Source organism: Paenibacillus sp. FSL K6-1217 (assembly GCF_045040735.1).
Lineage (GTDB): Bacteria > Bacillota > Bacilli > Paenibacillales > Paenibacillaceae > Paenibacillus_AQ.
In genome coordinates, this window is the sequence record NZ_CP150271.1 from 3,339,673 (window position 1) to 3,397,343 (window position 57,671).

The 57,671-nt window shown below is 53.2% G+C and carries 45 protein-coding genes and 1 pseudogene (2 of these 46 only partly in view); 14 read left to right on the forward strand and 32 right to left on the reverse strand.

Going from position 1 to position 57,671, the window contains the following annotated elements:
* A protein-coding gene (locus MHH28_RS14735) for an AI-2E family transporter (RefSeq protein ID WP_405116107.1) crosses the window boundary here: on the reverse strand, nucleotides 1-204 show its beginning. 864 nt of this gene lie to the left of the window's left edge; 204 of the gene's 1,068 nt are visible here — the first part of the coding sequence; its start codon is at nucleotides 202-204; the stop codon falls past the left edge of the window.
* Nucleotides 205-432: 228 nt separating this feature from the next.
* Between MHH28_RS14735 and MHH28_RS14740 the strand changes: the two genes are divergently transcribed.
* Entirely contained in the window at nucleotides 433-1,122 is a 690-nt protein-coding gene (locus tag MHH28_RS14740) for a glycoside hydrolase family 16 protein (protein ID WP_405117101.1), read from the forward strand.
* Between the two features lie 308 nt (nucleotides 1,123-1,430).
* Here MHH28_RS14740 and MHH28_RS14745 read toward each other — a convergent pair whose 3' ends face one another.
* Nucleotides 1,431-3,011, reverse strand: coding sequence for an extracellular solute-binding protein (locus tag MHH28_RS14745; RefSeq protein ID WP_405116109.1), 1,581 nt, complete (start codon nucleotides 3,009-3,011; stop codon nucleotides 1,431-1,433).
* Nucleotides 3,012-3,095: 84 nt separating this feature from the next.
* On the opposite strand from MHH28_RS14745, the gene MHH28_RS14750 reads away from it, so the two are divergent.
* Nucleotides 3,096-4,847 carry a sensor histidine kinase gene (locus MHH28_RS14750; RefSeq protein ID WP_405116111.1) on the forward strand — a complete coding sequence of 584 codons (1,752 nt, stop codon included), beginning with the start codon at nucleotides 3,096-3,098 and terminating at the stop codon, nucleotides 4,845-4,847.
* Complete coding sequence (locus MHH28_RS14755; protein ID WP_405116113.1) at nucleotides 4,825-6,432, forward strand: response regulator; 1,608 nt, start codon at nucleotides 4,825-4,827, stop codon at nucleotides 6,430-6,432. Before MHH28_RS14750 ends, MHH28_RS14755 begins: the two co-directional genes overlap by 23 nt.
* 5 nt (nucleotides 6,433-6,437) lie before the next feature.
* Here the strand turns inward: MHH28_RS14755 and MHH28_RS14760 are convergent, their stop codons facing one another.
* From MHH28_RS14760 to MHH28_RS14785, 6 genes are all read right to left on the reverse strand, one after another.
* On the reverse strand, nucleotides 6,438-9,410 hold the full coding sequence (locus MHH28_RS14760) for a GH36-type glycosyl hydrolase domain-containing protein (protein WP_405116115.1): 2,973 nt from the start codon (nucleotides 9,408-9,410) through the stop codon (nucleotides 6,438-6,440).
* A 221-nt stretch (nucleotides 9,411-9,631) separates the two neighbouring features.
* Nucleotides 9,632-14,155 (reverse strand): carbohydrate binding domain-containing protein, encoded by a 4,524-nt coding sequence (locus MHH28_RS14765; RefSeq protein ID WP_405116117.1) that lies wholly within the window; start codon nucleotides 14,153-14,155, stop codon nucleotides 9,632-9,634.
* Between the two features lie 237 nt (nucleotides 14,156-14,392).
* Nucleotides 14,393-14,602 carry a hypothetical protein gene (locus MHH28_RS14770; protein WP_036690502.1) on the reverse strand — a complete coding sequence of 70 codons (210 nt, stop codon included), beginning with the start codon at nucleotides 14,600-14,602 and terminating at the stop codon, nucleotides 14,393-14,395.
* Nucleotides 14,603-14,616: 14 nt separating this feature from the next.
* The gene (locus tag MHH28_RS14775; RefSeq protein WP_405116119.1) at nucleotides 14,617-15,138 is read right to left on the reverse strand and encodes a PRC-barrel domain-containing protein; all 522 of its coding nucleotides are present in this window, start codon (nucleotides 15,136-15,138) and stop codon (nucleotides 14,617-14,619) included.
* Nucleotides 15,139-15,226: 88 nt separating this feature from the next.
* Nucleotides 15,227-16,378, reverse strand: a complete 1,152-nt coding sequence (locus MHH28_RS14780) for a cysteine desulfurase family protein (RefSeq protein WP_405116121.1) — start codon at nucleotides 16,376-16,378, stop codon at nucleotides 15,227-15,229.
* A gap of 151 nt (nucleotides 16,379-16,529) precedes the next feature.
* Nucleotides 16,530-17,000: a DUF523 domain-containing protein gene (locus MHH28_RS14785; RefSeq protein ID WP_405116123.1), complete on the reverse strand. Its 471-nt coding sequence runs from the start codon at nucleotides 16,998-17,000 to the stop codon at nucleotides 16,530-16,532.
* A 101-nt stretch (nucleotides 17,001-17,101) separates the two neighbouring features.
* Here MHH28_RS14785 and MHH28_RS14790 point away from each other — a divergent pair, with 101 nt between their 5' ends.
* Both MHH28_RS14790 and MHH28_RS14795 read left to right on the forward strand, forming a co-directional pair.
* The gene (locus MHH28_RS14790; RefSeq protein WP_405116125.1) at nucleotides 17,102-17,800 is read left to right on the forward strand and encodes an SOS response-associated peptidase; all 699 of its coding nucleotides are present in this window, start codon (nucleotides 17,102-17,104) and stop codon (nucleotides 17,798-17,800) included.
* Nucleotides 17,801-17,960: 160 nt separating this feature from the next.
* Nucleotides 17,961-19,730 (forward strand): alpha-glycosidase, encoded by a 1,770-nt coding sequence (locus tag MHH28_RS14795; protein ID WP_405117104.1) that lies wholly within the window; start codon nucleotides 17,961-17,963, stop codon nucleotides 19,728-19,730.
* A gap of 140 nt (nucleotides 19,731-19,870) precedes the next feature.
* Here MHH28_RS14795 and MHH28_RS14800 read toward each other — a convergent pair whose 3' ends face one another.
* The 6 genes from MHH28_RS14800 to MHH28_RS14825 all read right to left on the reverse strand — a co-directional run bounded on the left by MHH28_RS14800 (nucleotide 19,871) and on the right by MHH28_RS14825 (nucleotide 27,920).
* Nucleotides 19,871-21,454, reverse strand: coding sequence for a response regulator (locus MHH28_RS14800; protein ID WP_405116127.1), 1,584 nt, complete (start codon nucleotides 21,452-21,454; stop codon nucleotides 19,871-19,873).
* A 28-nt stretch (nucleotides 21,455-21,482) separates the two neighbouring features.
* Nucleotides 21,483-23,222, reverse strand: a complete 1,740-nt coding sequence (locus MHH28_RS14805; protein ID WP_405116129.1) for a sensor histidine kinase — start codon at nucleotides 23,220-23,222, stop codon at nucleotides 21,483-21,485.
* A gap of 72 nt (nucleotides 23,223-23,294) precedes the next feature.
* Nucleotides 23,295-24,131, reverse strand: coding sequence for a carbohydrate ABC transporter permease (locus MHH28_RS14810; RefSeq protein ID WP_405116131.1), 837 nt, complete (start codon nucleotides 24,129-24,131; stop codon nucleotides 23,295-23,297).
* Nucleotides 24,131-25,024 (reverse strand): carbohydrate ABC transporter permease, encoded by an 894-nt coding sequence (locus tag MHH28_RS14815; RefSeq protein WP_405116133.1) that lies wholly within the window; start codon nucleotides 25,022-25,024, stop codon nucleotides 24,131-24,133. The genes MHH28_RS14810 and MHH28_RS14815 overlap by 1 nt, the downstream gene beginning before the upstream one ends.
* A 70-nt stretch (nucleotides 25,025-25,094) precedes the next feature.
* Nucleotides 25,095-26,444: an ABC transporter substrate-binding protein gene (locus MHH28_RS14820; RefSeq protein ID WP_405116135.1), complete on the reverse strand. Its 1,350-nt coding sequence runs from the start codon at nucleotides 26,442-26,444 to the stop codon at nucleotides 25,095-25,097.
* Between the two features lie 15 nt (nucleotides 26,445-26,459).
* On the reverse strand, nucleotides 26,460-27,920 hold the full coding sequence (locus MHH28_RS14825; protein WP_405116137.1) for a glycoside hydrolase domain-containing protein: 1,461 nt from the start codon (nucleotides 27,918-27,920) through the stop codon (nucleotides 26,460-26,462).
* Nucleotides 27,921-28,170: 250 nt separating this feature from the next.
* On the opposite strand from MHH28_RS14825, the gene MHH28_RS14830 reads away from it, so the two are divergent.
* A complete protein-coding gene (locus MHH28_RS14830; protein ID WP_405116139.1) occupies nucleotides 28,171-28,575 on the forward strand; it encodes a GNAT family N-acetyltransferase in 405 nt (134 codons plus the stop codon).
* 6 nt (nucleotides 28,576-28,581) lie between these two features.
* Here the strand turns inward: MHH28_RS14830 and MHH28_RS14835 are convergent, their stop codons facing one another.
* Genes MHH28_RS14835 through MHH28_RS14845 form a run of 3 tightly spaced genes read right to left on the reverse strand, consistent with a single transcriptional unit; the run spans nucleotide 28,582 to nucleotide 30,507 of the window.
* Nucleotides 28,582-29,061, reverse strand: coding sequence for a hypothetical protein (locus MHH28_RS14835; RefSeq protein WP_405116141.1), 480 nt, complete (start codon nucleotides 29,059-29,061; stop codon nucleotides 28,582-28,584).
* Nucleotides 29,058-30,317, reverse strand: a complete 1,260-nt coding sequence (locus MHH28_RS14840; RefSeq protein ID WP_405116143.1) for a DNA polymerase IV — start codon at nucleotides 30,315-30,317, stop codon at nucleotides 29,058-29,060. Before MHH28_RS14840 ends, MHH28_RS14835 begins: the two co-directional genes overlap by 4 nt.
* Nucleotides 30,310-30,507: a hypothetical protein gene (locus MHH28_RS14845; protein WP_405116145.1), complete on the reverse strand. Its 198-nt coding sequence runs from the start codon at nucleotides 30,505-30,507 to the stop codon at nucleotides 30,310-30,312. The genes MHH28_RS14840 and MHH28_RS14845 overlap by 8 nt, the downstream gene beginning before the upstream one ends.
* Nucleotides 30,508-30,802: 295 nt before the next feature.
* On the opposite strand from MHH28_RS14845, the gene MHH28_RS14850 reads away from it, so the two are divergent.
* The 3 genes from MHH28_RS14850 to MHH28_RS14860 all read left to right on the forward strand — a co-directional run bounded on the left by MHH28_RS14850 (nucleotide 30,803) and on the right by MHH28_RS14860 (nucleotide 32,786).
* Nucleotides 30,803-31,159, forward strand: coding sequence for a hypothetical protein (locus tag MHH28_RS14850; protein ID WP_405116147.1), 357 nt, complete (start codon nucleotides 30,803-30,805; stop codon nucleotides 31,157-31,159).
* Nucleotides 31,160-31,208: 49 nt separating this feature from the next.
* Entirely contained in the window at nucleotides 31,209-31,559 is a 351-nt protein-coding gene (locus tag MHH28_RS14855; RefSeq protein WP_405116149.1) for a DUF3221 domain-containing protein, read from the forward strand.
* Between the two features lie 225 nt (nucleotides 31,560-31,784).
* On the forward strand, nucleotides 31,785-32,786 hold the full coding sequence (locus MHH28_RS14860) for a VanZ family protein (RefSeq protein WP_405116151.1): 1,002 nt from the start codon (nucleotides 31,785-31,787) through the stop codon (nucleotides 32,784-32,786).
* Between the two features lie 84 nt (nucleotides 32,787-32,870).
* On the opposite strand, the gene MHH28_RS14865 is transcribed toward MHH28_RS14860, so the two are convergent.
* From MHH28_RS14865 to MHH28_RS14895, 7 genes and pseudogenes are all read right to left on the reverse strand, one after another.
* Nucleotides 32,871-33,341, reverse strand: coding sequence for a DUF4358 domain-containing protein (locus tag MHH28_RS14865; RefSeq protein ID WP_405116152.1), 471 nt, complete (start codon nucleotides 33,339-33,341; stop codon nucleotides 32,871-32,873).
* A 40-nt stretch (nucleotides 33,342-33,381) separates the two neighbouring features.
* Nucleotides 33,382-34,530 carry a DHHW family protein gene (locus tag MHH28_RS14870; protein WP_405116154.1) on the reverse strand — a complete coding sequence of 383 codons (1,149 nt, stop codon included), beginning with the start codon at nucleotides 34,528-34,530 and terminating at the stop codon, nucleotides 33,382-33,384.
* Between the two features lie 24 nt (nucleotides 34,531-34,554).
* Complete coding sequence (locus tag MHH28_RS14875) at nucleotides 34,555-35,961, reverse strand: MBOAT family O-acyltransferase (protein ID WP_405116156.1); 1,407 nt, start codon at nucleotides 35,959-35,961, stop codon at nucleotides 34,555-34,557.
* 34 nt (nucleotides 35,962-35,995) lie between these two features.
* Nucleotides 35,996-36,682 carry a GDSL-type esterase/lipase family protein gene (locus MHH28_RS14880; protein ID WP_405116158.1) on the reverse strand — a complete coding sequence of 229 codons (687 nt, stop codon included), beginning with the start codon at nucleotides 36,680-36,682 and terminating at the stop codon, nucleotides 35,996-35,998.
* Nucleotides 36,683-36,740: 58 nt separating this feature from the next.
* A pseudogene (locus MHH28_RS14885) lies at nucleotides 36,741-37,475 on the reverse strand (polysaccharide deacetylase family protein).
* Nucleotides 37,476-37,686: 211 nt separating this feature from the next.
* Nucleotides 37,687-39,504 (reverse strand): sensor histidine kinase, encoded by a 1,818-nt coding sequence (locus tag MHH28_RS14890; protein WP_405116160.1) that lies wholly within the window; start codon nucleotides 39,502-39,504, stop codon nucleotides 37,687-37,689.
* Nucleotides 39,501-40,178 carry a response regulator transcription factor gene (locus MHH28_RS14895; protein ID WP_405116162.1) on the reverse strand — a complete coding sequence of 226 codons (678 nt, stop codon included), beginning with the start codon at nucleotides 40,176-40,178 and terminating at the stop codon, nucleotides 39,501-39,503. The genes MHH28_RS14890 and MHH28_RS14895 overlap by 4 nt, the downstream gene beginning before the upstream one ends.
* A 95-nt stretch (nucleotides 40,179-40,273) precedes the next feature.
* Here MHH28_RS14895 and MHH28_RS14900 point away from each other — a divergent pair, with 95 nt between their 5' ends.
* Nucleotides 40,274-40,519, forward strand: coding sequence for a hypothetical protein (locus MHH28_RS14900; RefSeq protein WP_405116164.1), 246 nt, complete (start codon nucleotides 40,274-40,276; stop codon nucleotides 40,517-40,519).
* A 102-nt stretch (nucleotides 40,520-40,621) separates the two neighbouring features.
* Nucleotides 40,622-40,915, forward strand: a complete 294-nt coding sequence (locus tag MHH28_RS14905) for a hypothetical protein (RefSeq protein WP_405116166.1) — start codon at nucleotides 40,622-40,624, stop codon at nucleotides 40,913-40,915.
* Between the two features lie 245 nt (nucleotides 40,916-41,160).
* On the opposite strand, the gene MHH28_RS14910 is transcribed toward MHH28_RS14905, so the two are convergent.
* Nucleotides 41,161-41,337, reverse strand: a complete 177-nt coding sequence (locus tag MHH28_RS14910) for a hypothetical protein (RefSeq protein WP_405116168.1) — start codon at nucleotides 41,335-41,337, stop codon at nucleotides 41,161-41,163.
* Between the two features lie 509 nt (nucleotides 41,338-41,846).
* On the opposite strand from MHH28_RS14910, the gene MHH28_RS14915 reads away from it, so the two are divergent.
* Complete coding sequence (locus tag MHH28_RS14915; RefSeq protein ID WP_405116170.1) at nucleotides 41,847-42,089, forward strand: helix-turn-helix domain-containing protein; 243 nt, start codon at nucleotides 41,847-41,849, stop codon at nucleotides 42,087-42,089.
* A gap of 66 nt (nucleotides 42,090-42,155) precedes the next feature.
* Here MHH28_RS14915 and cymR read toward each other — a convergent pair whose 3' ends face one another.
* Nucleotides 42,156-42,575, reverse strand: coding sequence for a cysteine metabolism transcriptional regulator CymR (gene cymR, locus MHH28_RS14920; protein WP_036732323.1), 420 nt, complete (start codon nucleotides 42,573-42,575; stop codon nucleotides 42,156-42,158).
* Between the two features lie 320 nt (nucleotides 42,576-42,895).
* Here cymR and mnmA point away from each other — a divergent pair, with 320 nt between their 5' ends.
* Entirely contained in the window at nucleotides 42,896-44,017 is a 1,122-nt protein-coding gene (gene mnmA / locus MHH28_RS14925) for a tRNA 2-thiouridine(34) synthase MnmA (protein WP_405116172.1), read from the forward strand.
* Nucleotides 44,018-44,152: 135 nt separating this feature from the next.
* Here mnmA and MHH28_RS14930 read toward each other — a convergent pair whose 3' ends face one another.
* The 4 genes from MHH28_RS14930 to MHH28_RS14945 form a co-directional block, all read right to left on the reverse strand.
* The gene (locus MHH28_RS14930) at nucleotides 44,153-47,005 is read right to left on the reverse strand and encodes a glycoside hydrolase family 48 protein (protein ID WP_405117107.1); all 2,853 of its coding nucleotides are present in this window, start codon (nucleotides 47,003-47,005) and stop codon (nucleotides 44,153-44,155) included.
* Between the two features lie 30 nt (nucleotides 47,006-47,035).
* Complete coding sequence (locus tag MHH28_RS14935) at nucleotides 47,036-49,774, reverse strand: glycoside hydrolase family 9 protein (RefSeq protein ID WP_405116175.1); 2,739 nt, start codon at nucleotides 49,772-49,774, stop codon at nucleotides 47,036-47,038.
* 545 nt (nucleotides 49,775-50,319) lie between these two features.
* Entirely contained in the window at nucleotides 50,320-51,624 is a 1,305-nt protein-coding gene (locus tag MHH28_RS14940; protein WP_405116178.1) for a replication-associated recombination protein A, read from the reverse strand.
* 261 nt (nucleotides 51,625-51,885) lie between these two features.
* Complete coding sequence (locus tag MHH28_RS14945) at nucleotides 51,886-52,176, reverse strand: CD3324 family protein (protein ID WP_405116181.1); 291 nt, start codon at nucleotides 52,174-52,176, stop codon at nucleotides 51,886-51,888.
* 600 nt (nucleotides 52,177-52,776) lie between these two features.
* Here MHH28_RS14945 and MHH28_RS14950 point away from each other — a divergent pair.
* Nucleotides 52,777-54,792 (forward strand): methyl-accepting chemotaxis protein, encoded by a 2,016-nt coding sequence (locus MHH28_RS14950; RefSeq protein WP_405116184.1) that lies wholly within the window; start codon nucleotides 52,777-52,779, stop codon nucleotides 54,790-54,792.
* Nucleotides 54,793-55,237: 445 nt separating this feature from the next.
* On the opposite strand, the gene MHH28_RS14955 is transcribed toward MHH28_RS14950, so the two are convergent.
* Both MHH28_RS14955 and MHH28_RS14960 read right to left on the reverse strand, forming a co-directional pair.
* Complete coding sequence (locus tag MHH28_RS14955; RefSeq protein WP_405116188.1) at nucleotides 55,238-57,448, reverse strand: HelD family protein; 2,211 nt, start codon at nucleotides 57,446-57,448, stop codon at nucleotides 55,238-55,240.
* A 196-nt stretch (nucleotides 57,449-57,644) separates the two neighbouring features.
* Nucleotides 57,645-57,671: the 3' portion of an NCS2 family permease gene (locus MHH28_RS14960; RefSeq protein WP_405116190.1), read on the reverse strand. 1,275 nt of this gene lie beyond the right edge of the window; the window shows 27 of its 1,302 coding nt (coding positions 1,276-1,302); its start codon lies off the right edge, out of view; the stop codon is at nucleotides 57,645-57,647.

Sequence of the window (57,671 nt, forward strand, 5' to 3'; positions counted from 1 at the left end):
TTTTCTTCTGGAGAGCATAGTGACCACCGGATTCAGCACGTAAGAGATAATCATGGCGGCCAGGAACGGGGCCAGGATCGCTTTTAGAAACAGAAATACCCCATTCAGCATCGGACGGAGCAGCCAGACGAAATATAGAATAATCAGTGAGAGCAGCACGCCGATCATCCAGCGGAGCCATTTACTGCGGAACCACTCCTCCATAATCCCCCTCCTGAACGTGTACAGCCCTTAACCATCATGCCCTATTAGTATGTGAGGGAGAGGAGTGAAATACTCTGCTCTGCAAAAAATTGGTTTTTTGTTATTTCGATTCGCAAGTTGGTATAGTGGCCGGCTTCAAGGTTCGCTACAATCATATTGTAAAGCGCTTTCATTATAAGGAGGGTATCGTATATGAGGAGAAAGCTACACAAGTTATTCGGTGCAGGGATGACCCTGCTGCTCGCCGGTCTGCTGACAGGAGCTCCGTCCGTTTCGGCGGCCACCGTTTTTGATGAGCCTCTGACTTACTTCAACCCCGCAACCTGGCAAAAAGCAGACGGCTACTCGAACGGCTCTATGTTCAACTGCACCTGGCGTGCGAATAATATCTCATTCACCAGCGGCGGACAGCTTCGTCTGGCCCTGACCAGTCCCAGCAACAATAAATTTGACGGTGCGGAATACCGCTCCGTGTACAAGTACGGCTACGGCAAATACGAGGTCAGCATGAAGCCGGCCAAGAACAGCGGCATCGTCTCCTCCTTCTTCACCTACACCGGGCCTTCGGACGGCACGCCCTGGGATGAGATCGATATTGAGTTCCTCGGCAAGGATACCACCAAAGTCCAGTTCAATTACTACACGAACGGTGTCGGCGGACATGAGAAGATTGTGAATCTCGGCTTCGATGCTTCCCAGGGCTACCATACGTATGCCTTCGACTGGCAGCCCGGTTATATTAAATGGTATGTGGACGGGGTCCTGAAGCATACGGCAACCAGCAACATCCCCTCACGGCCCGGTAAAATCATGATGAACCTCTGGAACGGAACGGGGGTAGATTCCTGGCTCGGCTCCTATAACGGGGCGAACCCGCTCTACGCCTATTACGATTGGCTGAAATTCACAGGCAACTAACTTGCAGGCAGGTGATTGGCCCCGGCGATGCGCAAGCGGCATCCGCCGGGGTTCTTTGGCTTTATGCAGATAATGACGGCCCATCTTCAATATTTGTTATCCCAATCGCGACATTGGTATGGCGGCTGCAGCCGCCATTCTGTACCATAAATAGCAAGAATACAGCACAGGAGGAACAGATTTGTTACGCAGCAGGTCGCAGCAGGGAACCCTAGCAGACCGGACCGGACAAGCGGGGAGAAGCCCCCAAGCGTATCTGCGACAAGAAACCGCCTTATGATCAAGGCGGTTTCTTGTCCCTGCGGTATTCAGCGGCTGCCGCGGTCCCAGGCGTTGACTTCCATGGTTTCGCTAAGTCCGCCGTAAGTGTTCCACTTGTGCACGAATTCGTCGAATTCATCGAGCGGGCTGTCCGCGAAGATGATCTGGATGAAGCTTTTCTGCTCCAGCTTCTTCAGCAGTTCGCCGCTTCGCTTCATCGTCTCTGTCGGAGGTCCTGTGAACTGCTCCTTGCGGGAAGCCTCCTTCTGGCCCAGCAGCACAGGGGCAATATCCTTCGGGATCTCCCGGATCACCCCGGAGGGAATGCGGGCCCCGTCGAAGGTTAACGTGTAGGAAGCCACCCGGATGCCGCCCAGCGGCAGCGCCGGAGACTGGAGAGTGGGCTTGCCGTCCGCCATGGCATAGTCATAGCCCTCTGCAAGGCCATGGGCGAACTCGCCGGTCGAGGTGGCGTAAGTATCGAACAAATAATTCTGATACGTAAAAAAGATTTCAGGATGCTTCATCTTCTTATTCATCAGAATGGCACCGTTGACAGGCAGGGTGCCTCTTCTCATGGTGAGGCCGCCCGGACCCGAAGGGATGGCAATTGCCCTGACACGCGCCTCAGCATCACGCTTGGTCAAGGAGGACAGCGGCCAGCCGCGCATCCAGTAAGGTCCGGCAATGATCCCGGCCTTGCCGGAGATGAACTGGTTCGCCGCTCCCTCTTCATCCAGCCAAGCGCTGTCAGCGCTCAGATAACCGCGCTGTACCCATTGCTTCATGAGCTGGACAGCCTTCCTTGCTCCAGGCTGGATGGAGCCGTATTCCAGGGTGCCGTCACTCCGGCGGTTCCACTGCTCGGGAACTGTACCGAAGGCGCCGAACACCCAGCTGCTGTCGCCCATCCAGGTGCTGGGACCGTTGCGGAATCCGACCGAGAGACCATAGGTATCCTTAATTCCGTTGCCGTCCGGGTCGCGGTTGACGAAGGCATCCATGACCTGCTCCAGCTCATCCAGGGTCTGCGGCACTTTCAGGTGAAGCTTGTCCAGCCAATCCTGGCGCACCCAGAGCAGCGGATCGGAGTTATATTCATAATCCATGATAGGAATGGCATACCTGTGCGCGCCGCGCACGAAGGGGTTCCATGCCGAAGCATCCTCGGCCACAGCCTTCTTCCACACCTCGGAAGCATGCTGCTCGAACAGTTCGCCGACTTCCATGAACTGTCCCGAATCAATCAGTTCCTGGATAATACTGGCATCTCTGGTCGTTACGATATCCGGCATGTTGCCTTTGGCCAGCTCCAGCCTCAGCTTGTTGGCGTAAGTCTCGGAGGTACCGGAGATCGTCCAGAGATAGCGGATACGAATGCCCAGCCGGTTCTCCGCCCAGATCGTATGTACGTTATGCTCCAGGCTCTCCCCTTTGATAAAATTCAGATTGGGGTTCACGGAGCCCACTGTATACAGGTCTACCGGAGGATTATATTTGCCTTGCTTAACATCGAAGCGTGGGGCTGTATTCTGCGGTGAAGCGGGCGGCTGACTATCGCCGGCGCTGTGCCAGGAGCAGCCTGACAGCAGCAGGAGCAGCAGGAACAGCGGTGAACGGACTTTCATGAAACCACCTGCTTTTCGTAGAGTTCATAGTCTTATGATACACTTCTCCATATTACAGCAAATGTCTTGAAAAGGATGATCTTTATGGTGGCATGGCGTCCCAACCTGTTCATTAAAATGGTGGCAATCCTGCTCTCCCTGATTGCAGCCACACTCTTGTTCTACGGAATGTCCTACCGTAAGGATGTCGGAGTCATTACCAGTCAGATCAAGACCACCGACCTCAATCATCTGGAATTCCTGACCCAGCAGATGGATAACAACATCAACCAGCTGGCGGGCAGCATGTATGCGCTGCAGAGAGATCCCACCATCCGCGATTATGAGCAGATTACACAGCTCGGCCATCTCATTGATCCCGCCCAGACGATTATGACGGTGCTGGAGAAGCTGTCCCTCCAGACCAGCTCCAGTACGTGGGAGAACCGGATTGTTGTGTACAAGCCCTTCAGCGGGGAGACCTTGGGCTCGGATTCCTCGCTGTCCTTCGATGTCTCTGTCCTGCACAAGCCGCTTCCGGCAGGCTGGGAGTATATCTCGTCGGACAGGGCCGGCGGCGCGGAGGCAGGCTTCCGGCTGCTCTTGTCGGACCCTGCCCAGGCAACAAGCCGGCCGCGCGAGGCGCAGCTGCTGATGTCCATGTATTTCCCGGTCTCCACGATCGAACGGATGTTTGATGCCTACCAGTCACAGAACACGGGAGATACCTTCTTGTACCATCCGTCATTCGGGGTCATCCTCTCGCGGAATTCGGACCGCCAAATGGCGGAGCAGATCACAGAAGCACTGAACTTCACGGCCGGGAAGAGGACTTCGGACATCTTCAACCTTAAGCAGGGCAGCTTCCTGGTCAGCTCGGTACCCTCTTCGGCCATTGACTGGCAGGTCGTGCATTATTCACCGCTGAAGGCGATTCTGCAGCCGATCCGCAGCAGCCGGACTTCCTTCCTGACGGGATCGGCCATCCTGCTGGCGATGAGCCTGCTCTTCTCCTTACAGCTCTACCGCCAGGTGCAGCGTCCGGTGAGCCTTCTGCTTCGTTCGCTTAACCGGATGAAGGAAGGCCGATGGTCTACCCGTATCCATACGCGGACCAATCCGGAGTTCACGCTGCTCAATGAGGAATTCAATGATATGGCCGAGAAAATCCAGTCGCTGATCGAGCAGGTCTACCTGGAGCAGCTCCGGGCCAAGGATGCCCATCTGAAGCAGCTTCAATCACAGATCAATCCGCATTTTCTGTACAACTGCCTGTTCTTCATCAAGAGCAAGGCCGCCATCGGAGATACGGAGTCCGTCGAGGCGATGGCACTCAGCCTGGGCCAATATTACCGCTATATTACCAGGGTCGACCATTCCCTCAACACCCTTCAGGATGAGCTGAAGCTGCTGGAGAATTACCTGAAGATCCAGAATCTGCGGAAGCAGCGTATCCGCTACGAAGTGGATATGGAGAGTGAGCTGCTGGACCTGCATCTTCCGCGGCTGCTGATTCAGCCTCTGGTCGAGAACAGTATCATTCATGGCATTGAGCGAAAAATCGGCCCGGGCTTCATCCGGATCACCGGCCGCCATACCCGGGAAGCCATTCTCATTACTGTAGAGGACAACGGTGCCGGTATGACAGAGGATGCTATTGCCGCGCTTCAGGCGCGTATAAACGAAACCACACGTGAGGATGGAGGCTGCGGACTATGGAATGTCCAGCAGCGTCTCAAATCCCATTACGGCGAGGCTTCCGGCCTGATGATTGCCCCTTCACCGGAAGGCGGCCTAATAACAACTCTCCGTATGGAGAAGAAAGAGGACTCTTATGCACCAAATTCTGCTGGTTGATGATGAACCCTATGTGGTCGATGATCTGTCCATTTCGATTCCCTGGGCGGAGATGGGCTTCGGACAGGTCCACAAAGCTTATTCCGGGTATGAGGCGCTGGAGCTGCTTCAGCGCTATCCCATCGATATTGTAGTCACAGATATCAATATGCCGGAGCTGTCAGGCACCGAGCTGATTGCCGCGATCCGCAGCCGCTGGAAGCATATCCGGGTGGTTATGCTGACCGGCTATGCGGAGTTTGAATATGCCCGCAAGGCCATTGAGGAGCAAGCCAGCGCCTATCTGCTCAAGCCGATTGCGGGCGACCAGCTGATCGCCGTGATCGGCAAGCTCCAGGAGAAGCTGCGCAGTGATTGGGAGGCCTGGTCCTCCCACCAGCGGACGATGCAGACCTTCCGCGAGCATCTGCCGATCCTGCGGGACCGCCTGCTCGGGGAGCTGCTGCAGGGACGGAAGCTGCCCAGGCCGCTGCTGCAGGAGCGGCTGTCCCAGTTCGATCTGCCGCTGTCGACGGACCAGCCGGTATGTCTTGCCGTGGTCCGTCCCGAGGAGTTCTTCCGGCGCCAGGATATGCACAGCATGCTGCTGTTTGAATATGCGATTATTAATATCGCCCAGGAGCTGTTCCAGGACCGGTTCCTGATCTGGTCCTGCAAGGATGTACATGATTATCTCGTATTCCTGCTGCAGCCCAGGGATGATCTTGAACACGGCGGCAATCCGGGAAATGAGGTGGCCCAGGCCGCCTACCAGCTGCAGAATCATGTCAGTACCCTGATGGGAGGCGGCTTGTCCGTGGTGACCACAGGCTGGGGAGACTTCCCGGATCAGGTCTATACCCTCTATCAATCGGCCATCTCAACCATCCGCCAGCATATCGGCAGCGAGACCGGCATCTATCTCGATACCACGGACAATAGCAGCTCCCAGCCCGTGGAGATTCTCCAGCCGCTGTACGAGCCTCCGCTGTTCTTCCACATGTTCGAAGCGAACAACTGGCAGGGCATCGAAGACAAGCTGAACGCCATCGTGACGGATCTGGCCCATAGTCCGGAGCGGTCACTGGAGCATATCCACGAAGCCCGGCTGCATCTGGAGAGCGCCTTCTATTACTTCGCTCACAAGAATAACAAAATGCTCAGTGAGATTGTCGGCAATCCGCTGCTGGAGCAGGCTCCCTTTCAGACGCCGGACATGCTGCGGGAGTGGGCGATGGAGGTTATTGTCCTGCTGAGAGAGCATTTTGAATCCGAGCGGCGCAACAGCCGGACCGTGCTGATCCGCAAGGTGCATGAGTATATCAACCGCAATCTGCACTATGTCTCCCTCCAGGCCATCGCCGACCATATCCAGATGCATCCGGTCTATCTCTCCAAAATGTACAAGCTGGAGACCGGCAAGCGGATCAGCGATTATATCAGTCAGGTAAAGATGGAAAAAGCGGCGTATCTGCTCATTCATACGCCGCTGAAAATTTATGAAGTTTCCTCGGAGCTCGGGTACTCCAACGCCCATTATTTCATTAAGCTCTTCAAGGAATATGCGGGGATGACCCCGCATGAATACCGTGACCGGGCGCTGTAATCCCCTCAGCCTGCGAAGGTCAGCTCCACCTCATGGGCGAAGCCGTCATCTACGGCCGGTACCAGGCCGTCCTCCAGCACCCGGCCGTCCAGCGTCAGGCGGGCCGAGCCCTCCTGCATGCGGTGGAAGCCCTCCGGCTTGCGGACCTGAATCCGGTAGGAGGAGCTGCCCAGCTTCAAGGTATAGGTGAGCTGCGTCTGCTCTTCCCGCAGCACCGGACTCAGTGCGATGCCCTGCTCCGTATATTCAATGCCCAATGCTTCCATCAGCGAGAGGGTGAGCCAGGTCGAGGTGCCGCTTAGCATCGGACCGATGTTCTCACCGGTCTCGCTGTTGTTATATTGGGTGCAGAACCGCGGATTCCCGCAGACGGCAAACGGATCGTCCATCGTCTTGAACGGCATAATCCGGTCCAGCAGCCAGTAGCCCAGCCGGCAGAGCTCGGCGGCAAGGTCCAGGCTGGACACTTCCTTGGCTCCCTTGAACATGGCCGCAGCAGCCATCATACAGGCATGCTTGAATACGCCGCCGTTCTCGCGGTCGCCCGGGAAGTATTCATCCGAGGCTGTATGGGTCGATACCCGGCCCAGCGCCACCGGCGACACCAGCTTCATGCCGTAAGGCGTCATCAGATGGGCCTTCAGGGTGTCCAGCATCACGGCAATCTGATCTTCATCCGCACAGCCCGCCAGAATGCTCCAGCTGAACGAATTCAGGAAGTACGAGCCGTCCTTCTCCGGATCGGAAGACATGCCGTCCCCGGCAGCGCCAAGATACGTATATTCACTGTTCGGGTAGCGGTTGAACAGCACGCGGGCGAAGAAATCGCCCTTCCAGGCATGTTCCTGGATGCGTTCGCGCAGCTTGGCTCCGAAGCCTGTCAGCTCATCTGCATACGTCTGCTCGCCTTTGCGGACAGCCAGGGCAGACAGCTCATCGACCGCCACCTTCAGCAGGAAGGCGTTCATGACACTCTCGGAATAATCGCTCTCCAGCGAATCCCCGAAGACGCCCCCGGCCTCCAGCTGCTTCCGGTAGAGGGCTTCCTTGGCCGGGCCGTTCAGGTAGGTGTCATCCAGCTTCAGACAGTCGTTCCAGTCTGCGAAGTCAAGCAGCGGCAGGCCGTGGCGTCCGATCGAGATCTGTCCGGAATAGACAATAATCGCCTTCAGCGTCTCGAATACCGGCCGACTGGTATCCGTGCCTGCTACCGGACAAGACTCATCCAGGAATTCCACATCCCCGGTCAGCATGACATAACGGTAGACGGCCTGGATCAGCCATAGCGCATCGTCAGACCATTTGCCCGACTCTTTGCCTTCCCAGAAAAAATTGTGATACGCATACCCCAGCTCGAATACCATACAGGTCCATTCTTTCAGCAGGCTCTTGACGAGGCCGCTCTTGCCCATCCCGGTGAAATAATACATCGAGGCATACATATCCTGAATTTCACGGAAGCCGATCTCCCGGTAGCCCTTCTGGGTCTGACAGAAGGAACGGGAGACAAAGCTCTGATAGAGCACCTGAAAAGGCAGGTTGCGGTTCACGAACTGATCGAAATCCGCGTCCCCGGAGGATACTTGCAGGAACTTGGAGTACTCCCGCACGAACTTCAGGGACTCGGCCAGGGCTTCTTCGGCCGACCGGCGGCTGGTGAAGCGGGCGATCAGCGCACCTACCTCTTCCTCCAGTACCGTATTACTCCAGGATGCACCGCTCTTGTCGGAGACCAGACCCGTCAGCTGGTCAACCGCTGCCGAGGCTCCGGCAGGAACCTGAATGTCCCCCGCTACCGCGAAGAATCCCGGCCCCTTGCGGTGCAGAATGCTGCTCAGCTTCAGCGCGCCGGAGGGGCGGTGCAGCGAGCCGGTGCCGACGAACTCATTGTAGCTGACGCAATATTCGCGCGGCAGCACCGGTCCGTCTTCCCCGTGGATAATCATCGTATGGAAGCGCAGATCATGGCGTCCGCCTTCCGGGTAATAGTCGGGGCTGATGGCAGCCACGGCTCCAGTAGAGTCCTGCAATACGCCGCCTTGCATAATCACATTGCTGTACAGCACATCCTCGAAGAGAGCGCCCGGTGCGGCCGAACCGAACATGCCCGTGTACACCAGACGAACCTGGCGGCTGCTCTCTCCATGGTTCGTAATCTCTACCCGCTGTATCTCGGTCGCCAGCGGCAGACCTTCGGCATGCGGCAGAATGAAGATCGTGCGTGTAATCTCAAGTCCGCCGGACATGCGGTAAGTGATGATGGTTACATTCTGCGAATGGCGGCAGACCGCCGATTCAATGCCTTCTCCGTTCGGATCCGCGGAATAGAAGATCTGCTTCCCGCCCTCGAACAGATAGAATTGGCGGTTAGCCGGGAAGCCGTTCTCCTCCTGGCGCATGTCCCACCGGGTTGCCAGCACCTGGGTAGCCGCATGGGAACGGAAGCTGCCGCCGCCATGGCGGTCCACCACGCTTTTCGGAGTAGTCTGGAGCGGATGAGGGAACTCCAGACGGTTGCCGAGCAGCAGATTGACTGCGAAATGCGGACCCGGAACCGGGGAGCGCAGGTCAATTACATGCTCGCCTTCCGCGTTAAGGCTACCGGCCCAGCCCGGTGCAGCCTGAAGCTGCGCCAGCGCCGCGCTTGCTGCTGCCTCCGGTATGGCTACTGACTGTTCCTGCTTCCCAGCATGGCGGATATACAGGGACAGTGCCGTGCCTGCAGCGTTTACGGCGAACAGTGCAGATGCACCGGCCTCTGCCGGCAGCAGCGCTGCCACAGCCGGGAGCTTCAGCAGCTCCTGAATGGCAGGCAGCCGGAGCGGCAGGCCGGCTATGCCGACAGCTCCGATGCACTGGGAATCCGTGAAGACGGCGCTTAGCTGCCCGCCTGCGTCAATCCGGTCTGCGAATGCTTGTCTCAGGATATCCTCGGGCGAAGCAGCCGCTGCTCTTGCGGTATTGAATTTCAGCATCATGAATGGTTCTCCTCTTTTCTTTTCTTTGTGGGACACGGAGCGCCTTATGGACGGGAATCATTCCCCATATGTATGATGTATGGACTTATCTGGCACTCCTCTCAGTAAAAGCACGGAGAACGGTTGCCCGTCCTCCATGTACTGATTATAAAAGTGTCTGCGGCCAGTCTAAATACCAAATCGCAAGCCTGAATAACAAAATCCAAAGCATGCCAGCATGCTCAAGGTACAGATACTGTTCCGTTATTGGTGAGCACAATATCATCCACATCTACTGTCAGATGCCCAGTGCCGCCATCCTCGATTTTACCCAGCTCGAATGAAATGCGGCCGATGGAGGTGCTGCCTCCGGCAACATCGAATTCCACAGTATACTCGGCGTATCCGCTGTCCAGATCAACGATTTTGCTTGTATACCCGTGCCAGGTATAATTGTTCGCTACATCCAGCCAGCCGATGCTGATATTCATTTTGCGCTTCACATCCGCTTTGGCCTTGAAGGTAAGGGTGTAATGATTGCCTTCGTTATAAGCGACTCCCTCATAAAAGACCTGCCGGTCCCAGGTGTTCGTTCCGGTGGAACCCACCTTGATCTGCAGTGCTCCATCCACATTGGCAATCGCTAACTCACCGTTGTCAGAGGAGTAGCTGCTCCAGCCCTTAAGAGGAGCCGAGAAGTCTCCGTTCGGAATCAGATTCTCCCCGTAGGACTCACCGTCCAGCACCGGGCTTACCTGAAGCAAGGAGATATTGCTCAAATTGACCGTGTGCGCTCCCAGCTCTTCGGAGATCTTGCCCAGACTGAACTGGAGCACGGCTCCAGGATCGGTGGCCGGGGCAGTGAACAGATATTCATAGTGTCCTCCGGCTTCGCTGAGTCTCAGCTCCTGTTCCAGATAAGGAGTCCAGATATTATCGGCTGAACCGTCACGCTGAACCAGCGCTTTAATCTCCCGGGCAACCGAAGCATCCGCATCGATGCGAAGCAGATATTTCTTACCCTGCTCTACCGGGATGCCCGATTGCTTCACCTGTGCATGCCAAGCCTCTGTTCCAGTTCCGCCGAGGTTAACCTGCAGCTCTCCATACACCGCCTGCATTACAGTGCTCTTCCCGGGATCATCCGGTTCCCAGTCCTTCTTGAACAGCGTCCAGTTGTCTGTGGAAGCCTCCTTGAAGCTGCCGTTCATCACCAGCTCGCGGGACAGATCCAGCCAGGCCAGATTGTAGCCGCTGCCGCCAAGACGGATGTAATAGCTTCCCGCAGGCAACTCCAGCGGGGCGCCAACGATCGCACGGTAGGCCTGAAGGCCTCCGGTATCGCCAACTGCCGTACTGTAGACCGATTCCGTCACCACATTCTGCTTACCGGCATCAAGCACCGACAGCGTAAGCTCCGAATCCGCGCGCACACTGGATACGCGGGTTACCGGAACAATGCTTCCTGCCTGAGGCAGCACTACCTTGTATTCCACATAGTCGCCCTTGTCCATATCCGTAATATCCTTGCCGCCTTCGCCGCTCGGAATCAGGCCGGTTCCTGAGGCTCTCCAGAACTGGTCCCCCCGCAGATGCAGGTAGTTAGTGAGCACTGGCGGATCGGTCATCCGTACCAGGCGCACATTGTCAATCTCGGTCTGCCCCGCAGCCGCGCCCAGAAGGAACGATAACGCAGCTTCCGTGCCGGACCCGCCGGACAGCTCAATTTCTGCGGTATAGCTCTTCCACTCCGGTGTCAGAGTGAAGGTGGTTCCGTCAGGATACACCGTCTGTCCACCGCTGGCCGCCAGCTTAATGCCTAGCGGCTGCGACTGAGCCGATCTCGCATCGAAGGCAAGCTGATAGACAGCTGCCGAGGATACAGGGATTCTCGTCTGGGTCAGCGTCACATCCTCCGGCGACTCTCCGGCCTTCTGTACATCCGCCCGGAACTCCCGCTTCATCACCGGCAGTGCAAGCGTATTGGTTACACTGGCCTTCGCCGCTGCTCCCGAGTCCTGGTTCACGGCAAAGTTCCAATACCCCAGCCGCGCTTCTCCCAAGTCGAAGCCTCCGTTATAAATCAGGTTGCCGTCGGCAAGCGGGGTGCGCACTACCGGCAGCGCCTCTGTCTCTGCCACCCGGACATTGGCGAAATAGGCAGCAATATTGTTCAGTCCCAGATTGAACTCAAAGCGGGCATTATTGTCCGAAGCCTTCGCCATCGTAAAGCTGTATTCATACGGCTGCCAGTCCGGCGTAAGCTGGAAAGTGCGCTCCCCGGAATACGCCGTCCATCCGCCGCCGAATTCGGTCAGCTTGCTCATGAGCGGCCGGGCTGCGTCCGCCTTGGCATCGAAGGTTACCTTATAGGCTTTGCCCCGCTCCAGCAGCAGCGGCTTCTGCGCAAGCTGAATGGAGTAATTCTGGGTTCCGGGCTTTTCGACGGCAACCTTCACTGCTTTGCCCTTATCCTGATCATCAATGACCGAAGCGGTTCCGCTCCCGCCCTCATTCTCAATTAGTTCCCAATATTCCGGCTGACCCTGGGCTGCTACAGTACCCTTGAAGTCTCCGTTGTAAATCTGATTCCCGTCTGCCAGTGCAGGACGCTGCGGGGTCGACAGCCCCGGATCTATAGGCCGCTGTCCTGTTACATCCGGCCATTGATCGAGGTTCTTGTATTTGTAGACCCTTACGTAGTCCACATACATCTTATCCGACTTGAAGTCGGCCTTCGGATCGCCCGGCCAGTCGCCGCCCACAGCCAGATTCAGAATCATATAGAACGGCCGGTCAAACGGTGCAGGGTACGTATAGTAATCCGGCTGGCCTTCGGCCTTCGTTCCCCAGTCACTCGTCTCAAAATACAGATTACCGTCCACATAATACCGGATCAGGCCCGGAAGCCATTCCAGCGTGAAGTCGTGATAATCATCGGCGAAGGTCTGGCCTTCCGGCAGTACGTAGGTTTTGGTCTGGGACGCATGCGGAATATCGTAGTGAATCGAACCATGGACGGTTCTTGGATACAGTTCCGCCTGTTCTGGCTTGCCGGCAACCGGTCCTGTCAATTCCATAATGTCCATCTCGCCGCTTCCCGGCCAAGGTCCATACTGCGTCTCATCATCGGTTGGCATCATCCAGATGGCAGGCCACATCCCCTGCTGAACCGGCAGCTTGGCCCGCACGGTGAACTTGCCGTACGTCCAGTCGCCCTTCATCTTGGAGGTCAGCTTGGCTGAAGTATAATTCTTCCCGCCGTGAGCCTGCTTCCGGGCTTCCAGTTCCAGCACACTCTGACCGCTCTCCTTAATAAGCGAGGCGTTGTCCGGGTGATAATACTCCAATTCGTTATTGTATACCGTTCCGGTGTCCTGTACATTCCATTTGCTCTCATCGATCTTGTGGCCGTCGAATTCGTCATTCCAGACCAGCTCCCATGGGTTGCTCTGGGTTGGCGGAGTCGGCGCTGGTGTAGCCGTTGGCGCTATGGTTGGCTCAGCTGTTGGTGCAGGTGTGTCACCGCCTGAATATCCGCCGCCCGCTTGGGCCGGGGCAGCGGTAGCCTTGGCACTCGCCTGCGCTGTAGCTCCATTGCCGGACAAGTCCCGGAGCGTCTCGCCGGGCTTGAGTCCCTGGCCGTTCAGCAGCACGCGGTCCGCCTGGTTCTCAAGCAGGCCGATCTGCCCCCGGTTCACGATCTCTGATCCGGCTGCGCCTGCGCCGATGACCACAGCTTCTGCGCGGGAATCCGCTCCGATCTCCACCTTCGCCGGCTTAAGCAATTCGATCCGGGTGGCGGCGCTGTTATCCTCCAGTACCATTCGTACCGGAGTGGAGAGCTTATTCAGCCTGATCTGCCCCAGGGTGGATTGGCGGAAGACCACGGAATGGTCGCCTCCTCCTGAGACATGTGCTGTCCCCTGCACCTTGATGCCCGAGAACGTGACCTCCCCTTCCCCAACTCCGGCAGTTACATAGAGATTGCCGCTCACGGCTCCGCCTTCAAGCTGCACATTCGCCCGGTTGACAATCAGGTTGCCGGACACAGCTCCGATCTTCTGGCTTCCCTCGCCTGAGCTGATCCACCCGACCATCCGGCTCAGCAGCTCGGCCAGCTCGGCCCGGGTCATCTGCCCCTTCGGGTTCAGCTTGCCGTCCGCATCGCCGCGCAGATAACCGGCGTCCAGCATCGCACTCACGGCTTCCCGGGCATAGCCGCTGACCGCTGCCGCATCAGACTGCGCAGCCAGCGCACCGGGGGAGCCCGCCTCCAGCGTGAATGCCCTGCTCAGCATGGTTACGGCTTCCTGGCGGGTGACAGCCGCTCCCGGCTGGAAGCGGCCATCTGCGTAGCCTTGGATAACGCCTGCGGCATTCACGCGGCTTACATCCTTGCCATACCAGGAAGAAGCGCTTACATCACTGAATACAGTGAGGCCTGAATCCGTGTAACGGAACACCCGGCTGATAATGGCGGCCATCTCTGCCCGCGAGACTGCTTGTCCCGGTCTGAATTGTCCTGCCTCGTCACCCTGCAGAATGCCTGCGGCTGACAGCCTGTTCACTGCGGCCGAAGCCCAGTGCTGCTTCATATCGGCGAACTCTGCCGTGTGGGTTGTATCTGTACTGCCTGCACTTACAGACAGTCCGGCTGTGTCCTTACGGCTGTCTGCCTGCGCGATTCCTGCAGTTCCCGGAAGCTGAATTCCTGACAGCAGCAACCCGGCGATCAGGAGCTTGGATATTCCTTTGTGGTACATCTGAACATTCCCCCTTGTGTAGAGCCTAGTAGAATCCTGGCCGCTCGCCAGTCGATTTCAGTATAGAGTCCGCACCCCGGGGGGCGACATACCAATTCCTTAGCCCGTATAACAAAGATGCAACTTTCGTAGTGGCGGACGGCAAAAAGCCCAACTTCCGGGCGGCTTCAAAAGCCGCCCGGAAGTTGGGCACGGCGAATCTATGTAACTGTTAGCCGGTTATGGATCAGGCAGTGATCAAGAGGATGCGTGGATCTGCGGGAAATCCTGTGCAACTTCTTCACCCGAGAACAGATCGTCAAGCGAGCTGAGCGTGCCATCCTCTTCAACCTGATAAACCGACATTTTCTCGCCGTTGACCGTAAGTTCGATGAAGCAGCCCCAGCAATAGAACTGGTGGGAACCGATCTTGCCGATATCCTTGGAGTTGCAGTTTGGACACTTCATACAATACATTCCACCTATCCGTTAACAATATTAATGGCTTTTTGAAGCCGTTCCTCACTCATCGCGGGAACCAGTACAGAATCCTCTCCGATGGACATTCCTTCAGAACAAGGCAGCCATTTGCGGCCTTCGATCAAATCAGTTACAAGCCCGTCACTGATTTCCAGCGCTACTATTGTGTTTCCCATCTTTTGGTCAAAATAAACATCGGATATCCGCCCCAGCACCGTTCCCGATGCAGTAAGCACCTGCCTGTCCTTCAATTTGTTCTTTCCCAAGAGGAAAGTATAGGATATATGGTCAGCGTCGACCTTGATAATCGACTCTTTATTGCGGATCATGACAGCATCTTCGCCATAAGCGGCAATATTATCCCATGCCACAACTTTCACATGACTGGAGAAAAAAGATTTGCTTTCCAGTTCAATACCCGTAATATTCCAGTTTGAATCCAGTCCGATATCGATTATTTCGCCGACTTCCGTACCTTCTTCAACTTCATACACAGTGAGGCCGATCATATCCTGAAGCTTCATGGTATCCAAGTCCCCTCACCTTAAGTATTGCTTACGGGTTCCCATGGGCCAGAGTACCTCTCACACGGCTGCCAGTATGCACGGACGCCTAGTTTCTAGTACGCAGCCGGCTCACAACGGTTCCAACTTTCTGGGCAACAACCTGCATTTCTTCATTAGTATTACCCAAACCTGTACTGAAGCGAATCGCAGAGTTCAAAAGTTCTTCCGGAAGCTTCATTGCCCGGAGGACATGCGAGATTTCCAGCGATCCTGAGGTGCAGGCTGAGCCGCTGGCCGCCGCAATCCGCTCCATGTCCAGGTTCATGAGCAGCACATCTGTCTTCGCTCCGGGGAAGCTGATATTCAGAATTCCCGGCACCGTATGCTGTTCATTTCCGTTGATGACATATCCTTCTGCTCCGACCTGCTTGTCCAGCCCCTCCAGCAGCGTTCTGCGGAGCTCCAGTGCCTGCTCATGATGCTCCGGCAGCCCTTGCACAACCAGTTCAACGGCGCTGGCGAACCCGGCGGTATGAGCCAGACTCTCCGTACCCGCCCGCCGTCCGCGCTCCTGAAGTCCGCCATGCTGTCTTGGCATCAGCGGCGCTCCCCGCCGGACGTACAAGCCTCCAATCCCCTGCGGACCTCCGATCTTGTGGGCCGAGAAGCTCATATAGTCTACCGGCAGCTCGCGGAGCACCAGGGGCAGCGTGCCCAGAGCTTGTACGGCATCTACATGCACAAGTACCCCCCGTCCGGCCGCTAACCTGCCAATCTCTTCTATAGGCTGTACAGTTCCCACTTCATTATTCACATACATTATGCTAATCAGTACTGTGTCCTCGCGCAGGGCCGCTTCCACATCTTCCAGAGAGACCCGGCCGGTAGAATCGACAGGAAGATAGGTAACCTCGAACCCCTGCCCCTCCAGCTCCTCGCAGGTATGCAGTACCGCATGATGTTCAACCGCTGTAGTAATGATATGTCTACCCTTGGAAGCGGAAGCATAGGCTGCGCCGAACAGAGCGAGATTATCGCTCTCCGTGCCGCCGCTTGTAAATACCCACTCCTCGGGAGAACAGCCCAAAAAGCCCGCGATTCTGTCGCGCGCTCCATTGATAATTCTCTTGGCAGACCGTCCGAACTGGTGCACACTGGACGCGTTGCCGTACTCGTTCAACAGCATATTATACATAACCGCTGCCACCTCCGGATGAACCGGTGTTGAGGCGGCGTGGTCCAAATAGATGGGTTTCATAACGAAATTCTCCGCTTCTTGAAATTCAGGATTTTCTTACGGCAAGGCCGTTTCCACTTGCAGGACTACTAGATTATACTGCTGAACGGCTTGTTTTACCACCTGTTAATAAACACAATATTGTAACATTTGTCCATGGAGAGAGCCGGGCTCACCCCTCTGATTCCGGCAAATAATCCGCAAGCAGCGCTTCGGAGATCACTTCAATCCCGTTCAGCCGCAAAAGAGCCGTGGTCACTCCTTCTCCGGGTACTTTCTCACCTGCAAATTCCCCGTTATAGATCATAGAGCTGCCGCAGGAAGGGCTGTTCTCCTTAAGGACAACAAGCGTTGCCGCTAAGCTTCGTGCCTGCTCCAGGGCTGCATAAGCGCCATCTATATACATCGCAGTTACATCATTCCCTCGTCTGTCCACTACCCTGGCTCTGCCCTCAAGCACATCCCTGCCACTGCCGCCTATAATCTCAGCCGGTTCTCTCGGGGTGGTGAAGCCGCCCATCAGCTCCGGGCATACCGCAACCGCCTGCCGGTTGTCCAGCAGCCGCCGGATGTCCTGCTCCAGACAATCGGTTCCGTTATATCTGACCTTCATCCCTGCCAGGCAGGAGCTTACGATAATCATAGCCGCCTTCTCCCTTCGCAATCTTCAGTCTCATCTTATATAATGCTAATGCAAGCTGTACTGTCTGTAAACATATTAACCATTCAGGGAGGCACGGCAAAATGTGCGGAAGATATACGATTACCGTAACGCTGGAAGAGCTGATCGCCAAGTATTTCATCCAAGAGCACCCGCTCATTCAATATGCGCCGAGATATAACGCGGCTCCGATGCAGTCGATTCCGGCCGTCATTCATGACGGCACACAGAATAAGCTTGGAGAGCTCCGCTGGGGGCTGCTCCCTTCCTGGTCCAAGGAGGACAAGAACGCCGCCAAGCTAATCAATGCCCGCAGTGAGACCCTGCTGGAGAAGGCTTCGTTCAAAGGGCTGGTCGCTTCCCGCCGCTGTGTGATTCCTGCAGACGGCTTCTATGACTGGAAGGTCCATGAGGGCGGCAAGCAGCCGATGAGGATTACGATGCGGGACGGGAAGCTGTTCTCCATGGCTGCTCTGTATGATATATGGACCGGAACGGACGGGGCAAGAATCTCCACCTGCACGATTATCACCACGGCCCCGAATCTTCTGATGAAGGATATCCACGACCGGATGCCGGTCATTCTGGATGCGGACGGGGAAGCGCAGTGGCTGGAGCGCAGCAACCGGGATATTCCCGCCCTGATGAAGCTGCTGCGGCCTTACGATGCGGAGCAGATGCTGGCTTATCCTGTCTCCTCAGCCGTGGGCGATGTCCGTAGCGACTACCCGGAGCTGATCCGCAGAGCCGGGCCGGAGATGGTACAAGGCACGCTGTTTTGACTACTGCATTGGAAGGAATATCTGCTGTTTGAAACCTGTGATCCCCGGGTATTAACTAAAGCTCATACATCATAATATCCATCCACAATACGTATCCCAGGAGGTATTTCATATGGCTCTCAGCAGACAAGCAGTGCCCTCAAGCTCACCCGGCTCCTCCATCGCGCTTGAATGTCTCTATCATTCTTCGCAGGGGAGATGGGCATATGCGTATAACAAGGACACCTTCCACTTAAGAATCCGCAGCAAAAAAAATAATGTAGACCGGGTATTCGCCTTGATCGGCGACAAATATGACTGGGAGCAGCATCATCAGGAGCTGAGCATGCGTAAGGTGGCTACCGACCGTTTCTTTGATTACTGGGAAGCAGAGGTTGTCCCCGAATTCAAACGGTTCTCTTACGGCTTCCGGCTGGAAACCGGTCAAGAGACGGTATGGATGCTCGAATCCGGCTTCTTTACAGAAGGGCTGCCTGCGCCTGCCGGAGGCTACTACGAAATGCCTTATCTCCATGAGGCCGACCTGCTGCAGGTTCCCGGATGGGCGAAATCCGCAGTCTTCTATCAAATCATGCCCGACCGGTTCGCTAACGGAGATCCGGCGAATGACCCGGAGGGGACGCTCGAATGGGGCGCACCGCCCACCCATGACAGTTATTTTGGCGGCGACCTGCAAGGAATGATTGACCATCTGGACTATATTTCGGAGCTTGGCGTAACGGCGCTGTATCTGACCCCGATCTTCCAGGCTCCCAGCAACCATAAATATGACACCGTTGACTACGGAACGATTGATGCAAGCTTCGGGGATCTCGATAAGCTCAAAGAGCTGGTGGAGCTGGCCCATTCCAGAGGGCTGAAGGTAGTCCTGGATGCCGTCTTCAATCATACAAGCTCCGAGTTTGCACCGTTCAAGGATGTTGTTCAGCATGGGGCGGATTCCAAATACGCAGACTGGTTTCATATCCATGATTATCCCGTTCAGGTGGTAGACGGCAAGGCCAACTACGCTACCTTCGGCTTCTTCAGCGGGATGCCCAAGCTGAACACCGCGAACCCCGAAGCCAGGGATTATCTCCTGGATATCACCACATTCTGGCTCAAGGAAGTACATATCGACGGCTGGCGGCTGGATGTGGCCAATGAGGTGGATCATGTATTTTGGCGGGATTTCCGTAAAGTGGTCAAGGAGATTAACCCGGAAGCGTTCATCATCGGCGAGGTATGGAGTGACTCCCTCAGCTGGCTGCAGGGCGATCAGTTCGATTCCGTGATGAACTATCCCTTCTCTGACCGAATGCTGAAATTCTTCGGTTCAGAGGAGGAGGCAGATCCCGGCAGCTTCGCCGATGAAATCTACGGGCTGCTTATGCGTTACCCCCGGCAGGCGAATGAAGTCCTGTTCAACCTCCTGGCGAGCCATGATACCCCAAGGGTACTTACCCGGCTGGGCGGAGACAAGCGGCGGCTGAAGCTGGCCATCACCTTCCTCTTCACGTTTACCGGTACGCCGTGTATTTTCTATGGAGATGAGATCGGAATTACCGGCGGGGATGACCCGGACTGCCGCAAATGCATGATCTGGGAAGAGGACCGGCAGGACCGGGAGCTGCTGCGCTTTTATCAGAGCATCATCGCCCTGCGCAAGGAGCATGAGGTGCTGCGCACCGGCCAGTTCCGCTTCCTGCAGAGTGATCCGGGCAGCCGCGGCCTGGTATATGAACGCTGGAATGAGCACGCCCGCTTCACCGTCTGGATGAATCCTTCCACCGAACCGCTGACTCTTACGCAAGCGCTGGACGGCGGCGGGACTTGGCAGGATGCCTTCAGCGGCGAGCCGGTAGAGATGAACGGCGACCAGGTCCGCATGACGCTTGCGCCGCTGGAATACCGGATTCTGTATAGCGGACAAGCTGGCTGCGAAGCCTGATACACCAGATTGTAACTGGCTCAAGCCAAAGCAAGCTGCAAATGACCAAAAACGTAAAGCAGCGATCCTCTAACAGGAGAATCGCTGCTTTGCTGAGCGTTGTAATTCAGTTATCCTAATTAACTGACACAACCCTTTTTTTAAACACCGGTCTGTCGGTAATCATCACTTTTCATCATATGTTCTTCTCTATACTGGCCGGGACTTACGCCCACCACCTTCTTGAACACCCGGCAGAAATACCGCTGGTTATCATATCCGACATTTTGCGATATTTTGAATATTTTGAAGCTGCTTTCTCTCAGCATCTTTTTCGCTGTCTGAATGCGCAGCAGAGTGACATATTCCAGAATGGTCTGTCCGGTCGACTTGGAATATAAGTTGCTTACATAGGAAGCATTGAGCCCAAACCGTTCTGCCAATTGATCCAGCCCAATATTTTCATGGTAATGGGATTCAAGGTACGCTTTGATTTCCTGAACCACTTTTTCCTTCATCGTAGTCTTGGTTACACTCAAATAGAATTGCACATTCTTCACTAAATCCTGCAGCTGTTGCTGCAATGACATCCAATCCGGCGCTTCTAGTATCCTGTCTATCAGCTGCGTGCGGGCACCGGTCACTTTCTCAATATTGATTCCATAGTCCTGCTCGATCAGATCGAGCATCCGGTTCCCCCACTCTATACCTGCCTTCTTCAGCAGAACAGGAGCCATCAGCCGCCCCGTTCCCCACTCCGTCCAGCGTTCAAGCCTCTCCTCGAACTCTTTCGGTTCATAACGGACGAAGGATTGGAGGTAGTCAGACCAATCGGTCAGCCACTGCTCGGATACGCGGGTAATCTCCTCCAAGCGGCTCCCCTCCATAACCGGAACCCCAAAGAATCCCCCCATTTCACATGCCTTATCGGCTGCCGCAAAAGAGAGGTTAGCCTGTATGATCCCAGTTACGACCGGACCCACTCCAAACGACAATGAAATATCGTCCGATGAGCTGTCATTCGAGAAGGCTTCGGCTGCAGCCAGCATAATTTCTGTTAACGGATGGTTCTCCTCCATGGCCGCCATACATAGCAAGATCACTTTCTGCTGCTCGTAGAGCAGATCCACAACGATTCCGCGATTCGTCAAAAAGCCAAGGAGAGCATCCGTAGCGCCATTGTTCTTCATTCGTTCGAGCCACAGCGTCTCCGTACTTCCAATCACGAGGACCGCAAACTGGTTATATCGTTCGTAGGGCGTCTGATCAAACGACGGGCGTTTGGCATGGACGATCAGATCTGTAAACGCCGCCCGGTCCAAGGCTGTTGCATTCCGAAGCTCAGGGCGATTCTCCGTTAGATCCGCTTTACGCTCCAGACGCTTGAGTGCCCTCGATACAGTCTTGGCTACTTCCTCCAGTTCTGCCGGCTTGATCAGATAATCCACCGCCTCCAGCTTAATGGCTTCCTTGGCATATTCAAACTCGGAATATCCGCTCACGATGATACATTCCGCCTTACGGCCTTTCTCCTTCAAGGCACGGATCAGCTCCAGCCCATTCAGGCCGGGCATCCGAATATCAGTCAGAACAATGTCCGGATCGGAGTGAAGAATCCGTTCCAGGGCTTGCTTGCCGTTAGTTGCCGTCCCCACGATCCGTATCCCATATGCGTTCCAGTCGATCATGGCCGACAAGGTTTCCACCACCAGCTGTTCATCATCCGCTATAAAAAGTTTATACATGATGTAATCCCACCTTCATAGCCCGGTCTTAATCCATTATTCCAATCCTTAGGGTAACCTTGGTTCCGATGCCTGGAATGCTGTCTATGCGGAGTCCGTGGTTCTGGCCATAATGCAATTGAATTCTTTCCTGAATGTTCCTTAATGCATATCCCTTGGGCTGCATAACCGCAGGATCGAAGCCTACTCCGTCATCCTCGACTTCGAATACAAGCGTCTCTCCTTCGGTACGTCCCCTAATGTAAATATTCCCATGGCTCTCCTTCAGCTCGATTCCATGAAAAATCGCATTCTCCACCAGCGGCTGTATCAGGAGCTTGAGCATGCGGATCTGTTCAATTTCCGGTTCGAGCTCGATGGTCACCTCGAATTTTCCGTTATAGCGGATATTTTGAATCTCCAAATAATTTTTCACCTGGTCGATCTCATTGCGGACTGTTGTAATGTAGTCCCCATTATTCAAGCTTAACTTAAACATGTTAGACAGCGACATGACCATTTTCGAAATGTTCTTGGCACCGATTCGTTCGGCCATCAGATAGATGGAATTCAGCGTATTGTACAGGAAGTGAGGGTTGATTTGACTTTGCAGCGCGTGCAGCTCTGCTTCCCTCTCCTTCAGCCTGGCTTCTATTAATTTGTCCGATAATTCGGAGTTGGTGCGGAAGGTCCTCAAGAACTGATTGCCTATTTTCCCGATTTCATCTTCCTCCTGAAAGAGAATTCCTTCGACCATCTCCCGTTTGGCCGCTTTTCTGGCAACGGAGGAGAGTAGCGTCAATTGCTTCGTGATACGCTTCGAGATTAAATACGAACCGTAGGCGGCCAGCAGGAAAGCCACCATCGTCAGCGTGAGCGTAACATTACGTATCCAGACAATCTCCGAATTGATGTTAGAATAAGGGATCATGCTGACCACTTTCCACTGGGTTACCGGATTGGTATCGAAGGTGATGACATACCGCTCTCCGCCCATTGTTTCGATGCGGGTACCCCGATCAGGCAAGCCATAGAGCAGATTCATTTCTTTTGGAGGAAGCTGTTTCAAGTCGGCAGTGCGGGAATTATAATAAATGACTTTATTTTGCTCCAGGATCATCAAATTCCCGTTTTCCGCATTGGAAATGTTCTGAAACATTTCATCGAACACCCGTCTGTCAATTGAAATAATTAACATGCCGATCGGTTCGAGCGTCTCCAGATTGTTTAACTGTTTACCATAGAGCAGCAGGTTCGGACTATCCTTGACAAGCCTGACTTCATCGCTGTTCAGCCACAAGCCCCGCCCACCCATATCCCCCACCTGTTGATACCATTTCGTCCGTGAGACTGCCTGATAGATATTGTCGTACGTTAGCCTGTCCCATTGATTTGTGGTAATCAATTCCCTTTGCCCGCTGCCCACATAAACGTAACGTATATAGGATTTGTTGTTGGTAATATTGACGATCAGACTGCGGGTCGCATTTTGAAGGTCATAGATTTCCTTGAAATCATTTTTAGTATAGGCAAGGAAACTCTGAACATCCCGGGAGGACAACATCAGCTTCGAGATTGCTTCCACATCATTCACGAAAGTCTGGATATTCCAATTGATGGAGCCCAGCAAGTTGGAGGTGGTATCGGATATCTTGTTTTCGATCACTTTGCTTACATAGACGAAGGTTAAGGAAGCAATCAGGACAAGCGGCAGCAAGGAGCAGGCGATGGACAGTATAATGATTTTGCTGCGGATGCTAATCGACAGGAACAGCCGGTGTATTTTCATGAGATCCTCCTGACCCAGCAAAGTTGCAGCCCGGTACGTTCAGTATACCTTCTGACACAGGGATGCGGGAGATCAACCTTTCGTTGCCCCTGCGGTCATGCCGGAAATAACGCTCTTGTTGAAAATGAAATAGACCACCATTGTCGGAAGGGTCGTGATGCTGATTGCAGCAAAGGTCGCTCCCCAATCCGTCAAACCGTACTGCCCGATATAATCCATTAAGCCCACGGGAATGGTTCGTGACTTTAGGTCATGAATAAACGTATTGGCAAAAATAAATTCATTCCAGACGAATATCAAATTCATAACGACAACTGTAACTATCGTATTCCGGGATAGAGGGAAAATCATCCGCCAGAACACCTGGTACACACCGCAGCCATCCATTACAGCGGCCTCCATGATCTCATTCGAAATGTATTTATAGAAGCTCACGAACAGATAAATCGAGATCGGCAGGGCAAAACCTACTTGGGGCAAAATCAGAGAAGCGAGCGTATTGATAATTCCTATTTTGTTATAAAGAATGAACAGCGGTATGAGCACGACCTGAATCGGGATCATAATGCCGCACAGAAATAAGAACAACACACTTTGGCTCCATTTAAAGGACATCTTCTCGATCACGAAAGCGGCCATGGCACTGAATAAGATCACAAGCACGATGGTCGTCACGGCGACTATGAGACTATTGGAAAAATAAGTCCCCAGGTTCCCTTTGCTCCACACATTAAAGTAATTATCGAAAGTGTATTGGCTCGGCAGGCTGAGCGGATTATCCCCTGAAAAATCGTTAGGCCCTTTAAAACTGGAGATGAACACCCACACCAGCGGATACACTTGAATGACAAGCAGCGCAAAGGAAACCACTAGTAGAACCGCCTTGGAATATCCGGAAATTTTCATCATCAGGTCTCCTTACTGTCCATCATCCGTCTGATAAAGGCAACTGCAATGAGGCTTTCAATGACGATAAATACAGCCATCGCGCTGCCATAGCCGAAGTCCAGACTGGAGAATGCGGTTTTATACATATAGGTTGGCAATAATTCTGTTACGCGGCCAGGCCCCCCGTTTGTCATGATATAGGGAATGTCGAACCCCTTCAGCGCCCCTGTAGTCGCCATAATAATTGAGACCATCAGAACCGGCTTGATTAGCGGCATTTTGATCGAAGTAAACAGATTCCACGAAGAAGCTCCGTCAATTCTGGCCGCCTCCTCAATATCAGAAGGAATGGAGATTAATGCACTATACAGGATAATCATATAAAGACCGATATAACGCCAGCCTTCGGGTACCGATACCGCACCCAGAGCCCAATTGAGGTCGGACAGCCAAGGTTTGCTCCATTCTCCAAGACCGATCTGCTGCAGGCAAAAGTTCAGGATTCCGACCGGCTCAAACGAGTACACATTTTGGAACAATTGTGCTATCGCTACTGATGTGATGATGGCAGGAGCAAAATATAAGGTTTTGAACAATTCTCTCCCTTTGGTGATGCTGGTCAGCAGGATGGCAACCAACAAACCGAGAAATACCTGCATGGCTACAATAATGGAGACATAGATCAGATTGTTGCTGAACGCCTTCCAGAATGTCTTGTCGCCGCCGAACATCTTGGTGTAATTGTCAAAGCCGATATAGAGCATATCTGAAACCCCGTCCCAGGAGAAGAAACTGAAATACATCGACCAAAGGATTGGCGCCAGCACGGTGAGCAAATACACCAATAATGCGGGCAGCAGAAAGACGAGAGCGGCTTTGCGGTTGCGCAGGACTTTATCCATATGCTTGCTCATTCCCTAATTTTAGTTTTATTGTACTTACAGCAGCCAACCGGCTTGCGGCTGGCCGCCATGTTTAGTATCGCTATTTGAAGTATTTCGGCGCGTTTTCTTTAATTGCCTGATCCATTAGTTCGGCAAATTCTTCCGGAGTATGGGCTCCCAGAGCCAGGGCATTCAATTCGTTGCCGAGCAGCTCATTCGTGGCCGGATCAAGGCGCGTATCCCACGGGACCGCAAAGACGTTACCGGATTTTGCGATTTCGTCTTGAATTTTATAGAAGAGCTCCGGCATCCCCTGTTCTTGATCAAGTGAATAATTGAAAGGCGAGAATTGGCCTTTTTCCGTATAGGCCTTCGGATATTGCTCCAGCAGGAATTGGACGAATTCCTTCATCGTATCATCGAAGGTCTCCTGGTTGAAGGCAACGCCGATGCCCGAGTTGATAAAATAATCATTTTCCGCAGTAGTGGCGCCTTCCATCATAGGAAGCCGGAAAAATCCGATATTATCCTTCATTTCAGCGCTTACTTTATCATTTACGAAGTTCATAGTTTCCCATGAACCCATGTAATACATGCCAGCTTTGCCGCTCAGGTACAAATCGCGCGCTGCGGTGTAATCCGTTGCAGTGAACCCTTGCTGAAAATACCCTTTGGTTCCCAGATCGTGAACGAACTTAATACCTTCCATACCGGCCGGATCCTTGAAGGATGCTTTCCCTTGCTTTACGTTCTCGATAAAATCATTGCCTGTCATACGGAACGGTTTGTACGCCAGGTACCGGAGAACCGGCCATTTATCCTTGCCATCGACGGCAATCGGTGTAACCCCGCTTTGCTTCAGCTTCTCGGCAACCTCCATGAACTCATCGAACGTCTTCGGCGGCTCCAGGCCAAGATCCTTGAACATCTTGATGTTGTACCAGAATACCTCGATTCCATATTCCAGCGGGAAAGTATACATGCTGCCGTCTGCGAACTGCTGATATTGCAAGGCCACCGGACGGAAATCTTCATACTTCCCAAGCTCCTTCAGCAGTTTTTTCATATCGACCAGTTTGCCTTGCTCCACCAGTTTGGAAGCATAGGCATCCGGATCTGTATCAAACATGGCGGGCATCTCATTGCTCGCAATCAATGTCCGCAGCTTCTGCAGATAGGACGGGCGGTCTCCCGTGCCCTCCAGCACCAGCTCGAATTCCGGATGCGTCCTTGAGAACTCCTCTGCAATCTCCTTTACGGTAACAGCCGGAGGGCTGTCTACGCCGCGGGCCACGAACCACTTGTAGGTTTTCTTGTTTACCTTCTGCGGATTTGCCGATCCGGTTTCTGAAGCGCCGTTATTCGTATTTCCGCCTCCACATGCGCTCACCATCGCCACCAGGACAACCAGGGATAACGAGAGAGTCAGCCATTTGACATAACGTTTCATTTATAAGACCTCCTGTTAGTTGGGAACCGAAATGGATGCCTGTTCAAAGTTCGCCCGGCCTTCCTGAACAAAACAGCCCCAGTTGCCGGTTTTTAAATTATACAAACGTGTAGTCATGGCGACCTGGTCGGCCAAGTATACGACGCAAACCGAATTCTCCACAACGATCTCGATATTATAATTAGTATCGGCATGCAATTCTACCGGCACTTCCAGCTCCACCGCATGCGGGTGGTCTCCTTTGAGATGCCACTGCATTTCCCCCTCTATCCGGCGGGGCCACATGTCGAACACCAGACGGTTATGAAGGGGTTCCAGACGAATATAATAGGCATCGTTGTTGTCCTCGCTTGCACGAAGCATAATACCGCAGCTTCTGGTTCCTTCGGAGAAGGATAACCGGGCCGAAATTTTGCAGGTTTCCGGCATCGAACCCGCAGATATACAAGAAAAGGTCTCGTCAGCCGCCGCCGCTATCCCTTCCTCTGACTCCTTCCAATCCCCAAGCCGGGAGCCCCAGACAGCAGCATGTTCATTTGAAAAATGACGGGAGACTGTCTCTGGAATCCGAACTGTTAATGTCCCATCCTGTTCCTGAACGAGTTCGTGCACGACCAGATTCCCGGCCCATTGCCAGTCACCATAATCATCCCCATTCTCCTTGCTGGGGTCCCAGCCAAATGCATATCGCTTGTTTCCGTCACTCCATGTTTTGGCGGCATAGAACGCCCTGGCGTCAAACGCATCGTTTCTCGGCGCCGTCCAAGGTCCGCTTAAAGATTTACTCATACGGTAATGGGTGACAAACCGCTCCGAGAACGTAGAGTATACCAGATACCACCATTCCCCGATTTGAAATAAGTCCGGGCATTCGTGCGTCACGTACAGTTTCGGATTCCAGAACGGTTCGCGGATCTCCCATTGCCTGAGATCCTTCGAAGCACAGAGCGCGATGCTTCCCCGGCGCCGGGAAGGACCTTCTTTGTTCCTTGCGGCGAGAAGCATCCAGTACTCCCCCGCCTCTTCGTTCCAGAATACAAAGGGATCGCGCCAGTCATGCCGTTCATATTGAATACCGTCGGAATAGAAGGTATCCTCGGGAATTTTCCGCCACTGCTCCATATCCGTGCTCACAGCGTGCATGACGCATTGGAGCGGCACCCCGTTCTCCACGAATTCCGGATTCGGGTTGAGGCCGGTGTAGAATAGATGGTATTCTCCATGAGCTTCGATGATCGAGCCGGTGTAACAGTTGAGATCCTGCTCACTCACACTTCCATGCTTTAGCATTTCGCCCATTTCTTCGTAGTGTACGAAATCGCTTGTGCGTAACTCGAACCAGGAGGTTCCCTCCCCGTGAATACTCTTATTCTCCCTCCAGTCATGAAGATAGAACAAACGGAATGTACCGTCTTTATAGTAGGGAATGAGGTCTCCCACCCAGGCTCCTGGCGGCTTGTAAAACAGATTCGACAATGTTTGCAACCCCTTTCTTTTAACGTGCCTTGAGTATATAACACCAAGAAAGCGCTTTATATTCTAACTTCTTTATCCTGTGTTCATTATTTTTGGCTTTTTGTATCAAGCGGAAACAAAAAGACAAGCCCCGGGGAGGGGCTTGTCTTTTTATAGCCGTTTGTTACCCTGTAGCAGGCTTCTAAAGGTGATATACTGCTGTAAAGACCATTGCTTTTCATACACTATACAATGACAGGAGCGCCGCCGCATGAACATTAGAACCGCAACCGAAGCCGATTATGATTACCTCGCAAGCCGTGACCACCATGTCCTGAATTCACTCCTGCTCCCCAAAATAAAGCAACAGGAAATTTATATTCTGACCGAAGGCGGTTCGGAGATCGGCTGGCTGCGTTACGGGTATTTCTGGGACCAGATCCCCTTTATGAATCTGCTGTGGCTTGATGAGCCTTACCGTGGAGCCGGCTTCGGCAGACAGGCGGTGCTGCACTGGGAGCAGGCGATGCAGGCCATGGGCCATAAGCAGGTCATGACCTCCTCGATGGCCAATGAAGAGGCCCAGCATTTTTACCGGAAACTGGGCTACCGCGACTCAGGCTGTCTGCTGCCGGACAATGAGCCGCTGGAGATTCTGTTCACCAAAGTGCTGTAGCTGGCCTTAACTGCTCAAATCCCGGTTCTTCAGACCGGCTCCAAGCTCCGCTGTGTACCTGGTCAGCCGCAGGCTGATCTCGGTGCGCATCACATCCCGGGTCAGTCCGAAGCGTTCCTGATAGCCGCGGCAAAAGATTTTGTAATACACCAGGAACTCCTCCTGCTCATCCGCCAGCACCCGGATATTATGCTGCTTCAGCTCTTTCTGCAGCTGGTAGGTATCCTGCATAATACGCTGCTGAATTGCCTGGCCGGCGAGCATGAAAGCCCGCTTAAGAATGCTGCTGGACAGCTCCAGCTCCTTCAGGCTTTTGCTGACCATCGTATCCAGGTAAGGAAGCAGAATAAGGTCACGCACCATCGTCCGCTCCTCTACCGTAATCATTTTCCTCCCCTCTGTCCCCTGCTTCTGTTCATAGTGCTGGACATGTTCTGTCATTAACATTTTGGATTTCCAACGCTCATTTCCGTCTAGCTTGCTCATTTATAGTGCCCCCCAATCTGCTGTGCCCGTTCCAGAGCAACCCCAGATTCCAGCAAAGAAGACGCGCGGATCAGGGCCTCGCTTCCGTACCGGTTCTTAATCTGATCGATGGCCCGTTCCCTGTTGCTGCTCCGCATCCGGTCGTCGAACAAGGTCAGCTGCATCACGCTGTCATCCGTCAGCCGGGAGATAGAGATGGCCAACCGGCTTATCGGCAGGCCGCTCCAATGATCCACGAATAGACGGTACGCCGCCGCTGCCACCTCATGGGTTAACGACGAAGGCTCCGGCAGTGTCGTCTGCCGGCTGTAGGCATTCGAGGTGTTGCCGTCGGTCTCTACTACCGCAACGGACACTACCGCTCCCATGTACCGGTACTTCCGCGCCCGCCGGCAGACCTCAATGACCAGCTCCAGCAGCACCACCTCAATCTCCGGCAGCCGGGTATACAGATTCCAGCGCAGCGCCTTCCCGTGGCCGACAGACTTCATCTCCTGGCGTATTCCAGTGACTACCGGACTGGGATCGATCCCGCGTGCGGTCTGCCAGTAATATTCCGCTTGAATATCGCTCTGCTTGCCCAGGGTGGTGCGCATTCTCCGTTTCAGCTCGCCCAGCTCCATCCGGGCAATATCCCCAATGGTCGAAATGCCCATGCGGTAGAAATTCTTGGTCATCCGGCCGGCCACCATGAACATTTCATGCACCGGACGCGGCCATAGCTCTGTGTCCAGATTATCGTAGTCCAGCCGGAACGTTCCGCCTGCCTTCTTTTTGGCGAAGTTATTGGCCATTTTGGCAAGGATTTTGGACGGGCCGATGCCCACCCGGGTCCACACGCCGGTGGATAATAGAACATGCTGCTGGATCGAGTGGATCATCTCCGGCAAATCCCCTCCGAACGCGCGCAGGGAGCCGGTCACATCCAGGAACTGCTCATCGATGCTGAAGGCCTCCACCAGATCGGTATACCCCTGGTAGATCTCGGAGATCAGCAGCGAGACCTGAATATACGTCCCCATGCGCGGCCGGATGACCACCAGGTCCCGGCATTTCGTCAGGGCTTCCCCCACGCGTGATGCGGTGGTTACTCCATAGGATTTCGCAAGAGGGCAAGCGGCCAGGACAATCCCATTCATCCGCGATGGGTCACCCACAGCAACAGGCTGATCTGCATATTCGGGATGGGCGGCCTTCTCCACGCTGGCGTAGAAGGACTGGCAGTCCGAGAGCAGGATAATCCGGTCCTTAGGCATATCTCCGCCCCCGTACCGGGTGCCACGACAGGATGCTGGCGGTCAGGAATACACGGGGCTGGCCAGTGTTCAGGCAGGTGGCGCGAATCCGGCCGTCCCGAATCCCGCGCACCTCAATGGTCCGCTGCGTAATCTTGCCCGCTTGGTCCAGATAGATCATTTCTATAGTTTGGCCGATGCTCATCTTCATGATTAATCGCCTCCGGGCTCAAGTAAGAACATTTGTTTGTATTATAACCAGGATTAAGATTTTTAAGCAATGGTAAAATAGAACATTTGTTCTTATTGAAACAGTATATGCAGCCAAGGGTAATCGGTAGAACCGGGAAGGGAAATTAGAGGGTAAGAAACGCTGGAACAAACAGGAATTTCACCGTGTTTCTTAGCTGGAACTTAAACCCAAAAAGCGGTAAAATTCATATTAAATCTAGCGGAGATTGTAACTGTATCAACCGATATTTGTACAAGAAAGAGGTTCAAGCATAATGAGAAAAATCGTCGTTGGCGGACATACTTACTGGTGGAGTTATCAAACGGTCAGAGATGTGTATTGCCGTTCAAAGCTGACGCTGATCACAGAGGACAGAAAAACCAAATGGATTGTTAAATTCACCACTGTAGACACCATTACTGCCGGAAGTCCTCTAAATGAAGGATTACGGGTCATCAAAGAGGGTCAACACTATGCTCTCAATCTAAACCAGCCCAAGTATGTTGCCAAAGTGTTGCAATATGTACTGGGTATGGGGCTGGATACCTCTGCGAAGAACGTGCATGAGCTGAACGGTAATGATCTGCTGGTCAGCATGGGGTACCGGGACACCACGGGCAGGTTGATCTAGAGTATTCAGAACAATAATCCTGTAAGTATTCCTTCAAAGGAGCAGGGCCATGCTACTAAAAACCAGTACTATCCCTAAAAGGGCTCTTATTTTCATTTTCTTGTTATTAGTCACTGCCTGCAGTAAGGGTGACACTGTATTTAAGGGAACTGTACACTCAATAGATGTAGACAATGAAAGGATTTTAGTCATTGCTCAATTAAAAGAAGAGGACTTGAGTAAGAGTTACAAGGAAGTTCTAGAAACTAATATGTACTCTCAAGCCATTTGGGTAAATGAAGTTTCACCTTCTAAATATAAAAAGGGTGAAGAGATTGAAGTGTTCTATACAACAAGTGATGATTCATTTCCGGCACAAGTTACCGCCAACAAAATTGTAAAAATCCCGCCGGCCAATTAAGGCTGACGGTTTTTTTGCTTTTTCACCCAGTCGAAACGCCGGAGAAAGTCACAGGTCCGGTAACGCTGGCAGTATTGAGCAGAATATTGATTCACACATTATTGTGTAGATGATAGGGAAAGCTGAACGCCAAGCCCCGCCTTGCTTGGACCAGCGAGGATAACTTATACTTCCTATGTTCCTGTAAGGGATACTACACTAACCGATAAAGAGAGGTCACACATCATGTTTCAAGGCAAGACGAGGACCGCCGCCTGGATCGGCTTAGGTCTCTACACGGTCCTCACCTTATTTTTCTTGTTTGTCGGCTTCAACCGCTCATCGGCTCTGCCCGAGACGGGCCTCAGGTATAACTTGGCTTTTGACGGCATTCCGTTGCATTTTCCGGGCGGGGGTTATTCGAATCTGTGGGTCTTCAATCTGGGCAACTATCTGGCCTTCGTCCCGTTCGGCCTCGTGATTCCGCTGCTGATCCGCTGCCGCTTCCTGCCGTTCCTCTTAGTCTTCTTAGCGGCCATTACCGGGGGTGAGCTGATTCAGATGGTAACGCATTTGGGTTCGTTCGACATCAATGATATCGTCATTAATACGCTGGGCGCGGTTGTCGGCTACGGGGCCCAGCGGCTGATCCGCCGCGGCCGGACAACGCCAAGAGGGGTTCTCAAGCTCCTGTCCTCAGGCGTTCTCTTGACGTTGCTCGTCTACTCCGCCGTGAGCGGTATCAACTATTATCTGGATCATGGCCGCGGGGAGATCAGAGCGCTGGATCAGCTTCCCCTTGAGCACGGTGAAGTGCGGTGGGAACAAGAACTCCATAGTTTCACTATGGCACAGGAGCAGATCGAACCGGCGATCAATCTCTATAGCCCTGATCATCCGGGACTCCACGAGTTCTCGCTGCGCCTTGATGGACAGTATAAGGAGTTAGCCGGGAATTTCGGCGTTCCTGACGACGCTATACCTGCCAAGGGCAGCGGCACCAGCAGCGTCATGATCAGCGCCGACGGAGAAGAGATTTACTCCCTGGATGTGAATATCGCACCGGGCGAGAATCAGCCGCTGTCTTTTCAGGTTTCAGTTGAAGGCAAACAAGAGCTGACCCTTACAGTCAAAACCGATGCTGCCGACCCTCGAACCCATGCGGTATTGTGGGACCTTACGCTCGTGGAGGCCAATACCGGCCAAAAGCTTGCAGCGCGGCTTCAGCGGTTGCTGGGCGGGAAATAAATTAATAGCCCCCCTTTGCCCGTCCAGAGGAACACTGGACGGGCAAAGGGGGTTCCATCACCGATCATAATTGTGTGCAAGGGATTATTTAAGAGCTTCGTTAAACGCACCTTCGATTTGCTCCGCCTCCTTGGAGACCGTGAACAAAATATAGCGACCTTTGACCTTCAATATATGCTTTTCGACGAGGTAAAATTGCTCGGGGCGGTAGTCTTTCAGCTTGACTTTTTGAGCCTCGATTCTTTCCATGATTTTCTCCTTAACACTTTCCGCTTGATCCTCTTGCTTCACTCTGATCACGGCCAGCTCATTTGCTTCGACGTTCGATTCCGCCGTATACAGCACGAAATCCTGAACTTCATCTGCATCGAGATGATAGAGCTTCTTAAGCCTGTTCATATCCCCTTTGTCCATAGCTTCCATAGAGGCCGCTTGCTTGATGCGTTCCTCAATAGTATGGACCGGAACATCTTTGGCATCTTCCTTCTTACCGGAGCATCCAATCAGAATGCCGCATAAGCTCATGACGGCAGCCAGGACAACTAAGTATTTCATTTTCTTCCCCGGAAACATCGTTACTCAACCCCTTTGTGGATTATTCCACAGAATCTGCTAATAATTTAATAGATGGATCTTCAACAAATGTGGTGGTATTATACAAAATCAGCATGTCGCGGATTTGTCGTTCTTTCATAAGCTTCAGCAGATCGCCATCGTAATATCGGAGGTCTATCACATCAATTTCGCTGAAATGCGATGTTAAAAAAGGGATCAGGCTGTTGGCATACGAATCTTTAACAACAAGCAGTCTTCCTCCTTCCGTATTCCCGGTTGATATACGGATCAAGCCATGATTCCCATTGAAGAAGACAGTGTATTTATCCTTCTTGGTGAGGTTGCCCATAACGTACATCGAATCCGCACTTTGCTGTTCGTGGGCGTACTCCACAGAAACGGTCTCCGGTACCTTGGGATAATACAGCTCAATAGAATCCGGCCGGATGTGCCTAAACCCGCTTTTCGAATACAAAGAACCATAAAACTGACTAGTGACTTGGCGGATGTTGAACTCATCTTCGTTCTTGGGTGTAAAATTCATGGGCGCGCCCAGCTCCCGGTAGGCAAGAAAAGCGCCCTTGGTCGTCCAGTGATGGTCTGTTTTGTAATAGATTGGTTGCTCCTTGTTCGCCTCCAGCGCGGGGAAAACATCGATACACTGAATGGCCCCAAGATCAGAAGCCTTTATCTCGTCCCAATAACCCCTCTCATCCCCACCGGAAGCATAAGGCGGCAGTTTATCCTTAAGTACGGAAGCTGCGGTCGGTACGAGCATCATATATTTGCGCAGACCAGGCGTAGCCTGATCAAAGGCTTCTAGGGCTTTCAGCTTGTCTGCCAAATCTCCTTGTCCGGGAGGAGTAAATTTTTGAATCAAGTACCCGTCCTTGCCGATGTAAACCCCATTGCTCTCCTTCCTCCCCAATCCCTGGTCCGCCCCGGATTTCAGTCCAATCCAAAAGTCCCTCTCCACAAACTGATCCGATAGATACGCCTCAAATTCTGAAGTAAACGTGCCTGAGCCTAAGGTTTGAAGCGAGAATGCCGGGAGCTGCTGCAGCATCCGGTTCTCTGATTCGGAAAATACTTTACCCGGGGTCAGAACATTGACAACCAATACCGCCCCGGTAAACATAAGCAGTAAAATGGCGAGTGCGCGATAATAGATCTGGTCGTAGTTCTTCAAATCAAATCCCCTCCAGCAAAAACATCAGAAACGAAAGTATAAGAATGGATTGTACGTTGCATTGACCAGATATGCTGTGGATGCCAGGATAAAAACGAAGTAGATAGCGGAAGCGGCAAGCGTGCCGAATCGGGCAAACCTGGTTCTGAACTGGATCAGTGCTTTGCTTGGAAACGGCGTGGCACAAACCGCCAAGATAAGCAGCAGCAGGGCATTCGCCGACAGATCGTAGAGCGCCCGGTTGTCCGCGAATCCACCGGCCCCCGTGCCAAACATCGTTCCGATGAAGGTCATCGCTGCAGGCAAATGTTCAAATTCGAAAAATACCCAGCCGATGATCACGATCATCAGGGTGTAGACATGGCTTACAAAGACAGGCAGGCGCTGAAGCTGCTTCAGGAGAATCAGCTTTTCAAGCGTGACAAAGAGACCGAAATATAAGCCCCAAAGGATAAAATTCCAGCTCGCTCCATGCCATAATCCGGTTATGAACCATACCACCGCCAAGTTTCTGAGCTGCTTCAGCTTACCCGCCCGGTTCCCGCCGAGCGGAATGTAGATATACTCACGGAACCAGGAACCAAGCGAGATATGCCACCTCCGCCAGAATTCCGTAATACTCTTGGATATATATGGATAGTTGAAGTTCTCCATAAATTCGAACCCGATCATTTTACCTAAACCGCGCGCCATATCCGAATATCCGCTGAAATCGAAATAGATTTGAAACGTAAAGGCGATGATGCCGAGCCATGCGGACAGAACCGACAGCTCCGCCGCAGGCACCGCTTTGCTGCTTGCCCACAGCAAACCGATATTGTTGGCAAGCAGTACTTTTTTAGCCAGCCCTCTGATGAATAACTCCGCCCCTTCGCCAAAACGCTCCAACGTCACTTTGCGGTTAGCGAGCTGTCCCGCAATATCTTCATATTTAACAATCGGTCCCGCTACAAGCTGCGGAAACATAGTCACATAGGCGCCGAAGGAGATCAGGTTCTTCTGAACAGGCACCTTCCGGCGGTAAACATCGATGATGTAAGACATCGTCTGGAACGTGTAGAAGGATATGCCCACCGGAAGCGGAAGATCCGCTGCCTGCAAATGCAGGTTGAACAACGAGTTGATATTATCAAACACGAAACCCGCGTATTTAAAGAAGCCAAGAATCCCCAGACTCCCCGTCATGGACAGGATCAATACTCCCTGTGCAATCACCTTACGATGCCTGTATCTTTCGATCAGGATTCCGTTCAGATAATCGAATACCGTCGAGAAGATCATGAGGAAGATGTAGACGGGCTCGCCCCACGCATAGAAGATCAGGCTTGCGGCGAGCAAAATAGCATTTCTAATCCTCATGGGCGAGAGATAGTAGATCAGCATGGTGACCGGCAGAAAGAGAAATAGAAATATAAGGCTGCTAAAGACCATTTCCCGTCACCTCCAGCTCTTCACCAGTTGCATGTTATTTCACCTGATCTTTCAGCAAATCGAGCATACGTGTATAAAATCCCGGTTTAAAATGAATGCCGTCTGAACTATACAAATGTTGGCCGTCAACAAAGATGGAGGATAAATCGGCAAATCCGACCTGCTTCTTGCCTGCCAGCTCTTTTAATCCCTGGTTGTAATCATCGATATTTTTGTAGCGTGGCTCCACTTGTTCAGCTTCCGGTGTAACCGGCGTAACCGGTAACACCGTTATGGATGCCTTCGGAAGCTTCTCCTTGATGCTGTCGATCAACTGGCCGTAGAATTTCAGGGAATACTGCTTGGGGTTATCGGTAATTTGCGGCGGCAATAGAATATCGTCGGATCCCAGCATAATAAATACATGTTGCGGATTCCGCTCTGCCAGCTTGTCAACATCTCCACCAATAAGAGACAGCTCAACCGTCTTTCCGGCACCTGCCACTACATTGACATCGTCCAAAATGTCATGGTAAGACAGTGCCTCTGTAATCGAATCTCCCAGAAATACGCTATTCTTAAATATTGTTTTATAGGAAGCAGAGTTTGGCTGCTCCGGGGGAGCTGTTTCATTGACCTGTGGCTGTGACGTTACGTTTTGCGGATTTTGTCCGCTCCCGCATGCTGCCAAGGCAAGTGCGGTACTGCCTGCAACCGACGTTAAGATGATTTTTTTCAACATGAATATTGTCCTCTCTGAATTTAAAATTAGGTAAGGATAGCTGCGCTCTTCTCACCGGCTATAAGCGGTCATCCTTCTGGAAATTCAGGTGAAAATGTGCGTCATCCGAATAAACGCCAAACTGGTACCCTTTTTCCTGATAAAAGGCAATGATTTCCGGAAGAACCTGCAGCGTTTGCGGTTTTTCGTGCATCAGTACCACCTCCAGATCGACCTTCGTCGCTTTTTTGATGTTTTCGACGATCTGCTCCGGATGGTCCTTCAGACTCCAGTCGTTCGATTCAATCGTCCAATCCCAAATTTTCATTCCCTCATTAGCGATTTGGTCGCGAAGCTTCTTATCGTTCAGTCCAGGCACCGAACCGTACGGCGGACGCACTAAATGGGGTTGTTCACCCGTGATATCATGGATCAGTGCCAAATTTGCTTTCATCTCAGATACGAATTGCCCTTCTTCGTACAGCTTCTTGTTCTGGTGAGTCATACTGTGTCCTCCGACATAATGCCCCTCCCGTACAGCGCGCCTCACCTCGCCTTGCAGACTTTTTCGCTGCAATTGGCTGCCTTGCATGAAAAAAGTGGCCTTGACGCCATGTTGCTATAACACGTCAAGAAATTCCCCCGTCAACTCGCTGGGACCGTCGTCAAACGTTAAATAGACGATCTTCCCTGCCGGTCTAGCCCCCTTGCTTACCACATTAGCCTCACTGACATTCCTCGCAGCAAGCTGGTGCACAGACTGTTCTCCATACTCCTCAGCAATGACGGTCCTATCAAATGGCAGCCATCTCATTAGACCCAAACCAAGCAGGCCAACGGCTGCAAGAAACATGGCTCGCCGTCTGCGGATCTTTGATTTTGCTGTCATGTTCAATCCCCCCCCTCTCTCTCTAATAGAAAGATTAACAGGGAGAGATGCAGAACAAGTGCAGAGGAAATCAATGCTGTATCAAAAAAGAACAAAAAAAAGCGCAGAACCAAGGTCTGCACTTTTTTCCGTATTCCTACGCTTTTTTATTCAATTGAAAATAAAACATCACTCCATCGGCGGTATTGTTCACGCCGTAAGCCGCACCGTGCATCTCCAGAATTTTCTTGGAAATGGCAAGACCCAGCCCCGTCCCTCCGGTTGACCGGTGGCGGGAGGTTTCACCGCGGTAGAAACGGTCCCAAATTTTCTCCAGCTGCTCGTCCGGGATATAGGCACCTTTATTTTCGATACTAATTTGAATGGTGTCCCTCTCTTCCGAAGTGGTTACGAATATAGATTCTTGCTCCGGCGTATACGAAATCGCGTTGGTAAGGAAATTGACGAGGACCTGCTCTATACGACGCTCGTTACCCTCGACTTGGGCAGGGATAAGCGAAGTGTGGAGAAGCAGCTGCTTGGCTGCAAAATCCGGCGTTAATTTAGCGCATACCCGCCTGATGACTGCATCGATGGAGAACGAACCGACGTCCATTTTATACGTACCCGATTCATATTTTGCCAATTCCAGCATATCCGTGATCAGCACATTCATCCGGCCGACTTCGTCTTCCATTGCCGCAAAATAGTGATCCCGCTTATGGCTGGCAACCCCGTCATTCAAAATGGCAAGGCAGCTCTGAATCACGCTTAACGGAGTCTTCAGCTCATGGGATACGCCGGATATAAATTCTTTCCGTGTATGCTCCAGTTGCTTTTCCTTCTCGATGTCCTGTTCAAGCTGGAGGATATGGGAGTGCAGGCGCTCAGAAAGCTCATTAATGCTGCCCGACAAGTCTCCGATTTCATCCTTCGTTGTGACAGGAATTTTCTCCGAAAAATCGAGGTCCGCCATTTGCCGGGTGGTACGGTTGATGCGCAGCAACGGCCGGGCAATCTGACGGGAGTAGTAGAACGATGCGAGCAGTGCGAGCAGCAAGGTCACAATAACGATATACACGTAGTAGTCTTTGATGATTCCTACGGCTTCATTCACAGGCTGCAGTGAGGTCATCGCGAACAGGTAGGCCGGATTTCCGTCGCTATCTTGGGTGCGGTCCACGAAAATTTTGTAGTTCACGTGATTTTCTTCAACATCTATGATCTGTTTTGCGTTGGCACCCTCCTTAAAGTCGCCGTACAATAGATCCGCCTGGAAAGCCTTGATGCGGTCCAGGAACAGGTGATTGGTGTAACGCGAGACTCCGGCCCCTTCCGGTACCCGAACCTTCGTAATGGTTCCTTTGACCAGAAAGGTGGAATATTGCTCACGATATTGGACCGCGTCCGTTTGTTCGAGGACCTCGTACTCTTTGCTCACCATCTGATGATTCTCCAGCCGGCTCTCATCTCTCAGATTGGAAGGGTTCCTGCCCATCCGCTGAATCACTGGCTGGTTGTTCATGATCAAGCCTTCTATTGCGATCTCTCCCCCTTCTTCAATCCAGGGAGTGAGGAACGTTTTATTGCTGCTGAAGTCCTCTACGCTGATAAAACTGTATAAAGGTACGGTTATCGTTTTGCCGGAAAGCGCCGGTTCTTCCGAAGGATTCAGCTTAATTTCCATGAAGAAATCATCGGCATATTTTACATTTCCGCGGGTGTCCAAAGCCGTGATCCAGGTGTTATGCTTTTGAAAAAAGTCCTGCTCCAGCCTGGCCATCTTCTGCGTGTTCGAGGCATGCTTCAGGTAGTCCTGTTCATAAGCCTGAACCGCCGCGTTAACGTCCTTCATTTTCTGATGAACATAGAACTGTTTGAAAAATACGGTTTGCAGGATAAAAATAACGGCGATCAGGAACAGGCACAAGCCCGCTGTCAACAGGAACAGTTTTAGCACAATCCCCTTTTTCATAGCTCTTCCTCAAATTTATATCCTGAACGCACCACCGTAACAATCTGCTTGGCATGTTCCCCCAGCTTGGAACGCAAATTGCGGATATGGCTGTTGACCGTACGATCATCGCCTGCGAAATCATATCCCCAAATTTTCGTAATCAGTTGCTCTCTGCTGATAATGATCCCTTTGTTTTGCAGCAGATAGGCCAATATTTCGAATTCCGTATGCGTTAGACCGGAGCTGGTGCCGTCAACCGAAACGGTTCGCGAGGGAAAATGGATCGAAATGCCTCCGCCGGACAACGTGTCGCTGTCATGCCCGCCGGCATACCTGCTCTCTAGCAGCCGCTTCACTCGTGCCAACAGAATTAGAGGGCGGTAAGGCTTGGTAACGTAGTCGTCTGCGCCAAGCTCGAACCCAAGCAAAGTATCGTCCTCATCCGAACGGGCCGTCAATATGATAATTGGCACATTTGATGTCTTGCGGATTCGCCTGCACACAGACCATCCATCCAATTCCGGCAACATGATGTCCAGTAAAATCAAGTCCACCTCATGCTCCTGAAATAACGAGATTGCCTGTTTCCCGTCGATAGCTTCAATCACGCGATACCCCTCTTCCAGCAGATAATCCTTCATGATTTCACGTAAAATATTCTCATCTTCTACAATCAATATCGTTTTTGACATGTCATAACCTCACCCTTTTTGTAGAACCAGGAACGTAATGCTCACAGAACTACCGAAGTATACCATAAAGGTTACCCTATACAGATAAAGATCATATGCAGATGGATTGGAGATCAAAGAACAAAATGCCTGCGGCATCGCCATTGTGGTCGGTTTTTCGACCACATTCGGCGTCACACGCCTCTGCCTCACCAGATGACCACTTCCAGAAAGGAGATGAACAAGCATATGAAAGATTGGGTAACGCTCCTTATAGCAATCATCCACTCATTACCGCAACATTGCTGCTTAAGGACAAAAAGAAAGGAACCAAACGCAGCCGTGGCGGCAAACGTAAATAGGTTCCCGGAGAGCAGGGGTTGCGTCCCCTACTCTCCACCCAATCACAACATAAACCGTTTGGACGATACAATTTGCTGGCGGGCATACGCAGGAGGATACTAGTGCGTAAAACAGTTGAAAGAGCAGTTGTTCTCAGTAGCATTCGAGATGAGGCCGGGCGAGTAATGAGATGCTTTTTAGCCGGAGAAATTCTTCGCAGTTCTTTTGCGGGGGCAATGCATTCGCTTTTCATGCTGGAAATTCAGTTTTCAGATATCGTAAAGGAAAAACATGAGCTGGGTGAAATCAATTATGTTATTAAAACTCAGATTGAGAATGGAGAAAACATTTATTTGTCGTTAGAATATGTAAGAGCAATTTTTCAAAAAACAAAGGTCTTCGGTGAACTGCCTTAACAGGGCTACAGGCCTTATATAAAGGGCGGAAATAATCATGCTGAATGTAATATTTGGGTTATCATCGGCGCTGCACTGGTGCTGTCCGGGGCGGCGCTAATGCTGCCCACTCACGCAAGACTGGCGGAGCTGTACCATCTGCACAAAACCAGAGGGCAAAGCCAGATGGCTTGAGGGGTCTTCTTGAGGGGTCTTATTGTCTGCAATATCAAAAAGACGGCATCGCCCCCTTGTTTTGGAGAAACTTATAGTTTCGGGAAAGTTCCATCCTTCGGAAACGCTGTATCATATGACTTTTTCATATCTGCCTTCAGCTTCTCATAAAGCAGCTTTACTTCTGCCGGTGCGCCTGCCTTCAGATTGACAGTATCATTGCCAAAGGTAACCCAAGGCATCAGCTTATGGGGAACATATGTTTGCACTAAAGTCCAACCTCCTTCAGCTTGCGTATCAGCATCTCCTTGATTTCCACGGACAGCCTGCGCACATCTATTCCTTCGCACTGATCAAGAGTCTGTCAGTTCCCTTACAATCGTTAAGTAAATTAGAATAATTAATATATAAAGAGAGGAGGTGATACAATTGAATTCAAGAAGCGAAAGACGCTCTGAGAAAAAGTTGAACGCATCAAAGCGGTGACTGCAATCATCGTCTTGAATCAACTCATTCCTTGCTTTGGTCCTCTCGATCATCGCCTTTGTCAAAGTGCTACTAAGTAACACAGCCCGAAACTCGACCTCGAAAAGGGGTGAGAAGTAGGGAGACAAAAAAGAGCGTCTTTCACTTCACATTATAGCATGTTTAAATCAAAGGTTTGAGGAGCCGTCAACATGACCAAAAAGAATTATGAAACTATTATTCTTACTGCCTTCACCTTCAGCGTCATTGCCCTACTGCTCACCGTAGTTACTTTAGTAAAGGTTGGTTGGTAATGTATACCTTCAATAGCAAAGAAGAGCTGGCCGAATGGATCTCGCGTGAAGTCTGCGGCGTCTCGGAAGCGATGGAGATTCTGGAATCCTCGCGGCAAAAAATTCACGGTTTCGTGAAGAACGGAAAGTTGAAGCCGGTGAAGGAGACAAGCCGCGAACGCTTATTCTTCCGCTCTGATCTGCTAGAGCGCAAGGAAGCGGCCAAGGCGTACCATACGAAGAAGGATAAGCCCAGTGAATAAGCTCTATCAGTTGTAATAGACAAAAGACCCTTCAAAGCCGGGATGGCTTGAGGGGTCTTTCGATTTTTAGATATAGAACATATAATTGTCCGCCTGGCTCTCTTCCTTGAAGTTGATCAGGTCGGATAAGGTGGTGGAATCCAGCACATCGGCGATGCTGTCGCGGATTCGCAGCCAGAGGTCGCGCTTGGCCGGGTCGTCTTCTTCGGTGAAGTCTACCGGGGAGATCGGGCCTTCCAGGACGCGGATGATATCTCCGGCGGTAATAGTGTTGGTCTCGCGGGACAGAATATAACCGCCGTAGGCTCCGCGGATGCTCTTCACCAGGCCTGCATTGCGCAGCGGGGCGATGAGCTGCTCCAGGTAATGCTCGGACAGTCCGTTTTTCTCGGCGATGCTCTTAAGTGATGTAGGACCTTCGCCGAATTTCAGGGCAAGCTCCATCATAATGGTTAATCCGTAACGTCCTTTGGTTGATATTTTCAAAGGGGCACCTCTTTCGTATAGTTGCTGGTTCTGTTGTGGTTATTCAGCGTGACTCGACATGCGATATGTCATATCAACGTATTCCGATGTCTGCTCTCAGCTTATGTTATCATATCCATGGACACATTTGGAACAGCAAACGCTAATAATTCACGATTTTGTTCACCACTGGTGGACATATGGTCCATTCAGGGCCGTTTTTCGCTATAATTTAGAGCAGCCGTGTCCTCGTTTGGGGTAGACAGGTATGTTATAATACACAATGAGCCGGGTGTTCAGTAGGAACGCCGGTATTTTGTGTACAGAAAATGGTGATCACGATGACAAAAGCTAATCAGGATATCCGGGTCGTCGTCGGGATGTCGGGCGGAGTGGATTCCTCTGTTACAGCGCTGCTGCTGAAGCAGCAGGGATATGACGTCATCGGCATCTTCATGAAGAATTGGGATGATACCGACGAGTTCGGCGTATGTACGGCCGAGACCGATGCCGAGGATGTGCGCCGCGTCTGCGAGCAGATCGATATTCCTTACTATACCGTTAATTTCGAGAAGGAATACTTTGATAAAGTCTTTTCCTATTTCCTTGAAGAATATAAGGCTGGCCGGACCCCGAATCCGGATGTGATGTGCAACCGCGAGATCAAGTTCGGCGAATTCCTGAACAAGGCGCTGCAGCTTGGCGCGGATTATGTCGCTACAGGGCATTACGCCCGGGTCGTGGAAGAAGACGGTCTGTTCAAGCTGCTGCGCGGAGTGGACAATAACAAGGACCAGACGTATTTCCTCAATGCGCTGAACCAGTACCAGCTCTCGAAGGCCATGTTCCCGATCGGACATCTGCCGAAGCCGGAGGTACGCCGGATTGCCGAGGAAGCCGGACTCTATACCGCGAAGAAAAAGGACAGCACCGGCGTCTGCTTCATCGGAGAACGCAATTTTCGCGAATTCTTGAGCCAATACCTGCCTGCACAGTCAGGCAATATGGTCGATATCGCTACGGGCGAAGTAAAGGGCCGCCATGACGGCCTCATGTACTACACGCTGGGCCAGCGCCAGGGGCTTGGTATCGGCGGCTCCGGTACAGGCGAACCCTGGTTCGTAGCCGAGAAGGATCTGGCAAGCAATACTCTGTATGTGGTGCAAGGCGAGAAGCACATCAGCCTGTACTCGACCAGCCTCATGGCCTCTGGGGTGAACTGGATTGATCCGGCTACACTCGGCGATACGCCGCTGAAGTGCACCGCCAAGTTCCGCTACCGCCAGCCGGATCAGGGCGTTACCCTGACGAAGCAGGCTGATGGAACCGTCCATGTGGCCTTTGATGTTCAGCAGAAGGCGATTACGCCCGGACAAGCCGTCGTGTTCTATCTGGGCGACACCTGCCTTGGCGGCGGAACGATTGAGACGGCCGACAAGGTCGCGCCGCTTACGCAGGTGTAAGGCATCTCCTGCCTGAACTGCACCTCAACCACACAAAAGAACCTTCAAAACCACAGTGTGTGGAGTTGAAGGTTCTTTGTCTTTGATTAATCAGAATACAGAGTCACGCCGGGACTGGCTTACCGGACGGCAGCCTTATTGCGGCTGAACGCCCCAGACCAGCATACCGTTCAGATACAGCGGCACCCGGTTCCAGTCCGTGAAAGCCGTTATGCTTGAATCATAGGAGTAATCGTCCGCCTCATTGTAATTGCTCCAGTCGGTCTTGTTAATGCGCAGTTGAATCTCGCCGGTATTCGCACCCGGAGCAAGACTGCCCGCGCCCGCACTAAAGGAAATCTCCACATAGTGGTCCGCTCCTGTAACTGCAGGCTCAAGCTTCACGAAGCTGCCCAGCACATTGCTGCCGCCGAGAGCCGCATAATCGACATTGAACTGCTGTGCCCGCTCGCCGTCAATCGTGTAGTAATACCGTACCTTAACTTTGCTGAGGTCTACCGCTGTGGTCCCGTTATTGACAATCCGCAGCTGCGGACGGAACTGCGCATCTGTAGCGTTCGTATCCGTTGTACGGTATTGAACGGCCAGATTCCCTACGGCAGGCGTAGCGGTGGGTGCGACTGTCGGTGTAGCTGTCGGAACTACTGTCGGTGTAGCTGTTGGCACTGTTGTCGGTGTAGCTGTCGGTGTGGCGGATGGTGCTGTTGTCGGCGTAGCTGTTGGTGTTGCCGTCGGTGTAGTCGTCGGCGTTGGCGTTGGGCCGCTGCCGTTATTGATCAAGCGGTCATATTCGGCATAGGCTGTAGCCATGTCCACTTGTGACCAGAAGCGGTGATAAGTGAACTCAGGTGCGCCATTCTCCCAAGTTTTAGTTGCTGTGTTGTAGGAGCTATTGTATTTGTCTTCCAGATAACTCCACTTGGGATCATTTTTGATATCCGGATACACATCGGTGTAGCTCGCATACACTCCATTACCGCCCTTGGCCGGATCGGAAGGTACGGTGGCGTTGCCCGGTATGGTATTTCCTTGGCCGAAGGTACCGCTCCAGCCTGCCGGGAAATAGACCTCTTTGGTGAAGAACCGGAAATAATCCGCACGCTTCTCAAGTGTCGTAATGCCCACTCCGTCATTGTAGCCCCAAGCCGTATCCAGCAAGGATTTGGCCAATTGTGAAGCGGTTCCGCCGAGCGCGGTATTGCTGCCATGCTCCGCTTTATTCCCTGCGGCAAAGAAGGTGAGCGCTTTAATGTAACTGCCCAGCACACCGCTATCCTGTCCCGGATCTTTGGTCACTGCGTTCAGGCCACTATTGCCGTTAAAAGAGCTGAACCCGCTCCAGGTATCCGGCTGTCCATGCCACTCCACATTACCCGGAATCCAGAACTCGCCGGGTGCGGATACGGTGGCAACCTGCGGATCATCTCCGCCCAGAATCCGGTTTCCTTGCTGATCCAGATAATAGCCGGCGGCATCCGTTACCGGACGGCTGCCCGCAAAGGCATAATCTGTAGACCAGTCAATCCAGTTCTCAATGGCCCGCTTGGCCATTTTGAAGTTAGCCGAGGTGGTGTCCCCGCTGGAAGCCAGGATATAATACAGCTCTGCTACCCGTTCCATGCTCCAGGACTGCATCCCGAACCAGTTGTTGGATGGCGGGTCATGATAGACAGGAGCCTCGTCGTAGGCCATGCCGTAGAAGGTGCTTGTTCCTGCCGGATAAGCGCTGTAGGAGCCGCCATAGCTGCCCGTCGCACCGCCCGCAATAGCCCCTTCAGCCGATTGCAGCCAGTTGTAGAATTCCAGCTGGCGGGTCAGCGATTTGCCCCAGTCCGTTCCGGCCGTTGCCGAAGACGGAATCAGCCCTCCGGCTGCGGTCGACAGCGCATAGGCTGCAACCACATTCTGGTACCCCTGGTGCGCATGGCTGGCGCCGATTCTCCAGGCCCAGTCTCCGCCGGTTCCCAGGCCGCCGCCCCAGGCCGTATACCAGGCCAGCAGATACTGGCTGGAATCCTTGCCGGTTCCCGCTTCAGGCGTCCCGTCAGCGGCACTGCCGACCTTCTGGAAATACTTATCGTACATGCCGTAGCGCAGGAAATCGCCCATTTTTTTAGCTTTGTTCAGATAGACCGTATTCGTATAACCAAGGTCCTTGGCCCAGTACATGGCCTGCACAGCCCGCGCATCCGCATCCGTAGCATTCGTATACCGCCATTGTGCGGAAGGTGCGCTATTTTCCTTGGTGAACAGGGTCATGAAGCCTTCATTGGCTTTGCCGAACGTCTTGTTATCCTGTGAAGGGTGGCCTACGGCCTCCCAGACCGATTCCTGCACTCCGCGCTGGAAGGTGTTCACATAGCTGGCGGTGTGCGTAGGATTCAGCAGATTGCCGAAGCCGTACCAGTTGTCCACATCCACCAGCCAGTGCATCAGATAGGTCTGGTTATTGCCATAGGTGGCCTTCAGCTCGGCATCCAGCGGGTCCTTACCCGGGGTATACTTGCCGTTCAGTGCACTTGGATACTGATCCGGCTGAGACAGCTCGGAGGCGTAGGTCGCCGGGCTGTTCGGGTTGTAGCTGCTCATGGTCGGCTGCTCCTGCACCCCGTCGCCTTCATTGACCGGAATAATGTATTTCTCCATGTTGTCCCAGGCCGCTTCGAGCTTGCTCCAGTCTCCGGTGTTATGGCCGTACAGCACTTCAAGCCACATCCAGTAGCTGTAGGCCTCGGAGGTAGTCATATGCCCATAGTTGGGCGCCTCGCTAAGCAGGGTCTCCACCGAGTGATACGGGATGCCTTCAGCCGAGAAATAGCCGCTTGCCGGGTTTTTCAACTGGTCATATAATTGCAGGAATCTGGTCTTCTCCACCGATGCCGCCTTGGCGGTTCCCGGATGGAAATTGATGATCCCGCTGGTGAGAGACAAGGTGAGGACAGCACTCAGCGCGATAGAAAGCGGTTTCTTGAATGAACTTAGCTTCATCATTTCGGCATACTTCCTCTCTGGTATGATTTAGGGTTCGAGGCCCCAGACAAGCGTTCCTGCACGGTGCAGGGTGACTTTGTTCCAATCCGCGAAGGTCGCTTGAGTACCGCCATAGGAATAATCGTTGTTCTCATTGAAGGCCGTCCAATCGGACTTGTTGAAGCGCACTTGAATCTCCCCGCTGTCTGCCCCTGGAGCCAGGCTTCCTGCTCCTGCCGCAAAAGAAATCTCCAGATACGAATCGGCCAGTGCAACAGGCGCACTAAGCTTCCCGAAGGTTCCGCTTACGTTGCCGCTGCCGACCTGAGCATAATCACAGTGGAATTCCTGCGGCTTGTCCCCGTCAACGGTGTAATAATAGCGCAGCTTCAGCCCGCTGAGCGCAATGGCTTCGGTGCCCGTATTGACAATCCGGAACTGGCTGCGGATCTGTGAATCGCCGGGACTGGTATCATTGGTGCGATACTGCACACGCAGAGCTCCTGTCGTCGGCGTGGAGCCCTCGCGCGGCCGGGCCGCAGCCTGTACAGATGCCGTACTCTCGCCTACACTGTTCGATGCAGTTACCACATAATAATAGTCCACTCCGTTCGTCAGCCCGCTGTCGCTGTAGACCGCTGTGGTTGACGTACCAATTGCAGTATAGGGTCCGCCGCTCACCAGCGAACGCTTGACGGTATACGTGGTTGCACCGCTGACCGCATTCCAGCTCAAGGCCACGCTGGCATTGCCGGGTTCAGCCTGGAGGCCGGACGGACGTCCCGGAACCTGCGGTTCACCCGGGGTTCCGCCGCCGGAAGGCAGCTCTCCGTACACTTTGACACCTGCGTCGTATACCGGTATATAAGGATTCTTGGTGGCCGAGGAAGCATTCGCAGCCACTCCCTTGAAGGAGAAGTCATTGCTGTTGTCCCAGAAGGTGGTGTTCAGCGGTCCGGCAATGCGGAACTGAACCTCCTTGCGGTAAGCAGACTGTCCGCCCGGATAGATCGGGGTGCCGGAGAAATCTACTTTGGTGTAATAGATATGGTTCGCTTCATCGTAAGGCAGCAGCTGCGAGACAGTGGCTCCCTGGTTATAGCCTCCGGCCTTAACAGTGATATCGCCGGGGCCATATCCCGCAGCAACAGCCTCGCTGATGTCCAGATAGTAGTTGAAGGACAACTGGCTGCTGGAGCGGGCAGGCCATGCGGAACGGTTATTGAGGACCGCGCGGATCTCCACAAAATTGCTGCCGCTGGCATTCACGGAAGTCTCCGTGAACATCTCATCCTCACGCACCTCAAGCGCAGGGAAGTTCGCAAGCGGCTGCTGGCCTTGCCCGTGGAGCATCATCATCCGGGCCAGAGAGCCGGTAAAGGCTGAATTGTAATCAGTTGCAACTTCATTGGAGACATAATCGCTGATCGCATCGGTGTAGGCATCGGTCTTGGAGGGTCCGCCAACCAGTGCACCGTAGAGCACATGCCGGTGGTTCGCAGGAGTAGTCTGGCTGTCGCTCCAGGAGCCGTGTGAGGTGCGGTGATGGGGATGCTGGGGTGCATTGGCTCCGAAGCCGATCACATAGCTGCTACTCCGCGGATTATCGCCCAGCATATAGTTAATCTGCCGCTCCGCGAAGGTCTGGGCGGTGTTTTTTTTCACGGGATCGGTCACCCAGTCTGCATAGACAAAAGCCATAAAGGCCTGGTTAGCCGCATAGCGCAGCGCCCCCCACTGGTCCAGATGGGCCAGCCCGCCTGGAGTATACGCTACCCGGTCAGAGGTACCGTTCACCCCGGTCGTCCAGAACTGCATATTGCGTTCCGTGGATTGAATGAATTTGGGATCATTCGTGATGCGGGCCAGCAGGAGCTGCGCACCATAATGCTTGTCATCCCAGGATTGGGTCCATTGGTAGCCCCAGTCACCGGCCTGGTTCGTGCCCCACAGATCACTGGCGGCAATCGCCTTGTCCAGATAGGTCTGCTCGCCGGTCGCTAAGTATAGCCAGATTCCGCCCCAGCTTAATTCATCGGCATAGCTGCTCCATGAATTGTAATACTGCTTGGCGTCAGTGATGGTATCGGAGTAAGCCCCCCGGTACGTATCGGCAAAATTGTATAATTGCTTGGCATGCAGCAGGAGCTTGTCCGCATAAGCGGCATCTGAATCCCTGAAAATAATGGAAGCCGAGGCTAGAGCGGCGGCAATCTCACCAGCCAGATCCGAGCCGGGATGTGCAGCATCAATCTTGTAGGCCGGGCGCGCCATTGGCATGACCTCCGCCGGTCCCCACCAGTTATGGTCCGCCGTGCCGTTGCCCACCTGTCCCCACAGCTCATTCGGCGCAGTATGCGCTTTCACAAAATAGTCTGTTGCCCAGCGGATATTGTCCAGAATCTCATCCAGCTGCCCGGACTTCACGTAACCATCCTTGTACTCATAGACTGACCATGCCAGCATAGTTGAGGTGTACGCCATCGGAAATCCGAATTTGACATGATCCCCTGCGTCATACCAGCCTCCCGTCAGATCGTGGCCGACATCTGCACCGTCCTGCAGGCCCGAATCGCCTCTCCATTCCACACGGTTGTTCTCCGGCAGCTTGCCGGAACGCTGGGTCTCATAGAAATAGACGGATTTCTGCAGAGCTTCTGCATAATTGAAGCCGGCGGTGGCCGCGTCGGTGACAGACGGGTGAACAGCCGTCCCTGATACAATGGTGCAGGCTAGAATCAGGCTGAATGATGCGATACAGCCGGTCTTCCGTTTACTTTGACTCATCCTTACTCATCTCCCTTCGATTTCTTACTTTTTCAGTCCATCCGGACTCAGGCACGCACAACTATCTTCCCCAGTGTCCATATTAGACATAGTATTCAGATAAGTTCCATTTACCACCTCTATATTACAAATTAAGGTAAAATACCCCTACCTACATATATACCACATATAGTAAATTAATTCTATATATTTACATTCGTTTTTTTGTGGAAAATATACGTATTCCAGCAAAAAATTCGATTTCCAGCATATTTATCGCCTGCGGGGCTGTTCCTGTTCGTCGAATCGGCTCTAAAATAACAAAATTAACCCTGGCGGGTAAACCAAGCTGGAGCTTTGGTGCCACACTTAAAGAGTACCTCACTTTACTCCATCCGCCTGCAATTTTGCATACATCCGGCCCACGCACGCTCATCCGGCGCAATGTGGTCGGTTTTTCGATTACATTGCGCCCTCACACCCTCATCCAGCGCAATGTGTTTTATCATCCGCAAATACTTGCACGCACAAAAAAACCACCGTATGAAAAACACGGTGGTACAGAGTTATTGCCCGCGCCGCAGCTGCTGGTTATGGCGGATCTTCGCCTCGTTGCCCTGCTCGGTGGCCTGATAGAAGACCTTGCGGGAGATCGCCTTCGGCAGATAGTCCTGCTTCACATAGTGGCCGGGGAAATTATGCGGGTACTGGTAGCCCTCATGGCCCAGCTGGGCCGCACCTTTATAATGCGTATCCCGCAAATGCAGCGGCACCTCGGCCGACTTCAGATCCTCCAGGCTGTTCATGACGTTCGCGATAGCGGTCACTACCCCGTCTGATTTCGGACTCTCCACAGCGAAGAGTATCGCCTGAGCAATATTCAGCTTGGCCTCCGGCCAGCCGTTATTGCGGTAGGCATCCAGCGCACTGACCGCCTGAACCATCGCCTGCGGGTTCGCCAGGCCGATATCCTCGCTGCTGGCCGCGATCAGGCGGCGGATGAAGGTCATCGGGTCCATTCCCAGCTTCTCCACCGCGTAGAGGAACCAGAACAGGGCGGCGTCACTGGAGCCGCGGATGCTTTTGTGAAAAGCAGAAAGCACATCGTACTGCGTCGATTCGTCCGCTTTGACAATCGGGCGGCGGATCGATTCCTCCGCCACCGCAAGCGTAATATGCACGCTGCCGTCACGCTCCGGCGCCGTAGTCATCGCCGCCAGCTCCAAGGCATTCAAGGCGCGGCGGATATCGCCGTTCGCCATCGTGGCGATATGCAGCAGCGCGTCTTCATCTGCCTTCAGATCCATGAAGCCGAGGCCCTTCTGCTCGTCAGCAAGCGCCCGCTTCATCGCAATCAGGCTATGGCTGCTGGTCAGGGACTCCAGCTGGAATAAGGTCGAGCGGCTCATCAAGGCCCCGTTCACATAATGGAACGGATTCTCTGTTGTCGCACCGATGAAGGTGATCGTCCCCTTCTCCACGGCCGGCAGCAGCGCATCCTGACGGGAGCTGTTGAAGCGGTGTACCTCGTCCAGGAACAGAATTGTCTTCGAGCCGTACAGCGCCTTATTGCTCTGAGCGCGTTCAATGACCTCCCGCACATCCTTAACCGAAGCCTCCACCGCATTCAGCCGCACAAATTCACCTTGGGTATGATGAGATATGATATGGGCCAGAGTCGTTTTGCCGCAGCCCGGAGGCCCGTACAGCAGGATCGAAGAGACCTGGTCCGCTTCAATCGCTCTGCGCAGCAGCTTGCCCTTGCCTACGATATGCTCTTGTCCGATATATTCATCCAGATTGCCGGGCCGCATCCGGTCTGCAAGCAGCCGTCCGCTCCCATGGTCTTCACCCTGCGAGAATAAATCCATCCCTACACTTCCTTGCTGTCATCTAAGATTTCGATAGAATCACTACACTTCTCCTATCATACCATACCTCAGGAAGCGCAAGTAGAAACGGCTTTGCCGTGCTTTTGAAGGACGGTACCGTTCCGGTCATTTATAGCTGAAACCTATCAATCCTTATATTTTTAAAAAGAGCATGACCTCGCCGCCACCGGCGGGAGCCATGCTCTTTGTTCTATGATTAGAACTTATACAGGTTTTGGGAATGTGTTCAAAATGCCTGGACTAACGCTTCACTGCCAGCTGCATTTGCCGCATTTTTGAAATGATTTTGCGGATGCTTTCTTCGGATAAATGATATCTCTTCTGCAGCTCGTTCACCGAGCAGCCGCTGCTGTGACTACAGAAGATCTCCTCGTTGCGGGCAGCAATCTCTTGCCGGGACCCGCTGTTCTCGCCCCATCTTACCCGTTCTTCCGCTTTCTTCGGGATGTATAGCAGCTCACCCTGTATGTAGCTCTGCAGCTCTTCGAGCAGCCCCGGGGGGAGCACATCCTTTCCATTGACGTAACTCACGTTCAATTTCCTCCTTCAACAGGTGTGTTCCGTTCAGTCCGATCACTGTGCTGTTCAGAATAATCATTCCACCTGCCTCCTTTCTTCTCCTCAAATTTGGTAAATCACCTAAATTCATTATATTAAACCCTGCGGTTATCGTCTACATTCATTATGGATCAGCGAGCTGTCAGTGGCTGGTCAGTGTCATTCTATATATTGTAGTAACCGGAATTACATATCCGCTGCTTATACATAAGGAGGCCTCGCGGCCTCCCCTTAAACAGGTCTCCGTCTTAGACGGAAACCACCTCGTATTCTGAAAACATCATCTTCAGCCTCCTTCCAGAAGTAATCTTGCCCGGCCGGACACTTATTATTAAGCCACAGGCAGCCCCGGGTTACAAGTTCAAGAATAGTTATAATCGTTCTCCACCTGAAAGCTGGCGAGCGTACAACCTTGAAAAGAGGAGGGAGTATAGTCGAATTCGAGTGATTTTTTTGACGAAATACTAATTATTTAGTCGATATATGTCGAAATATATATTAAAATATCTAGTTACTTCGAGATATGGAAATAAATTTTAACCCCATCCATTCAGACATTCAGGAGGAACTTCCATGCCAACACCGAAAAAACCCCTAAAGCGCCTATTCCGTATCACGAAGCTCAGAACTGAACTGATGCTGCTCATCATTACAGCAATTGTGCTACCCTCACTGGCTCTGGTGGCCATATCGACACAAACCTCGGAATCGGCTCTGCGCTCCAAAATGGAAGACACCACACGCTCAAGCATCCACCTCCTGGATAAAACCTTGTCGCAGCTGATCCTGCTGGAGAGCGCCGGGGTGAACGAGATGGCGTACCAGATGAGCAGCGCTGCGCTTACGGGCAATCCGGCACAGCTGCGCAAGCTGATCGACAACTTCAAGCTGGAACATCCCGAAGTGGATATCGTGGCGGTGGGTAATGAGGACGGGAAGTATATGTTCGCGCCGGACTCCAAGCCGGACAATTATGATCCCCGGATACGCGACTGGTACATAGATGCACTTAAGAATCCGGAGAAAACATCGGTGATCGATCCCATTTTCTCCAAAGTAACGAACAGCTATATTCTGCCGATCTCCAAGGCTTTTCCGGACGGCAAGGGTGCGGTTACGATCAGCATCAGCATGAAGGAGCTTATGGACTTGGCGAAGAATGTCAGTCTGGGCGACAGCGGTTATGTCTTCATCCTGGACGGCAATAACAAGGTGATCTACCACCCTTCCATGGAGATTGCTTCGGAGGCCACAGGCGCTATGACGGCTGGAACCAAGCAAGGCCCGGCGGGTAAAATCTCCTATAAGGATGCTGCAGCCGATACGCAAATGGACGGTTACTACATTACCAATGAGCTGACCGGCTTCACCCTGGCCGGAGTGCTTCCGGAGAGTGAATATACGAAGGCGGTCTACCCGATTCTGTATAAGTCGGCTATCGTTCTCGTAACCGCGCTGCTGATCGCTGCCGTGATTACCTTCCTGATTATCCGCCGGATTACCGGGGCGCTGGAACGACTGAACCATTCGGCCAAGCGCGTAAGCGAAGGCTATCTGGATGAATTCGTCCACACCAGCCGCAGGGATGAGATCGGCCAGCTTGCCGGCAATTACAATGAAATGGTCTCTTCGCTGCGCACCATGGTGCAGGAGGTTGCCGAGACCTCCGGCCAGCTCGCCGCAGCCAGTGAACAGCTCACGGCCAGCACCGCCGAGAACAGCAAGGCAGTTGAATATGTGACAGAGCTGGTGGAGGAATCCACCCGGGGCGTGGAGACCCAGGCCTATGCCTCTGCCGAAGTCGCTACGACCATGGAGGAAATGTCCACCGGCATCCAGAAAATCGCCTCCGCTTCAGAAGCGATTGTGAGCGCCGCTATACTGACGGAAACGGATGTCGCAACCGGCAGCTCCCGGATGCAGGAGGCCCTGCAGCAGATGAAGACGATCCGCGAATCGGTGCAGCAGTCCGGCACCCTGATCGCTGAGCTTAACGGCTTAAGCACCAGAGTGGCAGAGACCAGCACGGCGATCTCCGCCATTGCCAAGCAGACCAACCTCCTGTCGCTGAATGCCGGCATCGAAGCGGCCCGGGCCGGAGAACACGGCAGAGGCTTCGCCGTGGTTGCCGGTGAAGTGCGCAAGCTCTCGGAGGCCACGAATCTCAGCGCCGGGCAGATTCAGGAGACCATCACCGAGATGGTAGGCCTGATCGCCAGCGCTTATGATGCGATGAAGCATAAGGTGGTAGAGGATGTGGAGCAGGGCATGGCGCTTACCGTGGAGGCGAGCGAAGCCTTCCGGCAGATTGAGCAGTCCACCCGGCAGGTCGGCGAGCAGATCCATGAGGTCTCGGCCATTACAGAGCAAATGTCGGCCAGCAGCTCGGAAGTGGCCGCCTCCGTCCAGGAGATGGCCACAATCGCCAAGGCTGCGCTCGACTCCTTCCAGAGCGTTACCGCAGCTACGGAGGAGCAGCTTGCTTCCATGGAGGAGATCACCTCCTCCTCTGCGGCGCTCTCCGGCATGGCCTCCGATATGCAGGGGCAGGTGGAGCGGTTCCAGTTCGAGCCGAAGGGTAAGGCTTAATAATACAGAACCGCCCCAAAATGCAAAGCAGCGATCCTCCAATAAAGGAGAATCGCTGCTTTTTGTCTTCCATCAGGGAAACTCCGCCGATTGTTACGGACTGAGGAGCGCTTATTTCGGATGAAGGTCATGATTTGGCAAAGTTACGGACACCATGGACCTTATCAGCCGATATTCCGCTCATAAGCATGGCTTACAGAGACAATAAAGGCGCTACGGTCCGTTACAGCCCAAAAAGTGGCGTTTTCCTGAAAATAAGGGCGCTACAGTCCGTAAGGAGCCGAACTCGCCTTTGCGCTCATTGGCGCATTGGCGCATTGGCGCATTGGCACATCGGCGATTCGGCGGATCTGTTTCGCCAAATCGCCGAATCCGTTTTACCGGACAGTAGCGGGATTGCCGCTGGTTGGGTTTCCCACGACCGCTCGACCCTGTCTCTCTTGGCCTATTGCACCTCTGGCTCCGGCCAGCCGGATACGGTCTCCTCTGCGTTCAGTTGAACGTAAGGCGGTAATTCGTCGCCCCTAAGCAGCCACAGCTCATGCAGGGCGCGCGTGCAGCCTACATACATCAGCTTGGCATCCCAGGCCGCCGCTCCGTAATGGGCGCTGTCCGCGTCCGCCAGAATGACGGCATCAAACTCCAGACCCTTGGACAAGTACACGGGCAGGATTGACAAGCCGCCGCGGTATTCCGTGATGCTGCCGTCAATCAGATGAAGATCCTCGAACTGCCCGGCCAGCTCAGCGTACAGCGCAGAGGCTTCCCGCAGGCTGCGGGTCAATACCGCTACCGTGCGGTATTCGCGCCCGGAGAGCTGCGAGAGCGCGCTCTTGACCGCGCTGAGCCGCTGGTCCAGCGGTGCAGCCGTCGCAGTTCCCGGCAGCGCATTCTCCTCGTAGGAGATCAGCCGCACAGGATTGCCGCTGCGGAAGACTGGCACGGCCAGCAGCTCGCTGCCGACGCCCGCAGACAGAATGCCGTTGGCGAACTCAATAATCTCCATCGTTGAGCGGTAGCTTCGGGTAAGGGCGTGGTAGGCCGTGTATTCTTCGGCGAACAATGTCTGCATCTCTCTCCACGCATGCACTCCCTTATAGGCGTGGATGCCCTGCGATAGATCACCCAGAATCGTGAAGGAATGTCCCTTCACATACAGATCGAGTACGGCGATCTGGAATGGCGAGAAGTCCTGCGCTTCATCGATAACGATATGGTCGAAGCGCTCCGTTCCCTCATTGCCGTTCAGAAGATAATGGATATAGAGCAGCGGAGGAAGATCCTCTTCGCGCAGAATACCCTTCTTCAGCTCCTTCACCGTCTCCTTCAGCACGGCTGGCGGAATCTCTTCCGGCGCTGCTGCCGGCCAGTCCTCCGGCACTTTGGCTGCCCGAAAGATCTGCTTGTAGATGGCGAGCGGCTCGTATTTCGGCCATTTGGCGCTGTAAGCCTTCTCGCGTGCCGCCCCCTTCTTCTTGCGCTCCTTCAGCGCAGCTGCTGATGGACTCTTCTTAAGCTCCATCTCGATCCAGCGGTGCAGCCGCGCCATCACGCGCTCCTTGCGTTTCGCCGGAGGATACGGCGCATATTCCTCGTTGTGCCAGCGCAGAATCATCTCGCGGCGCAGCACCGCCCCGTCCCACGGGCTGAAATCGCCCTCCGGCACAGCGCTGGTCTCCAGCAGCTTCACGCTGGATTCAATCACGCTCATCAGCACCGTAGAGCCTTTGAAGCGTCCGGGGGTCTCTTCGGTGATGACCGGCATCGCTCCCGCGGTCTCGAACCAGCGGCTCATGACCTCCGAAGCATCCTGCTCCGGCAAGGTTACGCCCAGCACCTCTGCCGCCCAGTCCGGGAACGTGCTCTGGGCGATATTGCCGACGCCCAGCTCCGGCAGCACATCCGAGATATAGTCCAGGAACATCCGGTTCGGGGCGAAAATAATCATTTTCTCCGCCGAGACCTGCTCCTTGTATTGATACAATAAGAAGGCCAGCCGGTGCAGCGCAACGGTCGTCTTGCCGCTTCCCGCCACCCCCTGGATGATCAGCGCCGTATTCTTGGCCGCCCGGATAATCTTATCCTGCTCCTCCTGGATCGTGGAGACGATATCCCGCAGCCGGTTATCCTTGTTCTCCCCCAGCCGGTAGACCAGGAATTCATCCGATACCGCCGGAGCATCGCTGTCCCGGTTATACGTATCCGCCACCCGCTCCAGGATCTGCTTGCGGATCACCACGTTGCGCTTGAGATAGACCAGCCCTTCAATCAGTCCCTCCGGTGCTTCATAAGAGGCCGGGTCCGTTCCTCCGGTAAAAGAATAAAACAGGCTCGCCACCGGTGCCCGCCAGTCAATGACAAGCGGACGGTCGCTTACCTGCTCGCGGTCTACGCCGATTTTGCCGATATAGAGTGCCTTACGGTCTTCCTCGTCATTGCCCTGAAAATCAAGCCGTCCGAAATAAGGCTCCTGCCTAAGCTTGGCAAGATCTTTGCGCTTCTGTTCCCTCGAATCCTCCAGCACCTGCTCGGTATAATCGTGTCCCGTGTACACCGGTGTTGAGCGCAGCCGCTCAAGGGTCGAGTCAATCTCTGTCAGCACGCGGTTCAGCCTGTCTTCTTCCTCTTGATAGGCACTTTGAAAGTTGTCCTCCAATTTCAGTTACCTCCTAAAAGTTATGCGGGCATTCACTTCCTGAAATCTCTTCGAGCATAACTCGCTTCGGAAGCATGCACCTTAAGTGATGTGAGCAGTACATCATATCACAACAGGAGCAGTAAAGCCATATATTTCAAGCTGCTGCCCGCGCCGCGGCTAACCAGGAGGTGGAAGCAGTCCTTCCCCTCTCACGTTAGCCCATCAGCGCATGCAGCACGAA

What these genes read in the sequence shown, in the direction of transcription:
- MHH28_RS14940 (WP_405116178.1), bottom strand. Translation starts at nt 51,624, where the DNA reads ATGGATTTATTCTCGCAGGGTGAAGACCATGGGAGCGGACGGCTGCTT.
- MHH28_RS14880 (WP_405116158.1), bottom strand. Translation starts at nt 36,682, where the DNA reads ATGTTGAAAAAAATCATCTTAACGTCGGTTGCAGGCAGTACCGCACTT.
- MHH28_RS14820 (WP_405116135.1), bottom strand. Translation starts at nt 26,444, where the DNA reads ATGAAACGTTATGTCAAATGGCTGACTCTCTCGTTATCCCTGGTTGTC.
- MHH28_RS14765 (WP_405116117.1), bottom strand. Translation starts at nt 14,155, where the DNA reads ATGTACCACAAAGGAATATCCAAGCTCCTGATCGCCGGGTTGCTGCTG.
- MHH28_RS14935 (WP_405116175.1), bottom strand. Translation starts at nt 49,774, where the DNA reads ATGAGTCAAAGTAAACGGAAGACCGGCTGTATCGCATCATTCAGCCTG.
- MHH28_RS14750 (WP_405116111.1), top strand. Translation starts at nt 3,096, where the DNA reads ATGGTGGCATGGCGTCCCAACCTGTTCATTAAAATGGTGGCAATCCTG.
- MHH28_RS14810 (WP_405116131.1), bottom strand. Translation starts at nt 24,131, where the DNA reads ATGATGAAAATTTCCGGATATTCCAAGGCGGTTCTACTAGTGGTTTCC.
- MHH28_RS14775 (WP_405116119.1), bottom strand. Translation starts at nt 15,138, where the DNA reads ATGAAGCTTCAGGATATGATCGGCCTCACTGTGTATGAAGTTGAAGAA.
- MHH28_RS14890 (WP_405116160.1), bottom strand. Translation starts at nt 39,504, where the DNA reads ATGAAAAAGGGGATTGTGCTAAAACTGTTCCTGTTGACAGCGGGCTTG.
- MHH28_RS14740 (WP_405117101.1), top strand. Translation starts at nt 433, where the DNA reads ATGACCCTGCTGCTCGCCGGTCTGCTGACAGGAGCTCCGTCCGTTTCG.
- MHH28_RS14805 (WP_405116129.1), bottom strand. Translation starts at nt 23,222, where the DNA reads ATGAAAATACACCGGCTGTTCCTGTCGATTAGCATCCGCAGCAAAATC.
- MHH28_RS14850 (WP_405116147.1), top strand. Translation starts at nt 30,803, where the DNA reads ATGAGAAAAATCGTCGTTGGCGGACATACTTACTGGTGGAGTTATCAA.
- MHH28_RS14770 (WP_036690502.1), bottom strand. Translation starts at nt 14,602, where the DNA reads ATGAAGTGTCCAAACTGCAACTCCAAGGATATCGGCAAGATCGGTTCC.
- MHH28_RS14875 (WP_405116156.1), bottom strand. Translation starts at nt 35,961, where the DNA reads ATGGTCTTTAGCAGCCTTATATTTCTATTTCTCTTTCTGCCGGTCACC.
- MHH28_RS14800 (WP_405116127.1), bottom strand. Translation starts at nt 21,454, where the DNA reads ATGTATAAACTTTTTATAGCGGATGATGAACAGCTGGTGGTGGAAACC.
- MHH28_RS14815 (WP_405116133.1), bottom strand. Translation starts at nt 25,024, where the DNA reads ATGAGCAAGCATATGGATAAAGTCCTGCGCAACCGCAAAGCCGCTCTC.
- MHH28_RS14785 (WP_405116123.1), bottom strand. Translation starts at nt 17,000, where the DNA reads ATGATTATCGTAAGCTCCTGCCTGGCAGGGATGAAGGTCAGATATAAC.
- MHH28_RS14830 (WP_405116139.1), top strand. Translation starts at nt 28,171, where the DNA reads ATGAACATTAGAACCGCAACCGAAGCCGATTATGATTACCTCGCAAGC.
- MHH28_RS14760 (WP_405116115.1), bottom strand. Translation starts at nt 9,410, where the DNA reads ATGATGCTGAAATTCAATACCGCAAGAGCAGCGGCTGCTTCGCCCGAG.
- MHH28_RS14895 (WP_405116162.1), bottom strand. Translation starts at nt 40,178, where the DNA reads ATGTCAAAAACGATATTGATTGTAGAAGATGAGAATATTTTACGTGAA.
- MHH28_RS14790 (WP_405116125.1), top strand. Translation starts at nt 17,102, where the DNA reads ATGTGCGGAAGATATACGATTACCGTAACGCTGGAAGAGCTGATCGCC.
- MHH28_RS14930 (WP_405117107.1), bottom strand. Translation starts at nt 47,005, where the DNA reads ATGAAGCTAAGTTCATTCAAGAAACCGCTTTCTATCGCGCTGAGTGCT.
- MHH28_RS14865 (WP_405116152.1), bottom strand. Translation starts at nt 33,341, where the DNA reads ATGAAATACTTAGTTGTCCTGGCTGCCGTCATGAGCTTATGCGGCATT.
- MHH28_RS14950 (WP_405116184.1), top strand. Translation starts at nt 52,777, where the DNA reads ATGCCAACACCGAAAAAACCCCTAAAGCGCCTATTCCGTATCACGAAG.
- MHH28_RS14915 (WP_405116170.1), top strand. Translation starts at nt 41,847, where the DNA reads ATGTATACCTTCAATAGCAAAGAAGAGCTGGCCGAATGGATCTCGCGT.
- MHH28_RS14845 (WP_405116145.1), bottom strand. Translation starts at nt 30,507, where the DNA reads ATGAAGATGAGCATCGGCCAAACTATAGAAATGATCTATCTGGACCAA.
- MHH28_RS14745 (WP_405116109.1), bottom strand. Translation starts at nt 3,011, where the DNA reads ATGAAAGTCCGTTCACCGCTGTTCCTGCTGCTCCTGCTGCTGTCAGGC.
- MHH28_RS14900 (WP_405116164.1), top strand. Translation starts at nt 40,274, where the DNA reads ATGCAGATGGATTGGAGATCAAAGAACAAAATGCCTGCGGCATCGCCA.
- mnmA (WP_405116172.1), top strand. Translation starts at nt 42,896, where the DNA reads ATGACAAAAGCTAATCAGGATATCCGGGTCGTCGTCGGGATGTCGGGC.
- MHH28_RS14855 (WP_405116149.1), top strand. Translation starts at nt 31,209, where the DNA reads ATGCTACTAAAAACCAGTACTATCCCTAAAAGGGCTCTTATTTTCATT.
- MHH28_RS14835 (WP_405116141.1), bottom strand. Translation starts at nt 29,061, where the DNA reads ATGAGCAAGCTAGACGGAAATGAGCGTTGGAAATCCAAAATGTTAATG.
- MHH28_RS14755 (WP_405116113.1), top strand. Translation starts at nt 4,825, where the DNA reads ATGCACCAAATTCTGCTGGTTGATGATGAACCCTATGTGGTCGATGAT.
- MHH28_RS14840 (WP_405116143.1), bottom strand. Translation starts at nt 30,317, where the DNA reads ATGCCTAAGGACCGGATTATCCTGCTCTCGGACTGCCAGTCCTTCTAC.
- MHH28_RS14860 (WP_405116151.1), top strand. Translation starts at nt 31,785, where the DNA reads ATGTTTCAAGGCAAGACGAGGACCGCCGCCTGGATCGGCTTAGGTCTC.
- MHH28_RS14780 (WP_405116121.1), bottom strand. Translation starts at nt 16,378, where the DNA reads ATGAAACCCATCTATTTGGACCACGCCGCCTCAACACCGGTTCATCCG.